We start from the raw sequence: 52,342 nt of genomic DNA, 5'->3' as shown, positions 1-52,342 counted from the left end.
GTCCGGCCCGCCGAGGGTCCGGCCCGCCGAGGGTCCGGCCCGCCGGGGTCCGGCCGCCGGGGCATCCGCGCGTCAGGCGCCGGCGATCCGGTCGGCGGCCTCGATGCCGCACACGAGCGCCTTGGTGAGGGCTGTGCCCGTCATGTAGGACGCACCGTGGAATCCGCCGACCACCTCTCCGGCGGCGAAGAGGCCCTCGATCCTGCTGCCGTCGATCCGTGTCACCGACGTGTCGGTCGCGACGCTCAGGCCGCCGTAGGTCGAGGTCATGGCCGTCACCGCGGGATACGCGTAGAACGGCCCCCTCTCGACCGGCTCGAGCCCGCCGACGCCGTTCACCAGGCCGGTCCGGCCGAAGGGGTCGGTCGCGCGACCGGCGACGCTGTCGTTGTAGCGCTCCACCGTGCGTTCGAGCGCGCCGGGGGGCATGCCGAGCCTGCGCCCGAGCTCCGACAGGGTCGGCGCACCCACCAGGTGGCCGAGCTCCTCGATGCGCTCCATGTCGGACAGCGGCACGCCGGGTCGCGAACGCGCCCGCACGACGGAGTCGAAGACCTGGCAGGCCATCCCGCCCGGCTGGCTCAGCACCGCCGTGCCGAGCACCTTGTACGACTCGGACTCGTCGGTGAACCGCTCGCCGCGATCGTTCACGAGGATCGCGCCGAGGTAGTTGGCGGTGAGCAGCTCATGCTCGTCGTCCGTCGCGTCGGGGTGCTGGCCGTAGGTGCCCGCGACGTGCCCGATGTCGGCGAGGCCGGCACCCAGCATCCATGCCATGCGGAGGCCGTCGCCCGTGTTGCCGGCGCCGCCGTACGGCATCGCCGCCGCCTGGTCGGGCACGAACAGGTCCAGCAGCTCGCGAGAGCGCGAGAAGCCGCCGGTCGTGAGCACGACACCCGCACCGGCGCCGAAGTCAGCACCTGCCGATCGGATGCCGGCGACCCGTCCCCCGTCCGTGATCAGTTCGTCGGCCGGGTGACCCGGGAGGATGACGGCGCCTGCGGCGAGCGCCTCGCGCTCGAGGTGCGCCAGCAGACGCCGGATGCGGATGAGGTGGGCGCGCGCGATCGTCATTCCGGCGCTGACCTTGAGCTCGTCCGTCCAGGCGTCCGCGCGGTCGATCGCCGTGATGGCGTGCGTTTGACGGGCGACGAGGACTTCCAGCAGCGCGGTGTCGGCGAAGCCGCCGCCCGTCTGGACCATGTCGGCGAGGAAGACGTCATCGGCATCCGCGACGCCCGCGGTGCGCTGGACGGCGGTGCCCGACAGCGCGAACCACCCGCCGCTCAACGCCGAGCTGCCGCCGAGCCGGTCGCGCTTCTCGACGAGGGCGACCCTCAGCCCGTTCGCGGCAAGCCGCTGCGTCGCGAGCCCCGCGAGTCCACCTCCCACGACGATCGCATCGAAGGTCCGGGCGTCAGGCACCGCCATCGCGTCCTCCCGGGGCCGGGTGGTCGGGCGCTGCGTCGTCGGCCTGCGTCGCGTCGTCGGCCTGCGCAGTGGTCTGGAAGCGCCGGACGTCCACCGTCCGCCCGGTGCGCGCGGCGAGCGCGGCCGCCTCGACGAGTGCCAGGGTTCCTGACGCGTCGTCCGCCGACACGAGCGGCGCGGTCGTCCCGCGCGCGACCTCGAGGAAGTGATCGAGCTGGGCGGGGAAAGACCCCCGCGGCGCGACCGGGAGGTAGGTGCGCGACAGCGGCGAGTGCCAGTCCGGCGGCACGGACGGGTCGTACCCGTATCTCGCCAGGTTGGGCACCGACAGCGCTGCGCGCGTGCCGACGATGCGGTAGGCGACCTCGTCGGGCAGGAACGGGAAGGCGGGCGTCTCCTCGGTCGCCTGATCCCAGCCCCAGGGCGAGACGCCCGCGTCGGAGGCGAGGAGACTCCCCAGGGCACCGCTCTCGAATCTGAGGGTCAGCGAGATGGTGTCCTCGACCTCGAGCCCACGCGCGCGCGAGCTCTGCATCGCCTGCACCTCGGCGACCTCCCCGCACAGGTGCCGGAGAAGGTCGAGGTCGTGCACCGCATTGATCAGGGTGACGCCCGCCCCGGGCTGACTGTGCCACGGGGTGTCGGTGAAGTAGCCGGGCTCCTTGCGGGCCGACCAGAGGGCCGTGACGGCGACGATCTGCCCGAGCTCCCCGCCTCCGATCGCGGCGCGCGCCCGCGCGACCGCCGGATGGTGACGCCGGTGGTGCCCCACCAGCAGCCGACCGTTCAGTCGTTCGACGGCATCGACGAGCCGGCGGGACTGCTCGTACGAGACGGCGACGGGCTTCTCCAGCAGCACCGCCACCCCGGCCTCGAGGCATTCGAGCGCGGTCTCCACGTGCAGGGCGTTCGGGTTGGCGATGATCACCGCATCGAGCTGCTCGGCCTCGAGCATCCTGGCGGTCGACGGATACGTCGGGCACGCGGCATCCATGACGGTCACGGCAGGGTCGGCGATCGCCGCCAGCGCGGCTCCGGCGGACGCGCGGACGAAGGCGATGTGCTGGCGCCCCATGAACCCGGCGCCGACCACCCCCATGCGCACCGGCGGGGGTCCGGATACGGTCACGGCGCCTCCCTGCATCGTGGTCGCGGGCGAGAGTCGGCCCGAGCGTATGGCACGATGGGGCCACGCGCGCGGATCGTTCCATTCAGCGGTGAAGCCCCCGCCGAGCGCCGCGGGCCCCATGTTCCACTCGACGGGACATCGCTTTGCCGGCCGATCGAAGTCCGTAAGAGTCAGCACTGCCACACGGCCGCACCGTGACAGCGTGGTCGACGTGGATCTCGCCCCGCGCGAGGAACGTCGACGGCACGTCACGCACCGGCGACCGATTGACACGTCAGAACCCGCACGACGACGTGCGCACATCAGAGGAGAGTCCCATGAGCACAGCCCGCTCGAAGCGACGCGGCCTATTGGCCGCGTCGGCGCTCGCAGCAACCGCTCTCGTCGCCGCCGGCTGCGCCGGCGGCGGCACTCCGGAGAGCTCGAACACCGAATCCGCGGCCGCGAACGAACCCGTCACGCTCACGGTCGCGACCAGCCAGAACGAGGAGACGCCGAACTACTACTGCGGCGTCGAGCTGCTCAAGGAGCGGCTCGAGGAGGCCGACATCGGCTTCACCGTGGAGCTGTACCCGGCGAGCCAGCTCGGCCCCGACGCCGACCGGTTCCCGCTCGTGCAGGCGGGCGACATCGACATCGATCTGCAGGGCGCCTCGGCGCTGAGCTCGACGTTCGAGCCGATCGGCGTCGTCGACGCGACATACGCGTTCGACGATGTCGACCACGCCTTCAAGTGGATCGACGAAGGATCCGAAGACCTTTTCACCTCCTTCCACGAGGCGACCGGCGTCAACATCGTCGACGGCTGGTTCTTCGGCTCCCGCACCTTCACCACGAAGGACGTCGAGGTGACCAGCCCCGACGACCTCGAGGGCGTGCCGATCCGGTTCCCGAACTCGCCCCAGTTCCTGGCGAACGCCGAGGCGCTCGGCGTGACGAGCCCGGTCTCGGTCGCGGTGGAGGAGGTCTACTCCGCCCTTCAGCAGGGGATCGCCGTCGGCCAGGAGAACCCCATCGTGGCGACGCACTCGTCCAGCTACGACGAGGTGCTCAACACCGTCATCCTCAACAACCACAACGTCGGCATCCACTGGATCCTGGTGAGCGACAAGACGTACGACAAGATGAGCGACGAGCAGGCCGCGCTCCTCGAGGACACCATCCACGAGATCCGCCCCGAGAACGCGCAGTGCGTTGACGAGGCGACCGAGGAGATCCTGGACGACTACCGCGCCGACGACGCGTTCACGGTGATCGAGACGGAGGACATCGACATGGATGCCTTCATCAGCAAGTCGGAGGACTTCTTCAAGGGGTACTTCACCGGCGAGAGCCTGGAGGCGTACGAGGCCATCCGCGAGATGGCCGGCTGACGACCGCTGTCCTAACGGACGGGGTGGGTGCGCATGCGCACCCACCCCGTCTTCTCGTGGGGCCTACCGCATGGGATCAGCGTGCGCGGTCCGCGGCCAGCCGACGACTGAGCGTCACCGCCGCGGCCCGCACCGCGGGGGCGACACGGTCGGGAAGCAGCGCGTCGACGGGACCGGTCACCGAGATGGCAGCGCTCGGCGCCTCGCCGGGGATGAGGAGGGCACCGGCGGCCGCCGCCACGCCCATCGCGCACTCCTCGCGCTCGGCCGCGACCCCGCGCCGGCGGATATCGGCGAGTTCGCGCAGGAGGACAGCCGGCTCGTCGATGGTGTGCGGCGTCTGCTTCGTCAGCCCGCCGGACGCGACGCGGGTCACCGTCTCGGGGGGCGAGAAGGCCAGGATGGCTTTGCCGAGTGCTGTCGCGTGGGCGCGATCCCGCCCGCCGACCCGCGTGGAGAGCTCCAGGGCGGATGGGACGCGCAGCACCGCGACGACCACCACGTCGTTGCCGTCCATCACGGCCAGCTGCACGGTCTGCCCGGTGACATCTCGCAGCTCCCGCATCACCGGGAGTGCGAGCCGTCGCAGCATCCGCGGCTGCGGGACGGTCTGGCCCAGCTCGAAAAGCCGCACGCCGAGATACAGCAGCTCGCCGTCGCGGTCGAGGAATCGCTGGGCGACGAGGTCTGCGGCGATCCGCGACACCGTGGACTTGGGGAGATTGGCGCGCCGGGCGAGCTCCGAGACGCCCAGCCCCTCGTCGTCTTCGCCGAAGGCGTCGAAGACGGCGGTCACGCGGTCGAGGACGCTGACCGAGTCGGTCCAGCTCGCGGTGCGCATCGGGGCCCTACGCCGCCGCGGCGAGGCGCCGGCCCACCGTGCTCCCTGCAGCGCGGACGAGCGGTGCGACACGTTCGGGGTCCATCGCGCCGCTCGGGCCCGCGATCGAGATCGCCCCGAGCACCACCCGGGCGCTGGACAGCACGGGGCTCGCAACCGCGAGGATGCCGGGGTACGACGCCTCGACGTCCATCGCCACCACCGCGTCACGGACGTGGGTGAGCTCTTCGCGGAAGTGGTCGGCGTCGTCCTCGACGAGCGCCGCGCTGATCCGGTCGACGATGGCCGGATCGGCGCAGAACGCGAGGTAGGCCTTGCCGCTCGCGGTCGTCAGAGCCGGAGACCGCATGCCGGCGCGGGTGGGCAGCATCGGCAGGCGGCCGGCCACGGCGGCGATCGACACCATGTCCATGCCCTGCTGCACCCACAGCCCCACGCGCTCGCCGGTGACGTCGTGCAGATTGCGCAGGACGGGTGCCGCGGCCGCGACCAGTCGCCGCGGCAGACTCGCTCGGACCCCGAGCTCGAACAGGCGCAGCCCGAGGGCAACGCCCTCCTCGGTGCGCGCGAGGTAGCGCTGGCCGGTCAGCTCGGTGACGAGACGCGAGACCGTCGATTTGGGCAGCGCCGTGCGGGCGGCGATGTCGGTGATCGTGATCGAGCCGTCCGACTCTTTCACGGCGTCCAGGATCGCGAAGATGCGATCCAGCACCGAGACCGGTGCGCGCGTGTCGGGGGGAGTCGTGTTCCATTCGGCGAGACTCATCATCGAGTGTCCTCTCCCAGCGGGTTGAATCGTCGTCGATCGCCCTTCGGTTGTCGAACGTACTAGTTAGTACAGATCCATGCAACGCTAAAGCCAAGAATCACGCGGGCACCAGCGCCGGTGTCCGCAGGGAGGTGCCATGCGCACGTCGATCGCGACGGTCTGCCTGAGCGGAACGCTTGACGAGAAGCTCGTCGCGGCGAGCACGGCGGGGTTCGACGGAGTCGAGATCTTCGAGCCCGACCTCATCGCCTCCCCCCGCTCGCCGGAAGAGATCCGCGACCGCGCGAGCGAGCTGGGACTCACCCTCGACCTGTACCAGCCCTTCCGCGACTTCGAGGGAGTCGGTCCCGAGCTCCTCGAGCAGAACCTGCGCCGGGCGGCGGCGAAGTTCGCTCTCATGAACCGCCTGGGCATCGACACCATGCTCCTGTGCAGCAACGTCGCGACGGCGCGCAGCGGCGACGAGCAGCTGGCCGCCGCCCAGCTGCGCCAGCTGGGCGACGTCGCCGACCGGTTCGGGGTGCGCGTCGCGTACGAGGCGCTGGCCTGGGGCCGGTTCGTGGACAGCTACGAAGCGGCCGCACGCGTCGTGCGGCTCGCCGACCATCCCCGAATCGGCCTCTGCCTGGACAGCTTCCACATCCTGTCGCGCGGCCACAATCCCGAGGCGATCGAGACCATCCCGGCCGAGAAGATCTTCTTCGTCCAGATGGCGGATGCCCCGCTGCTCTCTCTCGACGTGCTCTCGTGGAGCCGGCACCACCGCCTGTTCCCCGGGGAAGGCGGTTTCGACCTCGGAACGTTCATGGCGCACCTGGTCCGCACCGGGTACGACGGCCCCGTCTCGCTCGAGATCTTCAACGACACCTTCCGCCAGGCCCACCCGCTCGCCACCGCCATCGATGCACGGCGGTCGCTGCGCTGGCTGGAGCACGAGACAGCGGCAGCTCTGGGCGCCCCTGCCGGCGGTCGTGCGGCGCGCATGTCGACGGCGAGCCTGCCTGCGGTCGACCCCCCCGCCGATGTCAACTACGTGGAGCTCCGCACCGGCGAGGTGGGCGAGCTCCGGCGACTTCTGGCGCAACTCGGCTTCCGACCGCACGGGGAGCATCGCACCAAGCCCGTGGAACTCTGGACCCACGGCGCCGCGCGGGTCGTCCTCGGTGCTCCGGAATCCGGACGCGCGCAGCCGACCGTCGCGGGCATCGGCCTTTCGGTGGGCGATCCCTCGCTCGCCCTGCGCAGGGCGAGAGAGCTGTTCGCCCCCGAGGTGCCCCGCGCCGAAGGCGAAGGCGACGAGCCGCTCGTCGGCGTGAGCGCTCCCGACGGCTCCGAGGTGTTCTTCGGCGCCGGACGAGGAGCGGCGCCGAGGTGGGTGGGCGAGTTCGGCGCGCCCGACGGCGACGACGCGGGCATGATCGAGCGCGTCGACCATCTCAACCTCGCTCAGCCCTGGCAGCACTTCGATGCCGCAGTGCTCTTCTTCCACTCCGTCCTCGACCTGCGCACCGAGGCATCGGTCGAGGTGGCCGCGCCTGTCGGTCTGGTGCGCAGTCAGGTGCTGCACAGCCCGAACGACGTCCTGCGGATCGCGCTGAACCTGGTGCCCTCGGGAGCCGGCGACGACGCGATCCTCCCGCAGCACATCGCATTCGCGACCCCCGACGTGCTGGAGCTCGCCCGCGCCGCTCGCGCGCGCGGCTTCCGGCCGCTCGACATCCCGTCGAACTACTACGACGACATCGAGGCGCGCTACCAGATCGACCCCGCTCTCCTGGACGACCTGAGAGAGCTCAACGTGATGTACGACCGCGATGAGGCCGGCGAGTTCCTCCACTTCTACACGCACCCGATCGGCACCGTGTTCCTCGAGGTCGTCGAGCGACGCGGCGCGTACGCGGGGTACGGCGCGCTCAACGCGCCGGTCCGCCTGGCGGCGCAGTATCAGCACCGCCGCGCCGGCGAAGGGGTCCTCGCATGACGGGGCACGGTGCCGACGCATCCGCTCCCCCTTCGCCTGACCGCTACCTCGTCGGGCTTATCGGCGAGGGCATCACCGCATCGCTGACGCCCGCACTGCACGAGGGCGAGGCCCGTGCGCTCGGCCTCGACTACGAGTACCGCATCTTCGACCTCCTGGAGCTGGGCCGCCCGGCGGGGGATGTCGGCGCCCTCCTCGCCGACGCGCGGTCCGCCGGCTTCACCGCGATGAACATCACGCATCCCTGCAAGCAGCTGGTCCTCGACCTGGTGGACGAGCTCGAGACGGATGCCGCGCACCTGCGCGCCGTGAACCTCGTGGTGTTCGACGGCGGCCGCCTGCGCGGGTACAACACCGACTGGCTCGGCTACCGCGACGGTCTGGTCGCCGGCCTGCCGGGCGCGTCGTTCCGGCGGGGGGGGCAGATCGGATGCGGAGGCGCGGGCGCTGCCACCGCCTATGCGCTCCTGTCAGAAGGCGCCGAACGGCTCGACCTGTTCGACGCCGATCCGCGCCGTGCGGACGAGCTCGCGGCCCGCATGCGGAGCCGGTTCCCCACGCAGGTCGTCACGACGCTCTCGCCCCAGCAGCTGCCACCCGCCATCGCAGGTGCGAGCGGGATCGTGCATGCGACGCCGATGGGCATGCTCCACCATCCCGGGGTGGCGTTCGACCTCGATCTCCTCCCACCGGAGGCGTGGGTGTCGGACGTCGTCTACCGGCCCCTCGAGACCGAACTCATCCGGGAGGCCGCCCGTCGAGGACACCCGGTGCTCGACGGAGGGCGGATGGCGGTCGGACAGGCATGCGCTAGTCTCCAGATCATCACGGGCATCCAGCCTGATCGCGACAGAATGCAGCGGCACTTCCGTGGGCTCATCAGCGCCGAGGAGCGGTCAGACACGGGGAAGGGCGGTCGATGAGCGATCAGCTGAGCGATGTGCGAGAGACGGCGACCACCGAGCGTGCGGTCCGCACGCAGGACGACATCCTCCGGATCGCCACCGCCGAGTTCGCCGCCAACGGCTACGCCGGCGCACGCGTGGACGAGATCGCCGCGCGCACGCGCACCACCAAGCGGATGATCTACTACTACTTCGGCTCCAAGGAGGGGCTGTACCTCGCCGTGCTGGAGCGCGTGTACGCCCAGATCCGCCAGGTCGAGCGGGGCATCCACGTCGAAGAGCTGTCCCCGGATGCCGCCCTGCGGACGATCGCCGAGGCCACCTACGACCACCACACCACCCACGAGGCGTTCATCCAGCTGGTCAGCATCGAGAACATCCACCGCGCCGAGCATCTGCGCCAGTCCGAGACCATCCTGCGCGAGAACGCCACCGCCATCACGCTGCTCGAGGAGGTCATCGAGCGCGGCGTCCGCGCCGGCACCTTCCGCGAGGACGTGGACGCCGTCGACGTGCACATGATGATCAGCGCATACGCCTGCTTCCATGTCGCCAATCGCCACACCTTCGCCGCCATCTTCGCGCGGGACATGCTGGATCCCGACCTCCAGGACTCCCACCGGCGCCTGATCGGCGACATGGTGGTCGCCACGATGACGACCCGCACCGCGGGCTGACGGCCCCGGTCCGCGCCGGGGGGCGTCAGTCAGTCCGAGGGGGCTCGCAGCGTGGCGAGACGACGCGTGATCGTCATCGCCGCCGCGCGCAGCACCTGCGCGACCTGGTCGGCATCGACGTCGTCGCCGTCGCCCGAGACCGACACGGCCCCCGCCAGGGTCCCGCCGGGCGCGAAGATGGCGCTCGCGGTGCACGACACCCCGCTGACGAACTCCCCCGCCTCGGTGGCGAGCCCGCCCCGCCGGATGCCGGCGAGCTGACGCCGCAGCACCGACGGATCGGTGATCGTCTGCGGCGTCCACGGCGCCAGGGACGCCGGCAGCACGTCCTCGTCTCCCGGCGGAGCGGTGTGGGCGAGCACCGCCTTGCCGAGCGCGGTCGCGTGCAGGGGCAGCCTGCCTCCGGTGCGCACGATCGACGGTCCTGCCGCCCGGCCGCGCATGACCGCGATGCAGACCGCCTCCTGTCCATCCCGGATCGCCAGATGCACGTTCTCGCCGGTGCGGTTGCGCACGTCGGCCATGACCGGCAGGGCGGCGATCCGGAGCTCGCGCGGCTGCTCGGCGAGTTGTCCCAGCTCGAACAGCCGAAGCCCGAGGTGGATCAGCTTGCCGTCGCGCTCGAGATATCTCTGGCGCACCAACGTCGCGACCAGGCGCGAGACCGTCGACTTCGGAAGGCCCGCGCGCAGTGCCAGCTCAGAGATCCCCATCCCCCGGTCGTCGCCGTCGAACGCTTCCAGGATGCAGGTCATCCGGTCGAGGACGCCGACCGCGTCGCCGGCGATCGCGGACATGACTCAGGCCACCTGCAGCGCCAGACGATGGGTGAGCGCCAGAGCTGCGTGGCGTACCAGCGGCGCGATCCGCTTCGGGTCCATGTCGGCTACCGGACCGGCGACCGAGATCGCCGCCACCGGCAGGCGCTCCGGTGAGAGCACGGGGCTCGCGACGCCGACGACGCCAGGAAAGGTCTCGCAGCGGTCGATCGCGACGGACTCCGTCCGCACGGCGACGAGCTCCTTCTCGAAGGTGCGCCGCCGGCTCGAGTCCAGGCCCGTGATCACGCTGCAGAGGACGCCCTCGTCGATGGTGAAGGCCAGCACCGCCTTGCCGAGCGCGGTGGTCGCCGACGGAACCCGGACCCCCGCACGCGACGGTACCGGCCGCAGCCGCCCGCGGACCGAGATCACCGAGAGCATGTCGCGGCCCTCCTGCACGGCGACGTTGAGGTGCTCGCCCGTCGCGTTGTAGAGCTCCGCCAGCACCGGGAGAGCGGCGGCCGTGAGCCGGCGCGGCGTGCTCGCCCGGGCTCCGAGTTCGAAGAGGCGCAGGCCGATCGTCACACCGTCCTCGGCGCGCATGAGATAGCGCTGGCGGACCAGGTCGCCGACCAGCCGCGAGACTGTCGACTTCGGGATGCCGGTGGCCGAGGCCAGCTGCGTGATGGTGGTGGAGCCGTGCGACTCACGGACGGTGTCGAGGATGGCGAGGATCCGGTCGAGCACCGACACGGGCTCGTCTCTGAGAGCGGATCGCATGTGTGCAGTATCCGTCGGCGTGGAGGGCGCGGCAAGCACGCGGGCCGGGACGGCACGGAAGGTTCCACCCAGTGGGACAGGGGCAACCGGAGCGGTCGCCGGCGCGACGGAGCGGGGGCCAGGACCCGTCGGAAAGACGTGCCCTGGCCCCCGCCTCACGCACCATCAAGGCGCGCCCCGCCTCGATCAGGTGGTGCAGAACGGCTTGATGCCCATCGCGCTCTCGAGACCCTCCATCACGTGCTGCTTGAAGAAGTCGTCACCGGCGAGCGGGGCGTCGGTCCACGCCGCGACGTCGTGGCCGAGGGTCGTGAGCCACGACCTGCCGCCGTCGTAGTACTGGCACCAGCTCACCGGGTGCGATTCGCCGTGGCCCGCCGGCGTCGCCTCGCTCGTGGCCTTGTCGACCTCGAGCAGCACGTTGACGAAACTCGGGTACGGCGTCAGGTTGTACCACTCGTCCTTGAACGCCCAGGTCTCCGGCAGGAACGACGTCGACACGTCCCGGTTGTTGATCGTCTCGACCGTGCCGTCGCGGTTCGGGCCGTGGTTGTAGAAGTTCGCCCCGCCGAGGAGCCCCTCGTAGTACTCCCACGAGTACTCCGCGCCGAACGCGTTGTGGATGCCGACGAAGCCGCCGCCGCCGCGGATGTACTGCATCAGCGCCGTCTGTGCGGTGTCATCGAGCGTGTCGCGGTTGGAGCTGAGGAAGACGACGGCCTGATAGTTGTTCAGCCGGGTGAAGTTCGCGAGGTCCTCGGTGTAGTCCACCGCGATGCCACGTTCCTCCGCCCACGCCTTGAGCCCTGCCTGGGCGACATTGTTCGCATTCAGCGGCGGGTTGAGACCCGGGGCCAGCGGAGTGCCGAGGTGCGCGTGGCGAGGTCCGGCGGTGCGGCTCCAGATGAGGATGCGCTTCTGCTCGCCCTCCGTCCAGCCGTTGCCCCACTCGTGATAGCAGGACGGATCTGTGCCCCGGCACACGCCGTAGTCCTTGATCTCGTCCAGGTAGATCTGGCTGGCGGTGGCCGGCTGGCCGCCGAGGCCGTTGCCGTTGCCCTTGTCGGCGCCGGCTGCCGTGCCGGCGAGGACGATCCCCGCGCCGAGCGCCGCCGCCGCGACGAGCGCGACTCCGGAGCGTAGTAGCGATCTCATGTGATCTCCTTCGATCATTCGAGGTGGTCCTCGGGGCGTCGAAGCGCGATCGCCGCACTCGGCCGCTGACGGCCTCCGGTTTCCGCCAGGGAGCGGGAACCCGGATCGACCCTCGGGTTGCTGCGAATGTAGGCGGGCCGCCACGGCGTGGGCAACGCGCGTTCCACCCAGTAAGCCGGCACCGCTGCCGGGTGTCGCCGGGAGGGCGGTTGCACAGGACGACCATCGCCGCAACCCCCTCGGGGCGCGGCGGCGAGCGGGGCTAGATTCCCGGCGAAGGCTGACCGCCCGGTCGACCCCGTGCCCGCCGCGTCGACGCTCGCGCGGTCGGATGCCACGCGGAGCGACCCGACGACAGTCCGTAGGAGGTGCCTCTGATGCCGCAACCGTCGCAGGAGCAGAACGAGTCCGCCACACGGGGACTCGCGCCGGCGGACACCGACGACGACTCGCTCCGGATCTTCATCGTCGGCAGCGGGATCGAACCGCTGACGGATGCCGCGCTGGAGGACGTGCCCCCCATCGTCCGCCGCACCCGCCGGAAGGACGAGTTCATCTGGCTGCACCTGGTCGAGCCCGATGAGGACACCGTGCGACGCGCGCGCGACGTGCTCGGCATCCATCCCACCGCCGTCGCCGACGTCGTCTCACGCCGGCAGCAGCCGAAGGTGCAGAAGTTCGACGAGCACCTCTTCGTCATGCTCTGGAACGTGCTCCACACCGCCGACCAGGCGCTCGTGCTGGGCGAGACGTTCCTCTACATCGGCGAAGGGTGGCTGCTCACGGTGCAGCGCGGCAACGGCGGCGAGCCGCCTGACCTGCCGAAACTGCTCGGAGACGCGCCCGACCAGGCTCGCACCGACACGCTGCCGGCGGCCTACACGATCATGGGCGAGATCGTCGACGGGTATGCCAGGGCGGCGGCGTCGGTCGAGTCCGCTCTCGAAGAGCTCGAGGAGCAGGTCTTCAGCGAGAGCGAGCGCGAGGACCACCACCGCATCTATCGCATCCGCAAGGACATCGGCCGCGTGGACCGTGCGGTGTCGAGCATCGCCGCGGCGCTGCACGAGAGCACCCGCCATCTCGAGACGCTCACCGTCGGCAGCGAGCGCATCCTGCCGTACCTGCACGACCTGCTCGACGACGCCGCCGGGACCGCGGCGCTCATCAACAACCAGAGCAAGGGCCTGGACGCGATCCTCTCCAGCTACGAGAACAACGTGGCGGCGCGGCAGAACCAGGACATGCGCACGATCTCGGCCTTCGCGGCTCTCCTCGCCGTTCCGACCCTCATCGCGGGGCTCTACGGCATGAACTTCAAGAACATCCCGCTCGTGCAGTGGCAGTACGGGTGGATCGTGATCGGACTGACCATCATCGTGCTCGATCTCGTGATCTACGTGCTCTTCAAGCGCCGCCGGTGGCTCTGACCGGCAGCTCCGAGACGGATCACACCGCTCGGAGAAGCCCGCTGCTGCCCATCAGCCGCTCGGGCAGCAGCTGGATGGCGACCCGGGACGGATTCACGCGCGGTTGACGATACCGCCGCGCGTAGAGCTCGACCGCCAGCGCGACCTCTTCGGGATCGTCGTGCACCGTCGCGCGCGCGGGGAACGCCAGCCACCGCGCACCGTCGACCTGGCTGACTGTCGCGGTGCCGTCCCGCAGGATGTTGCGCACCTTCTGAGAGTCGCGTGACGTGATGATGCGCAGAACGCCGCCGTCGAGGGTGAAGCCGACGGGGACCGAATGGATGCCGCCCCACCGCGCGATGGTCGACAGCGTGCCGATGTGCCGCTCGCGGACGAACTCCACGCCCGCCTCCGACAGTTCCCGCATGCTCCCACGCTAGTCGCCGTGAGACGGGCCGACGGTCGGCGCGGTACGGGGATCTGCGCCACGTCCGAGGGGCGGACGCCGCCGCCTGCAGCCACTGGTCTGACGGAGACGGATGCCGCGGGTCTATCGTTCTCGCATGACGACGACTCCGCCCGGGTGGTACGACGACGGCCACAGCGCCCTGCGGTGGTGGGACGGCACGCGGTGGACCGAGCACGTCGCCGAACCCGACCCCGCTCTGGCGGAATCCGCCTCCGGCCCGGACGCGGTCGCGGCCGACGCTGCGGCAGCTCACGATCCGGGACCCCCTTCCGACCCGTCGGCCCCGCTCGACCCGGTCGCGGCGTACCAGGGTCCCGCCGGCGCGCCCGCCGTCGCGACCGCCCCGTACCCGGCACCCGCAGCTCCCCCGTCGCCACCGAAGTCGAGGCTGTGGATCGTGTGGGTGATCGTCGGCGTCGTCGTGCTCGCCATCCTCATCCTCGGCGGCGTGCTCCTGTCCCGGCTGCTGGCCGCCGGTGTCGGCCAGATCGGATCGTCGGGCGCGGGCGACCCCGCCGATGCGGATCAGCAGGCCGCCGTCGCGGCGGTCGAGCTCTACGACGACGCCTGGCAGGACGCGGATTGCGACGCGTACGTGGCATCGACGACGGAGGGTTTTCGCACGGAGTCGGGGCTCACGGATTGCTCGGCCTTCGAGAGCGAGGCCGAGGCCTTCGGGTCGGCGGTCGAGGACTACGAGGTCGAGGTCACCGACGTGCGGCAGGAGGAGGATGCGATCGTCGTGACCACCACCGAGAGTTTCACTGCGCTCGTGGACGACAACGGCGAGCCGCTCGACGAGCCCACCGATGACTCGATCGACTGGGTGTACACCGTCGTCACCGACGGGGACGAGTGGGTCATCGACAACCTGCAGTGATCCGGCGCCCGCAGGTCGGCGGGGCCGCCCGACGGAGGCGCAGGCATCGGTTCGGGATCGATTGATGCCAACGCCGCCGCCAAGGGCTATGCTCCGGCCATGGGGAGCTCTGGGGGCTCGTCCGGCAGCGGCCGTGGCCGCGCCCGACGCACCGCCGACATTGTCGGCGGATATGCCCACGACGACGAACGGCATCGGGCATCTCGACGGCCACGGTGGCGACATCGGCGGATCGGCGCGGCGGTTCTGACCATCTTCGTCGGCGCGGCCGCCATCACCTCACTCCCCGCCGCGGCGGCCGCCTCGACGTCGATTCTCGACGCACCCTCCACCGCCGAGCCGTCCCCGTCGCCCTCCCACCCCGGCGGGAACCAGGCCGACGCCATGACTGCTGTTGCCGCATACGAGCAGGCGTTCGCCGAAGAGGACTGCGACGGGTTCGTGGCGGCGACGACCACCGCGTACCGCGAGCGCATCGGCCTGGCGGACTGCGAGGTCTTCGCACAGTACGCCAGCGACCGCGCCGGGATCCTGAAATCGCTCGAGCTGACACCCATCTCCGCGATCGGAACCGGCCGCGGGACGATCGCCGTACGCATGCACACCGAGGCACAGAGCTACATCGACGAAGATGGACGTCCGGTCGCCACCCCGGTGACGCTCGAAGCAGACCATCGGTACCACCTCGTCCGCGCCGACGGGGCGTGGAAGGTCGACGCCCTCCACGACGTCACCGGCGGTCGCACCGAGGGCCAGCTGACCGCCGACGAGAAGCAGGCGGTCGCCCGGACGATGTCCGACTGGCGAGCGGCATACTCGTCCGGGGACTGCGCTGCCCTCGAGGCGTCCACGACAGCCGGCTATCGCGAACTCATGGCCTGGACGGACTGTCCCACCTTCGAGCAGTACATCAGCGATCAGAACGCCTACTGCCCGATGGACGTCCACCCAGAAGACATCCGCTTCCGCACCAACGTCGACCCGCACATGGGCGAGATCATCGTCGACGTCGTCGAGGTGTGCACGCTCGACGTCGACGAGTTCGGCGCTCCGCTCGATCCGCCGTACGAGGCGGGTGCGCCGTACCGATACCACCTCGTCGTCGACGAGGACGGCACGTGGAAGATCGCCGAAGGGGAGAACGGGGCCGCGGCAGAGGACGAGCCGTCGAACACCAACGAACGGGCGGCGATCGAGACAATGCGCGCGTACAACGACGCGTGGCTCGAGGTCGACTGCGACGCGTATCTGGCGACGACCACCTCATCCTTCCGGACCGCGCTGAACACGAGCGGCTGTGCGGCGTTCGGGCCTGCGTCGCGCTCGTACAGCGAGTCCATCGCGAACTTCGCCGTGACGCCGACGGACATCGAGCGGCCGTCCGCCACCAAGTTCGAGATCAAGTCGCACGAGACCTACGACTCGCTCACGGATGCCGACGGCCAGATGATGGATGCCCCCATCCCGGTCGACGAGTACTGGGTCTATACCGTCGTCCTCGTGGACGGCACCTGGGTGATCACCGACGTCGTGATGCTGCTCTGACATCGACCGCCCGCTGAACCGCCGAGATCGCCGGCCGGCCCCCTGTCAAGCCCCTCCGTCATCGATCCGTCGCCTGCCTACAGTCGCGGAATCAAGGGAAGGAGAAGGACATGACCGTTGCCAGGGACATCATGACCGCCGACGCCCGCTGCGTGGGCGAGAACGAGACACTCGTCGACACGGCGCGCTTGATGGCGTCGCTCGACGTGGGCGCGCTGCCGATCTGCGGTGAGGACAAGCGACTGAAGGGCATGCTCACGGATCGCGACATCGTCGTGAAGTGCCTCGCCGAGGGCCGCGACCCCGCGAGCACCACGGCCGGCTCGCTCGGCGAAGGGAAGCCGGTCACCGTCGGCGCCGATGACGACATTCAGGAGGCGCTCGAGACCATGAAGCGCCACCAGGTGCGCCGCCTGCCGGTGATCGACGGCCACGATCTCGTCGGGATCATCAGCCAGGCTGACATCGCGCTCGCGCTGGCGCCCGCCGAGACCGGCGAGACGGTCGCCGAGATCTCGGAGTGACGCCCGGGCGTCACACCAAGTCGTCGTACCCCTGCGTGTGACCGACCTCGTCGAGTGACATGGGCGTGTCACCGCGGGGGACGAGGCGATGCGCCTGAGCGACGATCGCCTGGACGGCACGGTGATCGACGAGTTCGTCGCCCGCGGTCGCCTGCGTCTCGGCGTTCACGCGCGTCTGCCAGCCGATCGTCAGCGTCGCCTGTTCGACTCCCCCGTGAGGCGCGCGATACGGAATCTCGACGATGTCGACGCGCTGCTCGTTCGACAGCGCGACTCCGAGGCGGATGACCGCCTCAGCGATCCTGTCGCCGGTCAGGTAGGTTCCTGTCCCGTTCGTCAACAGCTTCATGTGTGCACCCCGGTCTTCCTTGAGAACGCCGGGGTCCGGGGCGCGCGGCCAGTATACGCCCGGGTTTTCGGCATGTCAGCCGGGCAGTCCGTCGGCTGCGGCTTCGCCGATGCGGAGCTCGCGATTGACCAGCCGGGCCGCGACGGCGCTCAGCGGCACCTGGTTGCTGCGGGCGTAGGAGCGGATGATCTGGAAGGCGTCGTCGATCGGAACGCCGTTCGTGAATGACACGACGCCCTTGGCCTGCTCGATCACGATCCGCGACTGCAGAGCCTGCTGCAGCTGACGTGCGAGCAGCTCGGATTCGCGCAGAGTTCGCTCATGGAGGATGCCGATCGTCGCGACGTCGGCGAGGGCCCGCGCCGCGACGACATCGAAGTCGTCGGGTGGCCCCTCCTCCTCGCGCAGCAGGTTGAGCGCCCCGATGGTGGTGTCGCGGAGGCGGAGGGGGACGGCATCGGTGGCACCGAAGCCGTGCGCGGTCGCACTGTCGCGGAACGCGCCCCACTTCTCCGGGACCGACGCGATCGAGGCCACCGACACGGCCGCGCCGGTGCGATAGCACTCGATGCAGGGACCGGCCTGGGCACCCAGTTGCATGAGCTCCACCAGTCGGCTCGCCTCACTCGTCGAGGCGACGACCTGCAGGTCGCCCACGTCGTCGGCCAGCAGGATGCCCGCGGCGGAGATCCCGAGGACCTCGTGGCAGGCATCGACCAGAAGCTGGAGCAGGTCGACCACGTCGTAGTCGTCGACCATGGTGTCGGCCAGCATGGCGAAGGTCTGGAGCATCCGGCTGTCGCGCGAGGTCTTCGTCATGACTCGACCTCGATCCTGTCGTCGCGCCGCGTGAAGCGCAGGCGCCCGGCGACGACGTCTTCCGCGACATCCGCCATGGACCTGCCGGTGGCGAACGCCTGCCCTTGGATCACGAGACGCGCATCCTCCGGGGTCAGGTCGAGCTGGGCGAGGACGACGCCGGTCGCCTGATGCACGGCACGACGCGAGAGCGGCTGCTGGAGGTCCTCCTCGCGCGCGTGCTCGTCGAGTGCCAGCCGCAGGACGTGCCGGCTGATCACGTACGCGAGTGCGGATGCCCGCTGCTCGTGGTCGGGGTTGAGCGCCATCGGGTGACGGGAGTACAGGTCGACGGCGCCGATGCGCAGGGCGCCGACGAGCAGGGGGAAGGCGAACAGCGAGCTGACCTCCTCCCCGTCGAGGGCACCGACGAACGCCGGCCACCGCTTGCGGCCCTCCACCTGAAGGGATGCCGCGGCGACGGGACGCGCGCTGCGCAGCGCATCCCAGCACGGGCCTTCGCCGAGATCGAATTGCAGTTCGTCCAGATGCGCCGCCCGGTCGTCGCTCGCCGACAGGGTCTCGCTGCCGAAGACGTCCCCGAGTGTGGACACCGCCGCGCCGCTGATCGGCAGGAACTCGACGAACGGGGTGCTGAACTCCTCCGGCCGATCGCCGGACTGCTCGAGGTGCGCCAGCGCCGCGGCGAAGTTGCTGTTCATCATGTCTCCTTCCCCCACGCTACCCGCGCGGGCCGAGCCTGCCCAGCACCTGTACCGGGTGCCCGCCGTCGAAGGGGGCGCGGAGAGGCCCCGATCGGGTGCATCCTGTCTTCAGGTGCAGGTGACCGGGATGCACCCGGCGCTCCGGTCCGTCGCTGTGATCCCGGCATCCGGAGGTCTCATGGGCAAGTTCATCTACGAGGGCGCGATCAAAGTCGACTTCGACGACCGTGTCCTGGCTCACCTCATGGTGGTGATCAGCGCGAAGCTGCGCCGCGGCGAGTCGTTCTCGTTCAGCTGGAAGGACGACCCCAGCATCGGCAACGGCCGCACCACCGTCTGGATCCACTCGCACGCCTCGCTCGTCTACAAGTTCTACGGCAGCCGGCAGCCGCCGATCAACCGGGCGTGGATCGAGGCTCTCATCTACACCGCGAATTCGATCACGGGCCTTCACATCGTGCCCGAGCCTCCCGAGCGCATCGACGACGCCACCGCCTGGATCCACGAGCACTGAAGCCGCCACGCACCGGAGGACGGAGCGACGCGGAAGGCCGCAAAGACGCAGCGTCGATAGCACGCACCCCCACTCGGTGCAACGGCGTGGGCAGGACCGCGTTCCGCCGCCACGCTGGAGAGCATGGTGTTCCTCGGATATCACGCGTCCCACGAGCAGCTGCCGCCGTCGACGCTGCTCGCCGCCGTCCAGGAGGCGGAGCGGGCCGGCTTCGACGGCGCGATGTGCTCGGACCACCTCGCCCCATGGGGACTCGCGCAGGGCGAGTCGGGCTTCGCCTGGAGCTGGCTGGGGGCGGCCCTGGCCACGACGTCGTTCCCGATGGGCATGGTCTCCGCCCCCGGTCAGCGCTACCACCCGGTCATCGCTGCGCAGGCGCTGGCGACGCTGGCCGAGATGTTCGAGGGCCGATTCTGGTGCGCCCTCGGCTCGGGCGAAGCGCTCAACGAGCACGTCACCGGCGACGCCTGGCCCGCGAAGGCCGAGCGGCAGGACCGTCTGGTGCAGGCAGCCGACGTGATGCGCCGGCTCATCGCCGGCGAGAGGGTGACGCACGAGGGCGCGTTCCAGGTGCACGACGCCCGCGTCTGGTCGCGGCCGCAGAACCCGGCACCGCTGCGCGCCGCAGCAGCCTCGGCCGAGACAGCAGCGTGGGCCGCGTCCTGGGCCGACGGCGTCGTGACCGTCGGCCACGACGCCGAGACGGTGGGGACGATTCTCTCCGCATATCGGGATGCCGGGGGCACCGGTCCGTGCGCCGTGCAGGTGCACGTCAGCCTCGCCGACTCCCGCGCCGAAGCACGACGGACGGCGGGCGATCAGTGGCGCCAGGCGACCGTCGACCCGGCACTGATGTGGGACCTCATGCAGCCGGAGGACTTCGACCGGCTCGCCGACCCTGATGACACCGAGGCGCTGGAGCGCGGCATCCTCATCTCCGCCGATGAGGGGGATGTCGCCGAACGCCTCGGCGCACTGGTCGGCGCCGGCGCCGACGAACTGTTCCTGCACTTCGTCGCCAAAGACCAGAGTCCCTTCCTGCAGCGCGCGAGAGAAGGGCTCCTGGACGCGATCAGGGAGCGCGCGTGAAGCCCGGGGAGTGATGGAACCCGCTCCACTGCCTGGTCGCGAATGACACCGGTGTCAATCCCCTCCCGTGGCCGGCGATACCAGCGGCACGATGCGAAGTGAGGAAGGAGTCCGAAATGGCTGATTTCACCCCGGAGGAGGCCGGCCCCCGCCGCGGCGAAGCCGTGGTGTTCTGGTCGTGGATCGCGGTCCTCGCCATCGGCCTTGCGTACATGATCACGATCCCCCTGATCGGAGCATGAGCCATGCGACAGCTTCGCGACAACGCTCTCAGCCTGGTGTTCGGTGCGCTGTTCGGGCTCGCACTCGCCGGGCAGTCCGTGGCGGGCTGGTTCGAGAACAACGAGCGACTGGCGCAGCACGGGATGCCGCCCCAGGCGTTCGGTGCCTTCCTGACGTCCTCGGAGTTCGTGGTGGATGTCGCCGAGAACTGGCAGTCGGAGTTCCTGCAGTTCTTCCTCTTCATCGCGGCGACGATCTGGTTCGTCCAGCGCGGGTCGCCCGAGTCGAAGAAGCCGGGTGACGAGGGCCCTGGCACGGACAAGGATCAGATGGTCGGCGAGCACGCGAAGCCGGACTCCCCATCGTGGGCGCGGGCTCGCGGCATCCGTCAGACGATCTTCTCGAACTCGCTGCTGCTCGTCATGGGAACCGTGTTCCTGTTGTCGTGGTTGGCCCAGTCGCTCGCGGGCACGGTCGTGATGAACTCGGAGAACGCGGAACACGGCCAGGCGCCTATCTCGTGGGTCGAATACCTGGGCTCGCCCGATTTCTGGAACCGGACGCTGCAGAACTGGCAGTCCGAGTTCCTGGCCGTCGGTGCGATGATCGCGCTGTCGATCTTCCTGCGTCAGCGCGGATCGAGCGAGTCCAAGCCGGTCGGCCTGCCCCACTACGCCGCCGCGACGGAGAGCGAGTAGACGGTTCGCACAGGACCGCATGCGACCGCAAGCCCCTCCCTTCTGGCTCGTCCGGCTTCGTAGCCTGGGGTCATGGCGGTGGACGAACTATGGCTGGTGCGGCACGGCGAGAGCGTCGGCAATGTCGCCGCCACACAGGCCGAGATCGACGGCGCCGACCGGATCCCGCTCGATATCCGCGACGCCGATGTGCCCCTCTCCCGCACCGGTGAGGAGCAGGCAGAGGCGCTCGGCCGATGGCTGGACGGGCATCGCGACGACATCGACCTCTTCTGGGTCTCGCCGTATGCGCGGGCACGGCAGACGCTCGCGATCGCGCTCGGCGACGCCGAGCCCGCGGTTGCTGTGGAGGCCGACGAACGGCTCCGCGACCGGGAGCTCGGGGTGCTGGATCTGCTGACCTGCACCGGCGTCGCGCGCTTCCATCCCGAGGAGACGGAGCGCCGGCTCCACCTCGGCAAGTTCTACCATCGCCCGCCCGGCGGCGAGTCGTGGGCCGACGTGGCGCTGCGCCTGCGCTCGTTCCTGCGCGACGGCCTCGAGCAGCCGGGCCGGCGTGCGCTGCTCGTCGCGCACGACGCGGTCGTGATGCTGGTGCTCTACGTCTTGCTGCCCATGCGCGAGGAGGACCTGCTCGACTTCGCGGCCGGGCACACGGTGCTCAACGCGTCCGTCACACACCTCGTGCGTGCCTCGGACGGCTGGCGGTTGGAGACGTTCGCCGACGTGACGCACCTGCAGCGCGAGGGCGCCGAAGTCACCGTCCACCCGGGGAATCCCGATGTCGAACCCGAGTGAGCTCGTCACCGATGCCGTGCTGCGGGAGTGGAGGCTCCCCGAGCCCGGCGAGTCGAAGAAAAGCCGCGGCGAGGTCGTCGTCGTCGGAGGGGCGCGCAGTTCGCCCGGAGCCGTCATCCTGGCGGGCGAGGCGGCGCTCCGCGTCGGCGCGGGCCGCGTCGCGCTCGCGGTGCCGGCATCCATCGATGCCCACGTGGGCATCGCACTGCCCGAGGCAGGCATCTACGCGCTGCCCGACGACGCCGACGCGCCGCTGGAGGGGCGGCTCGGAGCGCACCTCGGGTCGGCGGACGCGGTGCTGATCGGTCCGGGCTTCGATGACCCCGACGAGACCCGCGCCACGGTGCTGGCCGTCGCCGACACGGGTCCCGCCTACCTCGTGCTGGACGCATTCGCGGTGGGAGTGCTCCCCGACCTGGACCGGAGCGCCCTGCCGAGCACGCTCATCCTCAGCGCGAACAAGGAGGAGGCGGCGATCCTGCTCGGCCGTCCCCTCGCCGACGGCGACGAGCTGACGGACCTCCTCGAGATCGCGCGGCGATACGACGCCGTCGTCAGCTGCTACGAGACCACGACGCATCCGGACGGCCGCTCCTGGCGGATCCCTGAGGGCGGTCCGGGGCTCGGCACATCCGGCAGCGGCGATGTGCGCGCTGGCGCGATAGCCGGCTTCGCCGCCCGCGGCGTCGAGCCGGAGAGGGCGGCGATCTGGGGCGCGTGGACCCACGCCGCCGCCGGGATGCGGCTCACCGAGCGCATCGGGCTCGGCTTCCTCGCGCGCGAGCTCGCGGCCGAGCTCACCCCGACCATGACGGACGTGCTGCGGGACTGACCGGACAACCGATTGCTGGACGGTCGTCAAGCGGGCAGCTGCGCCGCGATCGCGTCCATGCTGCGTGCGACGGCGAGCGTCGCGTCCCGGTCGTGCCACGGATGCTGGAGGCGCCCGGCCGCGATGGCCTCCTCGACTGCCGCCAGCATCGGCTGGTAGCCGTTGCCCTGCCGCGGGTGCTCCACATGCTCGGGGCTGACGAAGATGCGCTCGACGCTGCCCGCGTGGACACGTGCCGACTGGCCGGCCCAGAACATCGGATCGAGGGTGATCCAGCCCCGCTCGCCGCTGACAGCAGCCGACAGGTCGAGGAACTCGATGCCCGACCACGCGAGCTGGGCGAACCTGCCCTCGCCGTGTTCCAGGGTCGCGTGACCTGCGATGTCCACGCCGTCCATGAGCGATCCGGTCGCCGAGATAGCCGTCGGGTCACCCAGGAACCAGTGCGCCAGGGTGACCGCGTAGATGCCGCGGTCGCGCAGCGCGCTGCCGGCGTGGGCGGGAGTCAGCTTCGTCCCGGCGGCACGGAACGGCGTCCCGAAGCTCGCGCGCACCGCTCGCACGTCGCCCACAGTGCCGGAGCGCACCCGCTCGAGCACGTCGACGTGGAGCGGATTGAAGCGCATCCACATCGCCTCCATGGCGAAGTGCCCGGTCGCCTGCGCCTTGGCGAAGATGGCCTCGACGTCTGCGGCGGAGGTCGCCATGGGCTTCTCCACGAGGACGTGCTTGCCGGCGTCGAGCGCCTCGAAAGCGATTTCGAGGTGAGTATGGGCCGGCGTCGCGATGTACACGACATCGACGTCGGCGCGTGCGAACAGCTCTTCGCGCCGCTCTGTCGCGAAGGGGATCCCGTGCTCGCGGGCGAACGCGTCGGCCCGATCCTGACGTCGCCCCCAGACGGCGAGCACCCGCTCCGGTGCCACCGCTCCAAGGTCGGCAGCCATCCGCGCAGAGATGTCGCCGGTGCCGATGATTCCCCAGCCGTGCATTGTCGCCCCTTCCGCCGCCGTGTCCCCATCATGGACGGCGATGGAGGGATTTGGCAACCGATTGTCAAACGGAAGGAAACGTGTTCTACTTGAGGGGCGGCAGTCCCGATGCCGTTCAGCATGACAAAGGAGTTCTGCGATGGCAGCACCAACGGCGACCGCGACGGTCCCGACCGCACGACTGCCCTTCGGCAAGCTCGTCGCCTGGGCCGGAGCCGGCCTCTCCGCGGCGGCGAACTTCATCATCCTGGGCTACGTCGCGATCTACTGCACCGACACCCTGGGCCTCTCGCCCGCGATCGTCGGCGTGCTCCTTCTCGTCAGCAACCTGTGCAACGCCGCGCTGGCGCTCGTGGCGGCCTACATCGTGGACCGCAGCCCCGAGACGCGCTGGGGCAAGGCACGCCCCTACGAATTCGCGATCATCGGCATCTGGGCGACGACCTGGCTGATGTTCTCCACGCCGTCCGCGCTCGGTGAGACCGGCCGGATCATCTGGGTCTTCGTCACGTTCATCATGATCCAGGCCGTCTTCCGCACGCTCCTCGACGCGAACGACAACCTCTATCTCGCCCGCGCGTTCTACGGCCGCCGGGTCTACGCGAAGGTGACCACCCGGTCCGGCATCGTGACCTCCCTGGGGGCCATCGCGGTGACCGTCACCCTGCCGATGGTGCTGAACGCCGCCGGCAAGTCGCCCGAAGGCTGGTCGACCGCGATCGCGTGGTTCGCGATCCCGCTGGCCATCATCGGCATGTCCAGATTCGTCTTCGTGAAAGAAACGCACCTCACCGCCGACGCCGGCGCTCCCCCGGTGAAGGTCCGCGACATCCTGGTCGCCCTGAAGGGGAACACCTGGATCTTCGCCATCGCGGCACTGCAGCTCTTCGCATCGGCCATCAACGGTGCCGGCGCCGGCGCGTACTACTTCCGTTACGTGGTCGGCGATCTCGGCATGCAGTCGATCGTCCTGGGCGCAGGCATCCTGATCCTGCCCAGCATCATCTTCCTGCCCGTGATCATGAAACGGGTCGCCATCTCCCGCATCATCATGGCCGGCGCGGTGGCCGGCATGATCGGCTCGACCATCAACGCGTTCGCGGGCGCCAGCATCCCGATGCTGATCGTGGGCGGGCTGTTCACGGGACTCGCGCTGCTCCCGGTGAGCTATCTCGCCGCGGTGCTGATCCTCGACCTGTGCTCGTACAACGAGTGGAAGGGCAACCGCCGCCTCGAGAGCACCATCGGCGCGATCGTGGGCATCTTCACGAAGATCGGCGCGGGGCTCGCCGGAGCGTTCGTGGGGCTCGTGCTCACCATCGCCGGCTACGACGGCGGTGCCGAGACGCAGGCCCCTGCCGCGAACTCCGCCATCGTCGCACTGTACTCATGGTTCCCGCTCGCGCTCTTCGCCGGCGTCTTCGTCGTCATGATGGTGTACGGCCGCTTCGACCGGTTCATCCTTCCCCAGGCGCAGGCCGAGCTCGAGGCTCGCGGCGAGGAGGCGCACCACGCCACCGAGTTCAGCCCCACCCCGCCGGTCATCGTCGGCGGCTCGGTCGGGGTCGACGCACACGCCGAACTCGAGCTCCTCGCCGCCGAGCGCCTGGACGCTGAGGCGGACGCCCACGTCGCCGCGGCCGACGAGAAGAAGGCCTGACCGGATGCCGCGCCCGGCGATCTCGGTCCAGCTCTACTCCGTCCGGGAGCAGCTCGCCGACCTCGACGGCACCTTCGAGCGCCTCGCCGGGCTCGGCATCCGCTCGGTGGAGCCCTTCTCGCTCTACGACCGCGTACCCGAGACAGCCACGGCGCTCGTCCGGCACGGGCTCTCGGCGCCCACCGCGCACGCGCCGTTCCTCTCCGACGACATCGAGTACGAGGGGCGCCGCGTGCCGCTGCCGCCGCTCGGCATGACGCTGCAGGCGGCACGAGCGCTGGGGGTTCACACGCTGATCGATCCGATGGTTCCCGCAGATCGCTGGCAGAGCGCCGACGACGTCGATAACACCGCTGAGCGACTGAACACGGCCGCTGCCGAGGCGGCGGAAGCGGGCCTCCGCGTCGGCTATCACAACCACTCGTTCGAGTTCCATCACCGCATCGACGGCGCGTCCGCGTACGAGTACTTCGTGTCGAAGCTGGATCCCGCCGTGGTCCTCGAGGTCGATGTGTACTGGGCGGCGATGGCCGGACAGGATGTGCCGGGACTGCTCCAGCGGCTGGGTCATCGGGTCGTCGCACTGCACCTCAAGGACGGCGGCAGCGTCCGCGATCCCTTCGGCACCACGGGCTACGCAGCCGAGAATTTGGACCAGGTGCCCCTGGGGCACGGCATCCTCGACATCGCGGGCATCCTGCGGGCCACCCCCGGCGCCGACTACGACGTCATCGAGTTCGACCATGTCGAGGGCGACGTCTTCGCCGCCATCGGCGAGTCGCTCGCCTACCTGCGGGCAGCACGCGGCGCCGACGTGCCGGTGACGGACTGACGAGTCGCTCGGCGGCCGGGGGCTGAGTCCACGGTCGTTGAGCGAGGCATCGCCGGCGACCGAGACGAGACGCATCGAGCCGACGCACAGCGCCGGGTGCGGGGGTTTCGTCTTGCTCGTACCTCGCTCGCTCAGCGGACGGGTGGGCGAGGGCCGGTGCTCCCGCGGACCACGAGCGTGGTCGCGAGGAGGCCCTCGTCGATGGCGTCGCGCCCGTCCTCGAGCCGGGACAGCACCTTCTCGACCGCACGCTGCCCGGCGAGTTCCAGCTGAGCCTGCACCGTCGTCAGCGGCGGGACGATCAGCTCGCTGCCGAAGATGTCGTCGAAGCCGGCCACGCTGAGTGCACCGGGCACGTCGATGCCTGCGGCGGCCGCGGCCTGCATGAGCCCGATCGCCATGAGGTCGTTGAAGGCGATGACGGCGGTCGCGCGTGCGGCCTGCACGCGGCGGAGCACCTCGCGCCCGCCCTCGATGGTGGGGCTGTTGGGGCCGATCTCGACCACCCCCACATCGAGGCGCTCCGCGGCGTCCAGCAGCGACTCCCAGCGGCGGCGGCTGATCCATGAGGTCTCGGGTCCGGCGAGGTAGACGATCGACGTGTGCCCGAGGCCCGCGAGATGGTCCATCATCGCGTTCACGCCGCTCTCGACGTCCGGAAGCACTCCCGCGACGTCGCCCACGCGACGGTTGATGAGCACCATCGGCTTGCGCTCAGCGAGGGCCGAGATCTTCTCGTCGGCGAGCCGGGTGGTGGCGAGGACGAGGCCGTCGACGCTGGGCAGCAGACGTGAGATCGCCTGCGCCTCTGCTTCGCCGGACTCCTGCGACTCGGCGATCACCAGCGTGTAGCCTGCCGCCGCGGCCGCATGCTCGGCGCCGCGCACGATGCCGAACACGACGGGGTTGGTGATGTCGGCGACGAGCAGCCCGATCGTCTGGCTGCGGCCGGTGGGCAGCGCGCGGGCCATCGGGTTGAACTGGAAGTCCAGCCGTTCGGCCGCCGCGCGGATCTTCGCCTCGGTCTTCTCGCTGATGCGGCCCGGCTTGCTGAGCGCGCGCGAGACGGTGGACGGGTTCACTCCCGCCAGCTCCGCGATGTCGTAGATCGTCGCGGCACCGCCCCGGCGTTTGATCCGGGCAGCGAGTTCGGGGGGCAGTTCCTCCACCGCGACTCCTGTCGTCGATTGCTCAGCGCGCACGCGCATTCACCCATTCAAGTGCAGTCTGCGCGATCTCGGCGACCGGCGCGTCGATGAGGATCTCGATGCCGATCTCATCCGCCTCGAGCGGCTGGAGGGTGTCGAGCTGCGAGCGCAGCAGTGCCGGCGGCATGAAGTGCCCGTCGCGGCCGCCGGCGCGAGCCGCGAGCAGCTCCGCCGGGCCGGTGAGGTGGATGAAGACGGCCCCGGGCGCCGAGGCGCGGAGCCGGTCCCGGTAGGACCGCTTCAACGCCGAGCACGCGACCACCGGAGCGTCGGCGGCGGCGAGCGTCGCGGCGACGGCGTCGAGCCACGGCCACCTGTCGCCGTCGTCGAGCGGCGTGCCCGCAGCCATCTTGGCCACGTTGGATGCCGGATGCAGCGCGTCGGCGTCGATGAAGCGCGCTCCGGTCAGCGAGGCGAGGCGCGCCGCCACCGACGTCTTGCCCGACGCCGACACGCCCATGACGACCACGCGAGCACCGGGCGAGGCCAGCCCTCGCTCGTCGGTCACGGCGTCCCGCTCACCAGTCGTGGACCGTGCCGTCGAGCAGACGGTTGTACGGCAGATAGGCCTGCTCGTACGGGTACTTGCCCGCCTCGTCGACGTTCAGCTCGACGCCGAGCCCGGGCTTGTCACCGGGGTGCAGGTACCCGTCGGTCCACGTGAACGACTGCTCGAAGACCCGGTCGGTCTTGGCGCCGTGCTTCATGTACTCCTGGATGCCGAAGTTGTGGATCGCCAGCCCGAGGTGCATGGCGGCAGCCATGCCGACCGGCGAGATGTCGGTGGGCCCATGCATGCCCGACTTGATCTGGTACATCGCCGCGTAGTCCAGCGTCTTCTTGAGGGCGGTGATACCCCCCATGTGCGTGACCGCGCCCCGCACGTAGTCGATGAGCTGGTCGCGGATGATGTCCTTGAAGTCCCAGACGGTGTTGAAGATCTCGCCGATCGCGAGCGGCGTGGTGGTGTGCTGACGCACCAGCCGCAGTGCCTCCTGGTTCTCGGCCGGCGTGCAGTCCTCGAGCCAGAACAGGTCATACGGCTCGAGGTCCTTGCCCAGGCGAGCAGCCTGGATCGGCGTCATCCGGTGATGCCCGTCGTGCAACAGGGGCACATCGGGGCCGAACTCGTTCCGCACTGCTTCGAACACGCCGGGCAGGTGGTTGAGGTAGGCGCGGGTGTCCCAGTCCTCCTCGACCGGCTTGGCGCCGCGGCGGGCCGGCTCGTGGTCGTACCGGACCGTCGCGTCGCCGACGTCGGCGCCCTGCGCGGCGATCCCGTAGATCGCCTTGAGCGTCGGTACGCCGGTCTGCACGCGGATCGCCTTGTACCCCTGCTCCTGGTGCGCCCGGATGGAGTCGAACAGCTCGGGCAGCTCCTTGCCCGACGCGTGCCCATAGGCCATCAGCCCGTTGCGCGAGGCGCCGCCGAGCAGCTGGTACACCGGCATCCCGGCCGCCTTGCCCTTGATGTCCCACAGGGCCATGTCGACCGACGCGATCGCGGCCATCGTCACGGGACCCCGCCGCCAGTACGCCGACCGGTACAGGAACTGCCAGGTGTCTTCGATGCGCGAGGCATCCGCGCCGATCAGCAGCGGCACCACGTGCTCGGTCAGGTAGGCGACGACGGCGAGCTCGCGACCGTTCAGCGTGGCATCCCCGAGCCCGGTGAGCCCGTCGTCCGTCGTGAGCTTGAGCGTCACGAAGTTGCGGTCCGGGCTGGTGACGATGAGTTCCGCTTTGTCGATGATCATGGTGTTCCTCCGGGGGGTCGGTCAGGCGTCCGAGCCGGGCTTGCGGCCGTCGAGCCCGCGCCAGCGGCGGCGAAGGGCGAAGGCGGCGGACTTCGGTTTGCGGTCGCGCGTGAAGACGCCCTTCTTGTTCCCGTCGACGCGGTGGATGCCGTTCGAGGTGGCGAAATCGGCGAAGTTCCAGACCTGCTCCCCCACGAACTGCGGGAAGCGGTCGAACACGCGGTGGTACATCTCGAGCAGGTCGGCCTGGTACTCCTCGGTCCATGCCTGATCCCACACCGAGTGGAGGCCGGGCTGGGTGTCGGCACCGTACTCGGTCATCATGATCGGCTTGCCGGTGCGCTCGACCCAGCCCTGGATGTCGCCCTGCAGGTACATCTCGGCGGTCTTCAGGTCGCCCGTCGCGATGTACCAGCCGTAGTAGCGGTTCATGCTGACGACGTCGAAGAGGTCGACGATCTGGTCGTTCTTGAAGGTCGCGAACATCACCAGCGAGTAGGTGAGCGGCCGCGTCGGGTCGAGCTCGCGGGCGAGGTCCACGAGCGGCTCGAAGTACTCCCGCGCGCCGTCCTCGTTCGACGCCGGCTCGTTCGCGATGCACCACATCACGACGGAGGGGTGGTTCTTGTCGCGCGCGATGAGCTCGCGCAGGTGCTGGGCGTGCGCCGCGTGGGTCGCGGCGCCCGCGTACTGCTCGGAGAACGTGGGGAAGGGCGGCGTGCCCGACATCCCACCCACGACCCCCATGTTGAGACCCACTGCGGCCGTCTCGTCGATGACGACCACGCCGTGGCGATCGGCGAAGTCGAGCACCTCTTCGGCGTAGGGATAGTGCGACGTGCGGAACGAGTTCGCGCCCGACCACTCCATCAGCTGGAAGTCGTGCACCATGTAGGCGTCGTCGTGGCCCTTGCCGCGGACGGCGGCGTCCTCGTGCTTGCCGAAGCCGGTGAAGTAGAACGGCTCGCCGTTGATGAGGAACTCGTGGCCTCGCACCTCGACGGTGCGGACGCCGACCGCGACGGGATAGGAGTCCACGACCTCCTCGCCACGCACGGCCTCCACCGTGAGCTGGTACAGGTACGCCGCTCCCGGCTTCCACAGCACGACGTCGGCCACCGACAGCGTGCCCGCCGCACCGGAGCCCTCGGCGACGACCGCACCCGCGGCATCCGTCAGCCGCACGCGCACGTCGGCGTCGCCGATCACCTCGACGCGGTACTCCACCTGGCCGGTCGTGCCCTCGAAGCCGGTCACCACGGTGACGTCGTCGATGCGCGTGGCCGGCACCGAGTACAGCCAGACGGAGCGTGCGAGACCGGCGTAGTTGTAGAAGTCGTGGAAGTAGGTCTGCGTCCGCTTGCCGGTCATGCCGACCTCGATCTTGCCCGGCGGGATGGTCTCGTTCGTGAGCTCGCCGCTGACCGCGACCGTCAGGCGAAACGCGCCACCGGCCTGCACGCGCTCGGTGAGGTCGATGTCGAACGGCGTGTAGCCGCCGATGTGCTCGCCGACGAGCTCGTCGTCCACGTAGACGCGCGCCGCATGGGTGGCGGCATCGAAGCGGAGCAGGATGCGCTCGTCGCTCCAGCCGCGCGGCACGCGCACTTCGCGCTGGTAGTACACCCAGCCGACGTGATCGCGGATCTCGGCGTCCGTGAAGAGGTCGTTGTAGCTCGCCGGGACGGCGGCCTCGAGCGGGCTCTCGAGCGGACCCGCCCATGGCTGCTCGCCGAGCCGCGAGTCGATCCCGAACCGCCAGACTCCGTCGAGGTTGACGAGTTCGCGGGTGGGGGTGGGCGTGGGCTTCAGCATCGATGGGCCTTCCTGCGCTGCGCTGCGGTGTACGGGTCTAGTAGATCAGGTTTGTCGAGATTGGGCAATCGGTTGCCAATCAGATGGTCTCGCCGGCATCCGCCAGTAGAGTGCTGCCGGTCATCACCAGGGACAGGTCGCTCGCGCAGAAGAGGACCACACGGGCGATGTCGTCCGGGGTCCCGGTGCGGCCGATGCGACTCTGCGACATCGCCGCCGGCATGTTCGAGAGGTCCACGCCCGCCGCGGCCATCTGCTCCATCGCAGCGGCCGCCATCGCCATGTTGCCCTCCGTGGGCACGTAGCTCGGCGCGACGCCCAGAACCCGGATGCCCCGGGGCGCCAGTTCCAGCGCGAGCTGCTTCGTCAGCCCTCGGGCGGCGTGCTTGGACGCGACGTAGGCGGACAGTCCGGGCGCGATCCCTCGGAAGCCGGCGGTCGAGATGACGTTGACGATGACGCCGCCCTCGGGCATCCGGTTCACCGCCTCACGCGCCCCGTTCCGCACGCCTCGGGTGTTGACCGCGAAGACCTTCTCCCATGTCTCGTCGGGCATCTCGACGAGCGACTCGCTGGGGAAGATGCCGGCGTTGTTGACCCACACGTCGATGCCGCCGAGCGCGTCGATGGCCGACTGAGCGCCGGAAGCGACGGATGCCGCGTCCGCGACGTCCATCCGGACGCCGACCGCTGCGCGGCCGAAGCGATCGGCGACGTCGTCCGCGGCGACCGCCGCATGCTGCTCGTCGAGGTCGGCGATCGCCACGGCGGCCCCGGCCTCGGCGAGGCGGAGGGCGATCGCCTTGCCCAGACCCTGCGCACCACCCGTGACGAGGGCGCGGCGGCCGGCGAGCGAGACGAGATCGGAGAGCGGCGTGGACGAGACGTCGGCGAAGGGATAGGCCATGCGGTTTCCTGTCGGTGTGGAGGATCAGCGGATGCCGCGGACCCTGAGGGTGATGATGGACCCGCCGAGGACCGCGAGCGCGGCAGCGGTCAGGTACAGCGCGGTGAAGTTCTGGCCGCCGGCACCGATCGCCAGCACCGCAGGGGCGGCGAGCGGTGCGATGACTCCGGGGATCTTCTGGGCGAACATGGTGATCGCCATGTAGCGGCCGGCCTGCGTCTCGCGCTCCGGCAGCACGTCGAGGACCAGCGCCTGGCCGACGGCCGAGAACGAGGCGATTCCCAGCGACGACAGCAACGTGCCGGCGATGATCAGCGGCAGCCCGTAGGCGAAGGCCGACACTGCGCATCCGGCCCCGAACAGGATCGCCCCGATGAGTATCAGCGGCTTGCGACGTCCGAGCCGGTCGCTCAGCCATCCGCCGCCGATCGCGCCGAGCGTAGCCGACAGGATGCTGAGGCTGGAGGTCAGCGCCAGCACCCCGGCGACATCGGCCACCGGCAATGCGAGGCGCTGGGCGACGAAGAACACGGAGAAGCTCGTGGTGAGCGTGAGGCCGAGGAAGAACACGAAACGTCCCAGCCAGTTCCACGCGAAGTCAGGCACCTCGCGGGGGCGGAACCCGTAGCTGCGCACGACGCCGCCGATCGTGAGGCGGGTCTGCCGCGGCATCCGTCGACTGTCGGGTTCGTGGGCGAACGTGACGAACAGGCCGATGAAGACCGTCGCGATCGCAGCGGGAACGGCGAAGACCAGCAGGATGTCGCCGCGCAGCGGGCCGACGAGCACGATGCCGACGACCGGTGAGATCTGCATCATGAGGCCGGTCAGCCCCGACACGCTGCCGCGCTGGCTCGCCGGCAGCCGGTCGGCCTGCCAGTTGCCGACGGAACCCGCCGCCGTTCCCCAGCCCACGGTCGACAGCACCCAGCCGGCGCCGAGCCAGACGAGGTCCGGCGCGAAGGCCATGACCGGGATCGAGGCGACGCCGAGCACGAGTCCGAGGACGGTGAAGGGGCGTCGGCGACCCCAGCGCGTGCGCGTGCGGTCGCTCAGGATGCCGGTCAGCGGCGCGACGACCAGGGTCGCCGCGGACCCGATCCCGAGGATGTAGCCGAGGATGTCGGTGCGGCCGGGCGCCAGCTGGTCGAGCCGGACCGCGAGCGAGTACGCCATGGGCACGACCATCGCCATGCCGCCCCCGAACGTGGCCGCGACAAGCAGCACGAGCTGCCACCGGGGAACGCGAGGTAGGTCCGCCGCATCCGCCTCCGACCGCCCGCCCGGTCCCGCCGGAGGCTGCGGAAGGACGACGTTCCCGGTGGGAACGCGCTCCTCCGCCGCCTCCCGCGCGTCGTGCGCGACGGGATCGGTCGCCCGCGTCATGCCGTGGCCCGCAGGCGCAGCCGCCACGTCCACTCGTAGCGCTCGCCGAACAGCCGGTGGATAGGCCGGGTGTCGGGACCGAGCAGTGCCGAGCCGAGGCCGCGGTGCGCGATGTCGAGGTGGACGACCGTGCCGTCGGAGGCGGGGAGCTTCCACCAGTGGTCCGCCGCCTCGAGTTCCGCCACCGTGTGGCGCGCCACGTTGATGTGGAGCGGCTCCGTCATCTCGACCTCCACGACGCCTGACGGACCACGCAGCGCCAAGCGGGTCGTTCCACCGCGAGTGCCGTTCTCCTGCGCCACGATGTAGGGCACCGACATCTCGTCGATCGGCGACTCCCACGCGCCGAGCAGAGCGGATGCCGAACGGTCGGGGTAGTTCTCCCAGGGCCCGAGGCCCGTCCAGCGTGCGGTGTCGAAGCCGGCGACCAGGTGGAACTCGACGCCCACGCGAAGCCCGTCCCTGGTGCCCTCGGGCAGCACGACCTGCTCGTGCAGGAGGAAGTCGTCGTCGCCCAGGCGGCTCAGCGTGCGGACGTGACGCACCTCGTCGCCGAAGGCGGCGGTGTAGGTGGTCGTGACCACGGTCTCGCGCTCGCCGTCGACGACCTCCACGGACTGCGCATCGAGTGCGAAGACCCCCGAGCGGACGAATCGGTTGTCGAGGGCGAACGACACGTCGTGGTCGGTCATCGCCCGCCACAGGCTGAGCCGCGGTGCCATCGTGAGCAGCCGGTGCTCGATGGCGCCGTCGTCGCCGAGCTCGACGGGTGCGACGGGCGCGGGCATCGCGACCGGACCCCGCGGAAGCACGACCTGCTCCACCGCCAGCTCGGTGCCGCGCGGTGCCCAGAGCTCGTCGTGGCGGGTCCGCACCACGACCGAGACGCCGATCGCTTCGGCGAGCGACGTCTGAAGCGTCGCGGGGAGCTCGATCGTGAGCTCCGCCCCCGCCGCGACCGCGCCGGCATCGATCACGGCTTCGGCGAGCGTTCCCTCGGGCCCGTCGATCCGCGCGCTCAGCTCGAGGCGCGACAGGTCGGCGAAGGTCTGGCGGTTGCGGATCCGCAGCCGGCCACGGCCCGCGGACTCGCCGTCGGAGACGATACGCACGGGGCTGAACAGCCCCCGCGCCTCCCAGAACGCCGGTTTCGGCGTCAGATCGGGAAAGGCGATTCCGAACAGCAGCGTCGGGCCGTTGTTCGGCTCGTCGCCGAAGTCCCCGCCGTACCGGTAGCGCCCGTCGCCGTCAGGATCGAGCGCCTGGTCGACGAACCCCCAGATGAAGCCGCCCTGCAGACCCGGCAGCGTCTCGAAGAGTTCCCAGTAGTGTGCGAGTTCGCCGGTCGCGTTTCCCTGCGAGTAGGCGTACTCGCAGAGGATCAACGGCCGGTCGGCCCGGTCGTCGGCAGCGTAGGCCTTGAGCGCCGAGAACGACCCGTACATGGGGCACACGATGTCTGTCGCGCCACGACCTCCGTGCCAGTCCGTCGAGATCGCGCCCTCGTAGTGGACAGGACGTGTGGGATCGAACCGCCGGACCCACGCCGCCGCGGCGTCGTGGGCGGCACCGTAGCCGGTCTCGTTGCCGAGCGACCACGCGATGATGGACGGGTGGTTGCGGTCCCTCACGACCATGCGCGCGACGCGGTCGACGATCTCCGTCAGGTACCGCGGATCGTCGGGGATGATCGACGCGAACGCGTGCCCCTCGACGTCTGCCTCGTCCACGACGTACAGCCCGAGCTCATCGCACAGGTCGAGCACCCGGGGGTCGTTCGGATAGTGCGCGGTGCGGATCGCGTTGACGTTCATGCGCTTCAGCAGCGACAGCTCGGCGTGCATGCGCTCGTACGAGATCACGCGCCCGGTCCGCGGATCCACGTCATGCCGCGCGACGCCCTGCACCATGATGCGTCCCCCGTTGACGAGCAGGTCGCGCCCGACGATCTCCACGCGACGGAACCCGATGCGCAGACTGGTGGCGTCGACCACGTGCGCCTCGGCATCCAGGAGTTCGATGTCGAGGTCGTAGAGCGCCGGACTCTCGGCCGACCACGGATCGACGTCGAGATCATCGAGGAGGAACCGGGCCGTGCCCGCCGGCGATGCCGGCAGCGGCGGTGCGCCCAGCGTGTTGGGGATGGCGCGGAACTCCGGCGGCACCGGAGCGCTCGCCGCGCGGATGCTGAGGAGGTCCATGAAGTCCTCGGGCAGACGCGGCGCGGAACGCGTCGAGCGATCGCGGTCGGGCTTCGGCAGGGTGGGCGCCGCCACGCGGCCAGAGACAGGCAGCTCGGTGGTCGAGCCGCGCAGCGTCACGCGGACCGAGTGGGCGGGCTCCGCCAGGTGCGACAGCCCGTGGGTATCCACCGTCAGTGCGAGCGCTCCGCGGCGGGACTCCGGATCGAAGTCAGCGACCGCCGTCACATCGGCGAGCGCGATCTTTGGGCGCGTGACGATGCCGACGGAACGTGCCAGCCCCGACTGCCACCACTGGTCCTGATCCTCGAGGTAGCTGGCCGACGACCACTTCGCCACGTGCAGTTCGACGACGTTGTCGCCCTCTCGTACGGCGTCGGTGATGTCGAACTCCGCGGCGAGGTGCGAATCGCCGCTGGTGCCCACAGCCGTCCCGTTGACATAGGCGCGCAGGTGCCCCTCTGCTGCGCCGACGTGCAGGATCACCCGATCCGTCGACGACGGGAGCGTGAAGGAGCGGCGGTACACGCCCAGCGGGTTGTCCGTGGGGATGTGCGGCGGCACGTCCGCGAACGGCATCGCGACGTTCGTGTAGTGCGGGCGGTCGATGTCCGAGGACATGGTCCACAGCCCCGGCACCTCCGCCCTGACCCATGCCGCCGCCCCGAGGTCGGCCGGCGACCGGACGAGGGCGAAGTCCCACTCGCCGTCGAGATCGACGGCGAACGGACGACGGAGCGAGCTGATCGGGAGTCGACCAGGATGCGTCAATCCAGTGGGATCGAGGACGGCGGGCATGGCGTTACTCCGGCAGGCCGTTGCGGCCCGCGACCTCGCCGAGCCACCCGAGGCTGGGCTTGGGCGTGCGGACGAAGGTCTCGCGGTCGACGGCGATGAGTCCGAAGGTCGGACCCCAGTGGCCCCACTCGTAGTTGTCGAGAAGGCTCCAGTGCAGGTAGCCGCGCACATCGATGCCGTCGGCCATCGCGGCGTGCAGGCCGCGGAGCGCCTCGTCGGTGTAGCGGATGCGCTGGGCGTCGTCGGCGGTCGCGATCCCGTTCTCCGTCACGACGATGGGAACGCCGTGCGAGACATCCCATGCGTGGCGGACCGCCATGGCGAGCGCGTCGGGGCGGTAGGACGTGCCGACCAGCGTGTTGTCGGGGTTCTGCGGGTGCGGCACGAGGCCGTTCGCGTCGACCTCCTGGCTCGAGTACGCCTGCACGCCGACGAAGTCGTCGCCGCGAGCACCCTCCCAGTAGATGTCTTCTTTGCCGTAGCGGATCTCCTCCAGCTTCTTCTCGCCGCCCGGAGCCGCCGTGAGCGCGCCGGCCGCGATGGTCCAGCCCACCTTCGCCCCGGTCCGTGCCCGGACGATCTCGCGGGCGGCGTGATGGATCTCGACGAAGCTCCGCCCGATCTCCGGGTCGGCATAGGTCAGGAACTCGCTGTGGGTGTTCTTCTTGCGGTCGGCGTCGCCCGTGCCGTCGCTCTCGACCGTGGGACTCTGCCACTGGCCGTCACCGGCCTGCTGCATGCGACGCATCGCCGTCATGATCGCGGCCTGCATGTTCGGCTCGTTCATGGTCGCGACCCATTCGACGCCGTCGAGGATGGTCGTCGCCTCGGTCGTGAAGCTCTGGAAGCGCTCGGAGGCGTCGGGTGCGGTCCACCCGCCCGCGGCGGCGAACCACTGCGGCGTGGTGAAGTGCTGCAGCGTGACGACGGGTGTGACGCCACGGTCGAGGCACGCCTCGATCACGCGGCGGTAGTGCGCCAGCTCCGCGCGCGAGAACCGGCCCGGCAGCGGCTCGATGCGGGACCACTCGAGGCTGAAGCGGTACGACGTGAGCCCGGCGTCGGCCAGCAGCTCGATGTCTTCGCGATAGCGGTGGTAGCTGTCGCAGGCATCCCCCGAGGGCTCCATGCCGGGCATCTGCTGCTCGCGCGCCCACCAGTCGCTGTTGACGTTGTTGCCCTCGATCTGGTGTCCGGCGGTCGCCGCGCCCCAGAGGAAGCCGTCGGGGAAGTTCGTCATCGCACATCCTTGTCTCGCTCGAATGGACCGTCAACCGGTTGCCAAACATCACGCTAGCATAGAAATCGAAAGGTCTCACTAATTTGAGGAGGCGCCGATGGCGCAGTACGCGAAGACCGCCGAAGTCCGCCGCGGAATCATCGCCGCCTGCCTGACGGCGTTCGGCGACTCCGGATTCCATGGCGCCTCGATGGCCGAGATCGCCCGGCGGGCGGGCATCAGCCACACAGGTCTGCTGCATCACTTCCCCCGCAAGGAGGACCTGTTGACGGCCGTCCTCGACCTGCAGGACCAGCGCAGCGCGGAGTACCTGCGCACCCACTCCGCGCTGTCACCGGATGCTGATCCGCTCGACATGCTACGAGGGATGGCCGAGACTCTGGTCGATCGCGACCGCCACGTCGGCCTCGTCGAGCTCGGCGCCGTGCTGACCGGCGAGGCCTCGGCGCCCGGCCACCCTGCGCACGCGTATTTCGCCCAGCGCTATCGCAACGTCCGCGGGTTCATGACCCGGCTGTTCGACAGGCTGCACGAGGAAGGGCGGCTGTCCTCGCCCCTGCCGCCGGCCTCCCTTGCCGCCGTCACCATCGCCGTGCTGGACGGCCTCCACACCCAGTGGCTGTTCGATCGCGAGGCGATCGACGTCGAAGAGACCGTGCAGTCCTTTCTCGCGACGCTGGCGCCGGAACTCGCGAAGGACCTGCCGCCATCAGGCTCGTGACGAGAGCCCCCGGTAGGCGAATCTGGTCACGACGACGTCATCGCGGGTCGCCTCGACGCCCACGACGCGACCGGTGAAACCGCCCGCCACCTCGGTGGCGAGGTAGCGGCCGTCCACCTGCGCGAGTTCGACGAACTCGTCGGTCGCGTAGCCGAGCCTGACGAGATCCGGGCCCCGCCGCGCCCCGCGCTCGGCTTCGAACTCCTCTGCGCGGATCTCGAGCGAGTAGGCGGAGCGGGGCGCATCGGCGCGGGCGAGGACTCCGTCGAGCGGGCCGATCACCCCGCGCACGACCAGTTCGTCGCCGATGCGCTCGATGCTCACACGATGCGCATCATCGATCCGGACGGACAGCGCGAAGTCACCGAGGGCATCGGCTCGAGCCGACCACGTCTCATCGCGGACGCGCGTGACCAGCGGGCGGGCTTCTCCCGACGCACCGCGGCTCAGCGTCACCCCGCCCTCACCAGGCACGGCGAACGACGCCGGCATGACCCCGGGCGCGATCCACCGCGCGTCCAGTGCGGCGCTTTCGAAGCGGTCGTCGAAGGCCGTGTCGAGCTCGGCGACGTCGAAGCGGCTCTCGTCGACGACGGGCCAGTCGTCCACCCAGTCGACTCCCGCGAGGAAGGTCTCTCGGCCGTTCGTATGCCAACGGGGGAACGTGCCGCGGGGTCTGGTCCCCAAGAAGACCATCGCCCAGGTGCCGTCGGCGAGCTGCACCAGGTCCGCATGCCCGGTCGACTGGACGTCGGCGCTCGTGCTGCGATGAGTGAGGATCGGATTGGTGGGCGAGGGCTCGAACGGCCCCTCTGGCTGTCGCGAGCGCGCGATGGTCACCATGTGACCGGGGCCCGTGCCGCCTTCCGCCACGATCAGGTACCACCAGTCTCCGCGGCGCACCAGGTGCGGCCCTTCCGCGTGGGCCCCTCCCGTGCCGGCCCACACCGTCTGGGGCTCCGAGAGCACGGCGCCGGTGGCGGGATCGACGACCGCCTGCGAGATGCCGGGGCGGATGACGTCGCTCCAGGTGAGCCGGCATACTCCGTCGTCGTCCCACGAGAGGTCGGGATCGATCCCGAGGAGTCCCTCGGTGTAGACCGGCTCGCTCCACGGGCCCGCCGGGTCGTCGGAGTGGACGATGAGCTGCCCTCGCGCGATGTCATGGATGTTCGTCGTCGTCATCCAGAATCGGCCGCCCTGATGGCGCAACGTCGGCGCGTAGATCCCGCCGCTCGCCCCGGTGAGCCCGGCGCGCACGTTCAGCTGCGACGGACGATCGAGGACGTTCCCCAGCTGCGTCCACTCGACGAGGTCGCGCGAGCGGAAGATCGGCACACCGGGGAAGTACTCGAAAGAGGATGTGGCGAGGTAATACTCGTCGCCGACACGGCAGATCGAGGGGTCGGGGTGGAATCCGGGAAGGATGGGGCGCTGTGTCATGTCAGGCCGTCACTGCTCTCTCGGCCGCCACCAGCTTGCGACGTTCCTCACGCCGCTGCTGCTGAACCACCGGATCTGCGACGGGTGATGCCAGAAGCAGCCGTCGCGTGTAATCGTGGTCGGGGTCCGACGTCACGCGGGCCGCCGGCCCGGTCTCGACGAGGTCTCCCCGGTACAGCACCGCCACGCGATGACTGATGTGACGGACGACCGTCAGGTCGTGCGAGATGAAGAGGTAGGCGACACCGGTGGAGCGCTGGATGTCGATGAAGAGGTCGAGGACCCGCTCCTGCGTCGAGAGGTCCAGGGCGCTGACCGGCTCGTCGCAGACGATGAGCTTCGGCTTCGGGGCGAGGGCGCGCGCGATCGCGACACGTTGGCGCTGACCGCCGGAGAACTCGCGCGGGAGTCGCTCCGCGGCATCCGCAGGCAGTCCCACCTGGTCCAGCAGCGTCCGAATCCGCGCCCGCGCGTCCTTCGCGGTCGCGCCCTGCACAACGAGCGGCTCCGCGAGGATGTCGCCGACCGTGAGCGAGGGATTGAGGGAGGTGTACGGGTCCTGGAACACCACTTGGATGTCTCTCGCCAGGCGACGCCGCTCCCGCGTGCCGACGGCGGTGATGTCCTCGCCGTCGAACAGGATGCGACCGCCGGAGGGCTTGACGAGTCCGAGCACTGCGCGCCCGATGGTCGTCTTTCCGGAACCCGACTCCCCCACCAGGCCCAGGGTCTCCCCCTGGGCGACGTCGAGGGAGACGCCGTGCAGCACCTCGACGGGCTTCGCCCGCCAGCCGCGACCGGGGAAGGCGACGCGAAGGTCACCGATCTCGAGAAGGCTCATCGCAGGATCCCTTCCACCGGCGCAGCCGCCGGCTCGTCGGCACGGACCGACCCGTCATCGAGGATGGCGCCGAGCAGCATCTTCGTATAGTCCTCCTGCGGATGCTGGAAGATCTCGAGCGCCGATCCCGCCTCCACGACGGCCCCCTTCTGCATCACGACGATGCGGTCGCACAGGTCCGCCACGACACCGAAGTTGTGGGTCACGAGGAGGATCGCCATGTCGAGCTCGGACTGCAGATCGCGGAGCAGATCGAGGATCTCGGCCTGCACGGTGACGTCGAGCGCCGTGGTGGGCTCGTCCGCGATGAGGAGCTGCGGCCTGCTGGCGACGGCGCCCGCGATGAGCACGCGCTGCGCCATGCCGCCGGAGATCTGGTGCGGATAGGAGTCGAAGGTGCGCGCGGGGTCGGCGATGCCGCACCGCTCGAGCAGCGCGAGCACGCGGGCCTTGGCCTCGCGCTTCGACACCCCGAGCGCGGAGCGCACTCCTTCGACCAGCTGGGAGCCCACGCGATACGAGGGGTCGAGGTTCGACATCGGCTCCTGCGGGATGTACGCGATCGCCTTGCCGCGGAGCGGCCGCATCTGCGCATCGGTCAGGCCCACCAGCTCCTGACCGTCGAACAGGATCGAGCCGCGCGTGATGACCGCCTCCGCCGGGAGCACGCCGAGCGTCGCGAACGCCGTCTGCGTCTTGCCCGAGCCCGATTCCCCGACGACCCCGACGACCTGCCCGCGCGCGACCGACAGCGATACCCCGCGGACCACCTCGCGCGGCTGACCGCTCGGACCCCGGTACGCGATTCCGAGATCGGTGATCTCGAGCAGCGCGCCCGACCCGCGGGGCGAGACGTCGGCCGCCGTCGCCACCCGCTGGCCGGTGCCCACCTTGACGGGTGTCGGCTTCGACCCTTCGAGGGTGTCGCGCAGCGCGTTGCCGAGGAGCACCAGCGAGGCGGTGATGACGCCGAGGAGCAGGCTCGGCCACAGGAACTGCGTGGGAGCGATGTAGAGGTTGCGGAAGCCGGAGGAGATCATCGAGCCGAAGCTCGGGATCTGCAGCGAGCCGACGCCGAGGAAGGCGAGGCCGGACTGCACGGCGATGGCGGAACCCGCCATGAACGCCGCGGCGATGATGATCGGGCCGCGGACGACGAAGAGCACGTGGCGGCTCAGGATGCGCAGGTTGCCCAGGCCGGAGACGCGCGCGGCATCCACATACAGCTCGTTCTTGACCCCGACGACGAGGTTGCGGACGATGCGGTAGATGCCCGGCGAGAGCAGCACGCCGAAGATCAGCATCGTGAAGCGGTAGTCGCCGCCGGTGACCGGCATGAGGATGATCAGCAGCAGGATGCCGGGGAACGTCATGATCAGGCTGAACAGCCACTCCGTCGACGCCCGGGTGACCGCGCCGAAGTACCCGCCGACGAGGCCGGCGATCACGCCGACCGTGAGCGCCACGCCCGCGCCGATGAGCGCGGAGATGGCGGCCGTATTGATGGAATGGAGGAGACGAGTCCAGATGTCGCGGCCGGATTCGTCCGCGCCCAGCGGGTAGCCGGGGGTGCCGGCCGGCGCGTTGACCATCGAGAGGTCGGCGTCGTTCGGTCCCTGCTGCGTCAGCAGCGGGGTGAGGACGCCCATCAGGAAGATGAGGAGCAGGATGCCCGCCGTGATCACGAACTGCGGGTCTTTCAGCAGGCGCTTCCACATCGGCGTCCGGGAAGCGGTCGCCGCATCCTCGATGGCGACGATGAGCTCGGTGCTCGGCGTCGTCATCGCCTCCAACATGGGTCCACGGTCGTCGCTCAATGGACTCTCGCTTTCGGGTTGAGCCAGCCGTTGGCCAGGTCGGTGAGGAGGTTCACCACCGTGACGAGCAGCACGCCGAAGGCGGTGATGCCGAGGATCACGGGGATGTCGCCCTGCAGGGAGGCGTTGAACGCGAAGCTGCCGTAGCCCGGCAGCGCGAAGACGTTCTCGATGATCAGCGCGCCGCCGAACATCGCGATGAACTCGAGCGACATCACGGTCAGCGCGGGGCTGGCGGCGTTGCGCAGGGCATGCCGCAGCACGATCGAGGTCGTCGACGTGCCCCGCGTGCGGAGTGTGCGGACGTAGTCGCGACGGAGCTCGTCGATCATGCGGCCACGCACCTGGGCGGCCATGTTCGCGACGCCTCCGATGACGAGCACGATGACCGGGATGGTGATGCTGCGTGCCCAGGCGGCCGGGTCCTCGCCGGGAGGCGTGTAGCCGGTGGCCGGCAGCCACTTGAGCTGGACGGCGAAGATGACCACCAGGCCGATGGCCAGCAGGAGCCCGGGGACGATGTAGCCGATGAGCGAGATCCCCTGCGAGAGCCGATCGGCGACGCCGCCGCGGGCCGCAGCCCACACACCGAGGACCGTCGAGATGATGACGGTCAGGATGAGCGCCGGGATGATGACCGAGAGGGTCACCGCCAGTCGCTGCAGCACCGTGGGGCCGACGGGGAGCGATGTGTACACCGAGGTCCCGAAGTCACCGCGTACCGCTGCCCCCAGCCAGTCGAAGTACTGCACGAGTACGGGCCGGTCCCAGCCCTTCGCCTGCATCAGCGCCGCCGTCGTCTCCGGCGTGGCCGATTGGCCGAGGATCGTCTTCGCGACGTCTTCGAACGAGGTGCTGAGCAGCAGGAAGGTGATGAACGTCACCAGCAGGATCAGGATCAGCCCCGCGCCGAGCCGGCGCAGCGTGTAGGAGATCATCGTCGTTCCCTGGGGTTGATCCGGGGATGCGGGCGGTGCCCGCATCCCCGGATGGTCTTACTCGCTGACGCCGAACAGTCGCACGGTCGGCACCGAGCTGCGGCCGTCATCGACCATCACGATCCCGTCGCGGCCCGCCCACGTCGCGCCGACGAACACGATCGGCACTTCGAACGCCTGCTCCACGGCATACGCGTTGAGCTCCTGGTACGCCGGCAGGGCGGCCTCGGTGTCGACGGTCGAGTTGATGGTGCCGAAGAGCTCGTCGATGGTGTCGTCGGTGTAGCCCCGCGGATTGGCATAGCCGCTGGCGCCGTAGTGCGAGGCGGCGTCCGCCGGGTCGGAGTTGAAGCCCGTGAACTGGAAGCTGAGCGGGTAGTCGCCCGAGAGGTGCGCGGACTGCGCCTGCTGCGGCGGCACCGGCACCCATTCCAGCGTGAGCCCGACATCGGCGAACGCCTGCGTGAGGGTCGGCTCGAGGGAGGTCGAGAGGAACGTGCTCGGGATCTGGAAGGTCTCGCCGGCGTAGCCCGCCTCCTCGACGAGCTCCTTGCCCTTCTCGGGGTCGTAGTCGTACGTCTCGTTGAGCGACTCGTCGTAGACCTGGCCGTACGGGCTGAAGATCTGCTCCGTCACCATGCCGACGCCGCTGAAGATGCCCTTCAGGACGCCCTCGCGGTCGATCGCGTAGTTGAGCGCCTGGCGCACACGCTCGTCGCCGAGTGCCGGCCATTTCTCGCCACCGCGGTCGAGGATGTCGAGATATGCGACTGCCTGCGCGTCGATCTGCTGGATCGCATACTCGTCGCCCAGCTGGCCGAGCAGCTGGGTCTGCACGGTGGCGGCGTTGATCTCGCCGGCCTGCAGCGCGTTGAACGACGCCGTCGGGTCCTGGAGAACACGGACGGTGAACGTCTTGAACGGGATCGCGTCGGCGTTCCAGTAGTCGTCACGCTTGGTGAGCACGTAGGTGCTGCCGGGCACTGTCTTCGCGACGTCGAGCGTGAACGGGCCCGATCCGACCGGGTCGGTCGCTGTCCGCTCGTCATCGAGAGTCGCGGGGTCGCCGATGGCGCCGGCGCCTCCGGTCAGGTTCGAGAGGAACTGCGGGTCGAACGAGCTGAACGTCACCTTCACGGTGAGGTCGTCCTCGGCCGTGACATCGGTGACGGCGCCGTACTTCACCTGCACGACGCCGGGGGTGTTCTTGTTACGCAGCATCGTGGCGACGACCGCGTCGGCGTTCACCGGGTCGCCGGTGCTGAAGGTCATGCCCTCGCGGAGCGTGAGCGTCAGCTCGGTACCGTCCTCGTTGTACTCCCAGCTCTCGGCGGCGTTGGGGATGAGCTCGCCGGTGTTGTTCTCCTTGGCGAGAAGGGTGTCGAGGATCGACGACCAGACGAACTGCTGCTGTCCGTCCACGAGCTGCGCCGGGTCGAGCGAGTTGGGTCCCGACACCGCCGCGATGGCGAGATCCTTCTCGGCCACGGAACCGGCAGACGTGGAGGGTGCCGCTTCCGGCGAGCCGCTGCAGGCGGACAGCGCGAGTGCGGCGGCGAGCGCCGCAGCGCCCAACGCTGCGAACCTGAGCGGCCGTCGGCCGGTACGGGGTATCGACATGATCCAGACTCCTTTGAATGAATGCTTCATGCAACCGCTTGTCGCTCACATCTCCTGGAAGGTGCGAAGCGAGGGCTGACCGCCAGTAAACCAGCATTCATCCGGTTTGACAACCGATTGCCAGAATGTGATCGAGCCGTTACTTCTCAGCGCGCCCTTCAGCCGGATGTCACCGGGCGAGCGTCAGCGCTCGGGTGACCGACGCGACGAATTCGTCATCCTCGGCCAGGGACGTGCTCACGCGCTCGATGCGGTCACGCACACCGGCGACGCTCGCCGTTGCCTCGTCCTCCGCGACGAGCCAGGCAGCCAGCGCACCGGCGCACCCCACGGCCCCTCGACGGGAAGCGCGCTCGCGTTCAGCAACCGGAACGATGCGCAGCCGGACCTTCGTCGTCGTGTCCTGTGCGATCTGCGACAGCAGATGCGCGATGCGGGGGTTGGCGAAGCGTGCGAGGAGGGCGCGACGATAGCCCGCGATGCCCAGCCGACGCGGCAGATTCGATTCGGCATCGTCCCAGAAGCGTTCGACCGCGCTCCGGCACACCGGATCCGCGATCGCCTCCGACACCAGAGTGTGGCCGCGGACGACGCCGAGGCACGCCAGGATCGTGTGCGCACCGTTGAGCAGCCAGAGCTTGCGCGCCTCCCACGGTTCCAGTTCGTCGGTGAACCGGGCTCCCGCCGTCTCCCAGGCGGGACGACCAGCCGGGAAGTCGCCCGAGAGCACCCAGTCGCTGAACGGCTCCGCGACGACGGGCGCGGCATCCCGGTACCGCTCTGTCAGACACGCCATCTCGTCGGGCTCGATCCGAGGCGTGATCCGGTCGACGGAGCTCGAGACGAACGAGACGTTCTGCGCGCACCACTCCGCCGTCAGCGGAACGGATGCCGCGAGCCCGAGCAGTGCCCGCGCCACATGTCCGCCGTTGTCGGGGATGTTGTCGCACGAGACCACGGCCAGCGCACCCGCACCGCCGCGGCGCCGGGCATCGAGGCCCGCGACGAGCCGCCCCAGCACGGTCTGGAGGCGGAGGGCGGCGTCGGAGTCGCCGGCTTCGAGCTGCGCGAGCCGGGCGCGGTCGGCCACCACGAGCGGGTCGCCGTCGTCGGGAAGCCCGTCCGCGCCTGCGCGGTAGCCGGCCTCGGTGATCGAAAGCGTCACGATGGCGGTCGCCGGGGCGGCGATGTCGGCGAGCAGTCCGGCGACGTCGTCGCCGGGCCGAGCCCGCACGACGCTCTCGACGACCTCGGGCCGGTCACCCTCGGCCGAGCGTTCGATGAGCGTGTACACCCCGTCCTGCGCGGTGAGCGCCGCGGCGAGCGCGGCGCTGCGCCCCGTGTAGGCGGCGATGCCCCAGTCCTCCGCATCGACGGCGCGGTCGGTGTACCACGCGGTGTGCGATCGGCTGAAAGCGCCGAGTCCGAGGTGGACGATGCGGGCGGGCGGCGCGGGCCGTGACCTGTGGAGGCCGGTCGTCGGCGTCACGAGCCCGGTGGAGCGACCCGTCACAGCTTGAACACCCGCCGGGGCTGCGGCCCCGCGATGTCGTCGATGACCGCGCCGGCTCCGGCCTCGGTGAGGCGCCCCTCGCTCACGAGACGGGCGAGGAACGAGGCATCCACCCGGCGCGCCGTGTCGTGTCGCGCGGGGATCGACAGGAAGGCGCGGGTGTCGTCGATGAACCCCGAGCCCCGTGAGAACCCGGCGCTCTCGGTGACCGCGGAACGGAAGCGCGCCATCGCATCGGGTGCGTCGAGGAACCACCACGGCGCACCGATGTAGACGCTCGGGTAGAAACTCGCCATCGGCGCGATCTCGCGGGAGTACACCGTCTCGTCAACAGTGAACAGCACCAGGTGGAACGACTTCTCGAGTCCGAAGCGCTCGAGCAGCGGTCGCAGGCCTCGCACGAAGTCGGTGCGCCGGGGGAAGTCGTGCCCGGTGTCGGCGCCGAAGCGGCGGAACGTCGCGGTGCTGTGGTTGCGCACCACTCCCGCGTGCACCGTCATCACCAGGCCGTCGTCGACGCTCATGCGCGCCATCTGCAGCAGCATGTGGCCGCGGAAGACCTGGCGCTCGGCGGCGTCGGCACGCCCCGACACGGCGAGCTGGAAGAGCCTCGCGGCTTCGCCGCCGGTCAGGTCGACCGTCGCCGGATCCTCGATGCCGTGGTCGGCCGAGGTCGCGCCGTGCCGGATGAAGTGCGCGCGCCGCGCCTCGAGGGCGGTGAGGTAGCCGCGGAAGCTCGTCTCCTGTCCTTCGCTCGCCAGCAGCCGCGCGATGTCGGTCGCGAACTCGGGCGAGTCGGGATCGAGATAGCGATCGGGACGGAAGGTCGGCAGCACGCGTCCCGGGAGGCCGCTCGCAGCGATCTCGTCGTGGAAGCGCAGGTCGTCCAGCGGGTCATCGGTCGTCGCCAGCACCTCGATGCCGAACCGCTCGAACAGCGCGCGCGGCCGGAAGGCGGGAGTGTCGAGCTTCGCCTGGATGCGGTCGTACACGGCGTCGGCCGTCTCGGCGGAGAGCGCCACGTCGATGTCGAGGACGTTCCGCAGCTCCTCGTCGATCCAGTAGCCCGTCGCCGTGCCGGCGAACACCGCCTGGCGCTCGGCGAAGAGCCGCCATGCCGCGCGCGGGTCGACCGGATGCCCGCCGACGCCGAGCTCGTCCAGGTCGACGCCCGACGCGTGCAGCAGCCGCGTCACGTAGTGGTCGTGGCTGACCAGCAGCGCCGTGGGGTCGGTGAACGGGATGTCGCGCGCGATCCACTCCGCGGGCACATGGCCGTGCGGCGAGACGATGGGGGCCGTCGCGACCCTCTCGTACAGCCCCCGCGCGATGTCGCGCGTGCGCCGGTCGCCGGGGAAGAGGCGGTGCGGGTCACGAGGCTCGAGCCGGTCGGCGGCGACGGCCGTGCCCCGCGGCGAGGGGGTCGGTGGGGTGATGGTGCTCATGCGAGGACCTCCGTCGTGGTCGAGGCGGTGATGCGCCCGGGTGGGAGCGCGCGTTCCGAGCCGTCCGGCAGCACGAGCGTGCCGTGCGTGCCGGCGGGGAGGTCGACCTCGACCTCGAATCGGTCGCCATCGCTGTGCCATCGGACGCTGATGGAGCCCTGCGGCGAGTCGTGCGTCGTCTCAGCCCACGTGAGCGTCGGGTGCGGCGTCGGCTGCACGATCACGGATTCCCAGGCGATCGATCCGGGAGCCTGGCGAAGCCCTGCCACATGGGTGTGGAGGAACCGCACCACTGCGCCCTTGCTGTAGTGGTTGAGGGATTCGTGGGCGTCGCCCTGGTCGTCGATGCCGTCCCAGTCCTCCCAGATCGTCGTCGCGCCCTTGTCGATCATGTTGAGCCACGACGGCGCGGTGCGCTGCAGGAGGACGTCGTACGCGACATCCGTGTATCCGTTCTCTGCCAGCACCGGCAGCAGGTCCCCCGTCGACAGGAACCCTGTGCCGAGGTGGCCGCCGGCTTCGCGGATCAGCTCGACCAGGCGCGCTGCGGACGCTTCGCGGAGGTCGTCCGGAATGAGACCGAACGACAGCGCCCGCACGTACGCGGCCTGGGTGTCGGCGGCGGTGCGCCCGTCCGCGGCGAGGAACTCGGTGCGCCACGCGTCGCGGACTCGTGCGGCCAGCTCACCGAACTCGACGGCGTCGTCGTCGCGCCCGAGGATCGCCGCCGCACGCGCGACGGTGTCGAGGGAGCGGTGGAGGAAGGCTGTGCCCACTTCCCCCTTGTCGGCCATGAACCAGGCCTGAGGGTTGTCCTGCACGGGGTCGATGAGCGTGCCGTCGGCGCGCTTGCGCTTGGGCTCGATCCACTCGCCCCAGTGGAAGGACCCGTCCCAGATGTACTGCTCGTGGGGCTGCGGCTCACTCGATCGCTGGACGCGGGACGGATGCCGCGAGCCCGAGGCGGTGGCGAGAGCCCAGTGCACCCATCGCACCATGGCGTCCCAGTTGTCGGCGAGCACGCTGCGGTCGCCGTAGGCGGTGTACATCTCCCACGGGACGGCGGTGATCGCATCGCCCCAGCCGGCGGAGCCCGTCATCATGGCGAACTGCGCGTCGGTGTGGAGCTTCACCCGCCTGCCGTCGGGCGAGAAGTTGGCGATCCGGCCGTCGTCGAGCTGGTCGTCGCCGACGGAGCGCAGCCACTTCCGGGTGAAGCCGCTGACGTCGTAGAGCCGCGTCGCCGTCGGGGCGAAGATCTGGTAGTCGCCGGTCCAGCCCAGTCGCTCCCTCGTGGGGCAGTCGGTCGGGATGTCCACGGCGTTGCCGCGGAAGCTCCAGTCCGCCAGCTCGTGCAGGCGCGTGAGGTCCGGGTCGCTGCACACGAAGGAACCGGTGCGGGCCAGGTCGGTGTGGACGACCTGCATCTCGAGGGTCGTCGGGTCGAACGCCCCCTCCCGCGTGATCCGCACGTACTGGAAGCCGTGGATGGTGTGTCGCGGCTCGAACACCGCGCCATCGCCCGCCGAGACGACCTCGTCCCGCTGGACGAACACCATCGTGGCGTCGGGACGGTGGGAGTCGAGGTGCGACGTCGACAGGTCGCCGGTGGCGTCGCGGAACTCGCCGTACTCGAGCACGGTCGTCGTGCCTGCCACACCCAGGTCGCGCAGCGTGACCCAGCCCGAGGCGTTCTGCCCGAAGTCGGCGACCCACACACCGTCGCGCACCTCCCGCACCGAGACCACGGCACGCGACTCGACCACGCGCACCGGCGGGGCGGGCGACCAGGCGATCGGCGGAGCAGCGACCTGGTCGACGAGCACCGGCACTGCGGGCGCCGTCCCCGCGCGGAAGTCGGTCGTCTGGCCCGCCATGAGGTCGGCCTGGGTGATGACCGAGGGCGCACTCGTCCAGTCGCCGTCGGTGCGGACGACCCGTGTCGACCCGTCTTCGAGAGCGACGTGCAGCTCGGCGCGGGCGCCGAGCGCGTCTCCCCACTCGGCAGGAGTCCGGAAGGCGCCGACCTGTCCGCGGTACCAGCCGTCCGAGAGGACGATCTCGAGCCGGTTGGCTCCCGTCCTCAGACTGTCGCCCACATCGGATGCCTGGGCGTACAGCGTGCGGTCGTACGACGTCGTCCCGGGTGAGAGCTGAGCCGCGCCGGCTCGCTCGCCGTTCACGAACGCCTCGTACACGCCGAGCGCCGTGGAATAGAGGCGAGCCGATGCGACACCCACCGGCAGCTCGAACGCGACCGCGAGGGTGTGGGCGGCTCGGCGACCCGGCCCCGGGTCGTCGGTCTGGACGGGGCTGATCCACCGTGCCGTCCAGTCCTGGTCGAGCAGGCCGACCTCGAACTCGTGCCGCTCAGACCACTCCGCGCCGGCGCCGGCGGACACCGCGCGCACACGCCACGCGACACGCTGGCGGCTCGTGGGTGCCGGCCACGGCCAGCTCAGGTAACGGTGGCCGGTCACGACGGCCCGGAGCGCCGCGATGCCGTCGACGGTCGCTTCCAGCTCGTAGCTGTCGCCGCCGTCGGCGAGACGCGGCGGCTTCCAGGAGAGACGCGGCGCCGCACCGGTCACGGGGAACCGGTCCCCGCCACTGTCGATCGCGAGGTCGTAGGGAGCAGAAGTCATCATCGTCTTTCCTGGGATTCACCGGCCGGCCCGTGTCCGAACGCGAGCATGGCAACCGATTGCACACTAGCTTGGACCGCGGCCCGACGCAAGGCGACCGGCGTGTGCGGAGTCCTGCTCACCGGCATCCACGTTCTCGGCGCACGCATCGTCCCGAGTGCCTTCACCGGAGGACAGCTCATGTTGCGCGGATCAGGTTCACGGGGCGTCGATTGCCACGGCGAGCACGGGCTCGCCGCGGGTCACCCCGTTCTCGTTGAACGAATCCACCGCGAACCACGTCTGCTCATCGGCGTTGAGCGAGGGCACATCGAGGTGATCCCGCTCGTAGAGCAGCCAGCTCCGGTAGAGCTTGTCGGGGTGCGACCCGTACCGGACGTTGTATCCCATCGCGGCCGGAGCGGGCGTCCAGCTCAGGCGGGCCGTCCGTGCATCGATGCGCACCGCCTGAGGCGAGACCTGCGGCGGCGCCTCCCCTTCACCACGGCCGAACACCCGGAGACCGCTCACCGCGAACGCCCCGTCGAACGGCAGAGTCTGCGCCGTCACCCGAACGTGCCGCAGCATCCGAGGTCCGTCGAGCACCACGAGCGCGTGCGGCCGGTCCTCACCCGAGGCACTGCCATCGTGGAGCGCCTCCCACGTCTCACCGTCGCGCGAGCCCTCGAGCAGGACCGTCGCCGGGGTGTGCGTCTCGTAGATGCCGCGCCACGTGTGCCCGCTGTCCGCGCCGACATCGAGCGGCGGCGCCGAATCGGCCAGAGCCTGATCGGCCAGATTCACCTGCACCGCGTGCACCTGCCGGACCTCGCCGAGGTCCACCGCGAGCCATTCTCCGGCGCCCGGCGCCGTCGACGCCCACCAGTCGCGGGCGTCCTCGTCGGTGGCCAGCGCCGCGTCGTGGCCCGGAGCCGTCGACGACCCCTGCGCGGACGCGCGGTACGAGAGCAGCATCCATTCCGGCTCGAGCGGCATCCTTGGGTCGAACGGCCCGTCCGGCACGACGAGCGGGTAGTCGGCGAAGCTCTGGTTGCAGAAGAGCACACCGTCTTCGTCGAAACCAGCGGGGAAGATGCCCATCCGTCGCTCGAAGACGTCGTTCACGCTGATGCGCATCGTCGCCGCATGCCACCAGTTTCCCCACTCGTCCTGGAAGGTGCTGCCGTGGCCGGCACCGGTCATGAAACCCCCCGGCTTGGACGAGAAGGGGCTGCTGCTCGAGTACGTGAACGGTCCCAACGGCGAATCGGAGGTGAGGTACCCGTCCGCATACGTGTTCCACTGCGTGCCCGGCGCCGCGTACTGGAGGTAGTAGGTGTCGCCCACCTTCGTCATCCACGCGCCCTCGATGTACGGCGCACGTCCGGCGAGCTGGGCGACCATGCGTTCACGCTCGGTCTTCGGCTCGGGAACGACGTAATCCTCCCCCGTGCGCTCCCACCCGCGTCGCTCGACATCGCTCGCGGCGAGGGGCACCGGTTCGCCGATCGGCTGCAGTCCACTGTCCAGTTCCAGCCCGTACAGCGGCTGCACGTTGTCGCAGCCCCAGTACAGATAGATGCGCCCGTCGTCGTCCTGGAAGATGCTGGGATCCCAGAACGAGAACGTGCCGGGCGCGACCTCCGCGAAGTCGTCGGCGAGGGGGTCCATGCTCCGGAAGAAGGGCGAGTTGCCCGTCTTCCGGGACGCGCTGATGATCAGCGCACCGTCGATCTCTCGGACGTCCGGGGCGTAATCGAACGGCGGGAGCTTCTCGGTCGGTCGATAGTGCCACTCGGCAAGGTCATCGGAGTGCCAGTATCCGCGCGACATCGAGGCGAACAGGAAGTAGCGCCCCTGATATCTGACGATGGAAGGATCAGCCGCCTCTCGGTGAACACTCCGGCGGGGATCGCCCAGATGGACC

The 52,342-nt window shown here is 70.0% G+C and carries 46 protein-coding genes; 17 read left to right on the top strand and 29 right to left on the bottom strand.

All coding sequences use genetic code 11. The features are described from left to right. Positions 1 to 72 precede the first annotated feature (72 nt). Together ACI3KY_RS13370 and ACI3KY_RS13365 are read right to left on the bottom strand one after the other, a co-directional pair. Positions 73 to 1,431 carry an FAD-dependent oxidoreductase gene (locus ACI3KY_RS13370; RefSeq protein ID WP_404930655.1) on the bottom strand — a complete coding sequence of 453 codons (1,359 nt, stop codon included), beginning with the start codon at positions 1,429 to 1,431 and terminating at the stop codon, positions 73 to 75. Further along, positions 1,418 to 2,560 (bottom strand): Gfo/Idh/MocA family protein, encoded by a 1,143-nt coding sequence (locus tag ACI3KY_RS13365; protein ID WP_404930654.1) that lies wholly within the window; start codon positions 2,558 to 2,560, stop codon positions 1,418 to 1,420. Before ACI3KY_RS13365 ends, ACI3KY_RS13370 begins: the two co-directional genes overlap by 14 nt. Positions 2,561 to 2,877: 317 nt before the next feature. On the opposite strand from ACI3KY_RS13365, the gene dctP reads away from it, so the two are divergent. After that, positions 2,878 to 3,933: a TRAP transporter substrate-binding protein DctP gene (dctP, locus tag ACI3KY_RS13360; protein WP_404930653.1), complete on the top strand. Its 1,056-nt coding sequence runs from the start codon at positions 2,878 to 2,880 to the stop codon at positions 3,931 to 3,933. Between the two features lie 76 nt (positions 3,934 to 4,009). On the opposite strand, the gene ACI3KY_RS13355 is transcribed toward dctP, so the two are convergent. Both ACI3KY_RS13355 and ACI3KY_RS13350 read right to left on the bottom strand, forming a co-directional pair. Beyond that, on the bottom strand, positions 4,010 to 4,774 hold the full coding sequence (locus ACI3KY_RS13355; RefSeq protein WP_404930652.1) for an IclR family transcriptional regulator: 765 nt from the start codon (positions 4,772 to 4,774) through the stop codon (positions 4,010 to 4,012). Positions 4,775 to 4,781: 7 nt separating this feature from the next. After that, positions 4,782 to 5,543 carry an IclR family transcriptional regulator gene (locus ACI3KY_RS13350; RefSeq protein ID WP_404930651.1) on the bottom strand — a complete coding sequence of 254 codons (762 nt, stop codon included), beginning with the start codon at positions 5,541 to 5,543 and terminating at the stop codon, positions 4,782 to 4,784. A 136-nt stretch (positions 5,544 to 5,679) separates the two neighbouring features. Between ACI3KY_RS13350 and ACI3KY_RS13345 the strand changes: the two genes are divergently transcribed. Genes ACI3KY_RS13345 through ACI3KY_RS13335 form a run of 3 tightly spaced genes read left to right on the top strand, consistent with a single transcriptional unit; the run spans position 5,680 to position 9,106 of the window. Then, positions 5,680 to 7,524 (top strand): bifunctional sugar phosphate isomerase/epimerase/4-hydroxyphenylpyruvate dioxygenase family protein, encoded by a 1,845-nt coding sequence (locus ACI3KY_RS13345; protein ID WP_404930650.1) that lies wholly within the window; start codon positions 5,680 to 5,682, stop codon positions 7,522 to 7,524. Next, the gene (locus ACI3KY_RS13340) at positions 7,521 to 8,447 is read left to right on the top strand and encodes a shikimate dehydrogenase (protein WP_404930649.1); all 927 of its coding nucleotides are present in this window, start codon (positions 7,521 to 7,523) and stop codon (positions 8,445 to 8,447) included. The genes ACI3KY_RS13345 and ACI3KY_RS13340 overlap by 4 nt, the downstream gene beginning before the upstream one ends. Next, a complete protein-coding gene (locus tag ACI3KY_RS13335) occupies positions 8,444 to 9,106 on the top strand; it encodes a TetR family transcriptional regulator (protein ID WP_404930648.1) in 663 nt (220 codons plus the stop codon). Before ACI3KY_RS13340 ends, ACI3KY_RS13335 begins: the two co-directional genes overlap by 4 nt. A gap of 29 nt (positions 9,107 to 9,135) precedes the next feature. Here ACI3KY_RS13335 and ACI3KY_RS13330 read toward each other — a convergent pair whose 3' ends face one another. The 3 genes from ACI3KY_RS13330 to ACI3KY_RS13320 form a co-directional block, all read right to left on the bottom strand. Further along, positions 9,136 to 9,903 carry an IclR family transcriptional regulator gene (locus ACI3KY_RS13330; protein ID WP_404930647.1) on the bottom strand — a complete coding sequence of 256 codons (768 nt, stop codon included), beginning with the start codon at positions 9,901 to 9,903 and terminating at the stop codon, positions 9,136 to 9,138. Between the two features lie 3 nt (positions 9,904 to 9,906). Further along, entirely contained in the window at positions 9,907 to 10,647 is a 741-nt protein-coding gene (locus tag ACI3KY_RS13325; RefSeq protein WP_404930646.1) for an IclR family transcriptional regulator, read from the bottom strand. A gap of 186 nt (positions 10,648 to 10,833) precedes the next feature. Further along, positions 10,834 to 11,802, bottom strand: coding sequence for a ThuA domain-containing protein (locus tag ACI3KY_RS13320; protein WP_404930645.1), 969 nt, complete (start codon positions 11,800 to 11,802; stop codon positions 10,834 to 10,836). A 377-nt stretch (positions 11,803 to 12,179) separates the two neighbouring features. On the opposite strand from ACI3KY_RS13320, the gene ACI3KY_RS13315 reads away from it, so the two are divergent. After that, complete coding sequence (locus tag ACI3KY_RS13315) at positions 12,180 to 13,232, top strand: CorA family divalent cation transporter (protein WP_404930644.1); 1,053 nt, start codon at positions 12,180 to 12,182, stop codon at positions 13,230 to 13,232. A 19-nt stretch (positions 13,233 to 13,251) separates the two neighbouring features. On the opposite strand, the gene ACI3KY_RS13310 is transcribed toward ACI3KY_RS13315, so the two are convergent. Beyond that, positions 13,252 to 13,641: a TIGR03618 family F420-dependent PPOX class oxidoreductase gene (locus ACI3KY_RS13310; RefSeq protein WP_404930643.1), complete on the bottom strand. Its 390-nt coding sequence runs from the start codon at positions 13,639 to 13,641 to the stop codon at positions 13,252 to 13,254. Between the two features lie 136 nt (positions 13,642 to 13,777). On the opposite strand from ACI3KY_RS13310, the gene ACI3KY_RS13305 reads away from it, so the two are divergent. The 3 genes from ACI3KY_RS13305 (at position 13,778) to ACI3KY_RS13295 (ending at position 16,632) form a co-directional block, all read left to right on the top strand. Then, positions 13,778 to 14,563: a DUF2510 domain-containing protein gene (locus ACI3KY_RS13305; RefSeq protein ID WP_404930642.1), complete on the top strand. Its 786-nt coding sequence runs from the start codon at positions 13,778 to 13,780 to the stop codon at positions 14,561 to 14,563. 384 nt (positions 14,564 to 14,947) lie between these two features. Beyond that, positions 14,948 to 16,108: a hypothetical protein gene (locus ACI3KY_RS13300; RefSeq protein ID WP_404930641.1), complete on the top strand. Its 1,161-nt coding sequence runs from the start codon at positions 14,948 to 14,950 to the stop codon at positions 16,106 to 16,108. Between the two features lie 110 nt (positions 16,109 to 16,218). Next, on the top strand, positions 16,219 to 16,632 hold the full coding sequence (locus tag ACI3KY_RS13295; protein ID WP_404930640.1) for a CBS domain-containing protein: 414 nt from the start codon (positions 16,219 to 16,221) through the stop codon (positions 16,630 to 16,632). Positions 16,633 to 16,642: 10 nt separating this feature from the next. Here the strand turns inward: ACI3KY_RS13295 and ACI3KY_RS13290 are convergent, their stop codons facing one another. The 3 genes from ACI3KY_RS13290 to ACI3KY_RS13280 form a co-directional block, all read right to left on the bottom strand. Further along, complete coding sequence (locus ACI3KY_RS13290) at positions 16,643 to 16,981, bottom strand: hypothetical protein (protein WP_404930639.1); 339 nt, start codon at positions 16,979 to 16,981, stop codon at positions 16,643 to 16,645. A gap of 75 nt (positions 16,982 to 17,056) precedes the next feature. After that, positions 17,057 to 17,800, bottom strand: a complete 744-nt coding sequence (locus ACI3KY_RS13285; protein ID WP_404930638.1) for a GAF and ANTAR domain-containing protein — start codon at positions 17,798 to 17,800, stop codon at positions 17,057 to 17,059. Next, positions 17,797 to 18,504, bottom strand: a complete 708-nt coding sequence (locus tag ACI3KY_RS13280) for a GAF and ANTAR domain-containing protein (RefSeq protein ID WP_404930637.1) — start codon at positions 18,502 to 18,504, stop codon at positions 17,797 to 17,799. The genes ACI3KY_RS13285 and ACI3KY_RS13280 overlap by 4 nt, the downstream gene beginning before the upstream one ends. Before the next feature lie 178 nt (positions 18,505 to 18,682). Here ACI3KY_RS13280 and ACI3KY_RS13275 point away from each other — a divergent pair, with 178 nt between their 5' ends. From ACI3KY_RS13275 to ACI3KY_RS13250, 6 genes are all read left to right on the top strand, one after another. Further along, positions 18,683 to 19,018 carry an ATP-dependent DNA ligase gene (locus tag ACI3KY_RS13275; protein WP_404930656.1) on the top strand — a complete coding sequence of 112 codons (336 nt, stop codon included), beginning with the start codon at positions 18,683 to 18,685 and terminating at the stop codon, positions 19,016 to 19,018. Positions 19,019 to 19,141: 123 nt separating this feature from the next. Beyond that, positions 19,142 to 20,107 (top strand): TIGR03885 family FMN-dependent LLM class oxidoreductase, encoded by a 966-nt coding sequence (locus ACI3KY_RS13270; protein WP_404930636.1) that lies wholly within the window; start codon positions 19,142 to 19,144, stop codon positions 20,105 to 20,107. A gap of 116 nt (positions 20,108 to 20,223) precedes the next feature. Continuing rightward, positions 20,224 to 20,349: a hypothetical protein gene (locus ACI3KY_RS13265; protein ID WP_404930635.1), complete on the top strand. Its 126-nt coding sequence runs from the start codon at positions 20,224 to 20,226 to the stop codon at positions 20,347 to 20,349. A 3-nt stretch (positions 20,350 to 20,352) separates the two neighbouring features. Further along, positions 20,353 to 21,027 carry a DUF6766 family protein gene (locus tag ACI3KY_RS13260; RefSeq protein WP_404930634.1) on the top strand — a complete coding sequence of 225 codons (675 nt, stop codon included), beginning with the start codon at positions 20,353 to 20,355 and terminating at the stop codon, positions 21,025 to 21,027. A 72-nt stretch (positions 21,028 to 21,099) separates the two neighbouring features. Continuing rightward, on the top strand, positions 21,100 to 21,825 hold the full coding sequence (locus ACI3KY_RS13255; RefSeq protein ID WP_404930633.1) for a histidine phosphatase family protein: 726 nt from the start codon (positions 21,100 to 21,102) through the stop codon (positions 21,823 to 21,825). Next, a complete protein-coding gene (locus tag ACI3KY_RS13250; RefSeq protein WP_404930632.1) occupies positions 21,809 to 22,657 on the top strand; it encodes an NAD(P)H-hydrate dehydratase in 849 nt (282 codons plus the stop codon). Before ACI3KY_RS13255 ends, ACI3KY_RS13250 begins: the two co-directional genes overlap by 17 nt. Positions 22,658 to 22,683: 26 nt before the next feature. Here ACI3KY_RS13250 and ACI3KY_RS13245 read toward each other — a convergent pair whose 3' ends face one another. Continuing rightward, the gene (locus tag ACI3KY_RS13245; protein WP_404930631.1) at positions 22,684 to 23,649 is read right to left on the bottom strand and encodes a Gfo/Idh/MocA family protein; all 966 of its coding nucleotides are present in this window, start codon (positions 23,647 to 23,649) and stop codon (positions 22,684 to 22,686) included. A 139-nt stretch (positions 23,650 to 23,788) separates the two neighbouring features. Here ACI3KY_RS13245 and ACI3KY_RS13240 point away from each other — a divergent pair, with 139 nt between their 5' ends. Both ACI3KY_RS13240 and ACI3KY_RS13235 read left to right on the top strand, forming a co-directional pair. Then, positions 23,789 to 25,309: an MFS transporter gene (locus ACI3KY_RS13240; protein ID WP_404930630.1), complete on the top strand. Its 1,521-nt coding sequence runs from the start codon at positions 23,789 to 23,791 to the stop codon at positions 25,307 to 25,309. Positions 25,310 to 25,313: 4 nt separating this feature from the next. Next, positions 25,314 to 26,141, top strand: coding sequence for a sugar phosphate isomerase/epimerase family protein (locus ACI3KY_RS13235; RefSeq protein WP_404930629.1), 828 nt, complete (start codon positions 25,314 to 25,316; stop codon positions 26,139 to 26,141). 131 nt (positions 26,142 to 26,272) lie between these two features. Here the strand turns inward: ACI3KY_RS13235 and ACI3KY_RS13230 are convergent, their stop codons facing one another. From ACI3KY_RS13230 to ACI3KY_RS13195, 8 genes are all read right to left on the bottom strand, one after another. Continuing rightward, positions 26,273 to 27,310, bottom strand: coding sequence for a LacI family DNA-binding transcriptional regulator (locus tag ACI3KY_RS13230; protein WP_194414708.1), 1,038 nt, complete (start codon positions 27,308 to 27,310; stop codon positions 26,273 to 26,275). Between the two features lie 22 nt (positions 27,311 to 27,332). Continuing rightward, positions 27,333 to 27,857 carry a gluconokinase gene (locus tag ACI3KY_RS13225; RefSeq protein WP_404930628.1) on the bottom strand — a complete coding sequence of 175 codons (525 nt, stop codon included), beginning with the start codon at positions 27,855 to 27,857 and terminating at the stop codon, positions 27,333 to 27,335. Positions 27,858 to 27,867: 10 nt separating this feature from the next. Beyond that, positions 27,868 to 29,106 (bottom strand): D-mannonate dehydratase ManD, encoded by a 1,239-nt coding sequence (manD, locus tag ACI3KY_RS13220; protein WP_404930627.1) that lies wholly within the window; start codon positions 29,104 to 29,106, stop codon positions 27,868 to 27,870. A gap of 21 nt (positions 29,107 to 29,127) precedes the next feature. After that, positions 29,128 to 30,921, bottom strand: a complete 1,794-nt coding sequence (gene uidA, locus ACI3KY_RS13215; RefSeq protein ID WP_404930626.1) for a beta-glucuronidase — start codon at positions 30,919 to 30,921, stop codon at positions 29,128 to 29,130. A gap of 79 nt (positions 30,922 to 31,000) precedes the next feature. Continuing rightward, positions 31,001 to 31,828, bottom strand: coding sequence for an SDR family NAD(P)-dependent oxidoreductase (locus ACI3KY_RS13210; RefSeq protein WP_404930625.1), 828 nt, complete (start codon positions 31,826 to 31,828; stop codon positions 31,001 to 31,003). 24 nt (positions 31,829 to 31,852) lie between these two features. Next, positions 31,853 to 33,241: an MFS transporter gene (locus ACI3KY_RS13205; protein WP_252787475.1), complete on the bottom strand. Its 1,389-nt coding sequence runs from the start codon at positions 33,239 to 33,241 to the stop codon at positions 31,853 to 31,855. Then, the gene (locus ACI3KY_RS13200; protein WP_404930624.1) at positions 33,211 to 36,213 is read right to left on the bottom strand and encodes a glycoside hydrolase family 2 TIM barrel-domain containing protein; all 3,003 of its coding nucleotides are present in this window, start codon (positions 36,211 to 36,213) and stop codon (positions 33,211 to 33,213) included. The genes ACI3KY_RS13205 and ACI3KY_RS13200 overlap by 31 nt, the downstream gene beginning before the upstream one ends. A gap of 4 nt (positions 36,214 to 36,217) precedes the next feature. Then, complete coding sequence (locus tag ACI3KY_RS13195) at positions 36,218 to 37,453, bottom strand: glycoside hydrolase family 1 protein (protein WP_194414713.1); 1,236 nt, start codon at positions 37,451 to 37,453, stop codon at positions 36,218 to 36,220. A 97-nt stretch (positions 37,454 to 37,550) separates the two neighbouring features. On the opposite strand from ACI3KY_RS13195, the gene ACI3KY_RS13190 reads away from it, so the two are divergent. Then, entirely contained in the window at positions 37,551 to 38,174 is a 624-nt protein-coding gene (locus ACI3KY_RS13190; RefSeq protein ID WP_194414714.1) for a TetR/AcrR family transcriptional regulator, read from the top strand. Here the strand turns inward: ACI3KY_RS13190 and ACI3KY_RS13185 are convergent. From ACI3KY_RS13185 to ACI3KY_RS13145, 9 genes are all read right to left on the bottom strand, one after another. Further along, complete coding sequence (locus tag ACI3KY_RS13185) at positions 38,163 to 39,617, bottom strand: glycoside hydrolase family 43 protein (RefSeq protein WP_404930623.1); 1,455 nt, start codon at positions 39,615 to 39,617, stop codon at positions 38,163 to 38,165. The two genes, ACI3KY_RS13190 and ACI3KY_RS13185, sit on opposite strands and share 12 nt — an antisense overlap. Position 39,618: 1 nt before the next feature. Beyond that, the gene (locus ACI3KY_RS13180; protein ID WP_404930622.1) at positions 39,619 to 40,458 is read right to left on the bottom strand and encodes an ATP-binding cassette domain-containing protein; all 840 of its coding nucleotides are present in this window, start codon (positions 40,456 to 40,458) and stop codon (positions 39,619 to 39,621) included. Then, complete coding sequence (locus ACI3KY_RS13175) at positions 40,455 to 42,242, bottom strand: ATP-binding cassette domain-containing protein (RefSeq protein ID WP_404930621.1); 1,788 nt, start codon at positions 42,240 to 42,242, stop codon at positions 40,455 to 40,457. The genes ACI3KY_RS13180 and ACI3KY_RS13175 overlap by 4 nt, the downstream gene beginning before the upstream one ends. Positions 42,243 to 42,271: 29 nt before the next feature. After that, entirely contained in the window at positions 42,272 to 43,213 is a 942-nt protein-coding gene (locus tag ACI3KY_RS13170; RefSeq protein WP_404930620.1) for an ABC transporter permease, read from the bottom strand. Between the two features lie 57 nt (positions 43,214 to 43,270). Then, entirely contained in the window at positions 43,271 to 44,833 is a 1,563-nt protein-coding gene (locus ACI3KY_RS13165) for an ABC transporter substrate-binding protein (RefSeq protein WP_404930619.1), read from the bottom strand. Between the two features lie 169 nt (positions 44,834 to 45,002). Further along, positions 45,003 to 46,322, bottom strand: a complete 1,320-nt coding sequence (locus tag ACI3KY_RS13160; RefSeq protein ID WP_404930618.1) for a mannitol dehydrogenase family protein — start codon at positions 46,320 to 46,322, stop codon at positions 45,003 to 45,005. A gap of 20 nt (positions 46,323 to 46,342) precedes the next feature. Beyond that, positions 46,343 to 47,791, bottom strand: coding sequence for a glucuronate isomerase (gene uxaC / locus ACI3KY_RS13155; RefSeq protein WP_404930617.1), 1,449 nt, complete (start codon positions 47,789 to 47,791; stop codon positions 46,343 to 46,345). After that, positions 47,788 to 50,436, bottom strand: coding sequence for a family 78 glycoside hydrolase catalytic domain (locus ACI3KY_RS13150; RefSeq protein ID WP_404930616.1), 2,649 nt, complete (start codon positions 50,434 to 50,436; stop codon positions 47,788 to 47,790). The genes uxaC and ACI3KY_RS13150 overlap by 4 nt, the downstream gene beginning before the upstream one ends. Before the next feature lie 198 nt (positions 50,437 to 50,634). Then, the coding region (locus ACI3KY_RS13145; RefSeq protein ID WP_404930615.1) for a family 43 glycosylhydrolase at positions 50,635 to 52,342 on the bottom strand (1,708 nt) is incomplete at its 5' end.

The organism is Microbacterium sp. ZW T2_14, assembly GCF_044987405.1.
Taxonomy (GTDB): Bacteria; Actinomycetota; Actinomycetes; order Actinomycetales; family Microbacteriaceae; genus Microbacterium.
This window is presented reverse-complemented; position numbering and strand designations above follow the sequence as displayed.

Excerpts from the sequence above, each read along its gene's own strand:
- ACI3KY_RS13310 (WP_404930643.1), bottom strand. The coding sequence starts at position 13,641 with ATGCGGGAACTGTCGGAGGCGGGCGTGGAGTTCGTCCGCGAGCGGCAC.
- ACI3KY_RS13285 (WP_404930638.1), bottom strand. The coding sequence starts at position 17,800 with ATGACGAAGACCTCGCGCGACAGCCGGATGCTCCAGACCTTCGCCATG.
- ACI3KY_RS13340 (WP_404930649.1), top strand. The coding sequence starts at position 7,521 with ATGACGGGGCACGGTGCCGACGCATCCGCTCCCCCTTCGCCTGACCGC.
- ACI3KY_RS13300 (WP_404930641.1), top strand. The coding sequence starts at position 14,948 with ATGACTGCTGTTGCCGCATACGAGCAGGCGTTCGCCGAAGAGGACTGC.
- uidA (WP_404930626.1), bottom strand. The coding sequence starts at position 30,921 with ATGCTGAAGCCCACGCCCACCCCCACCCGCGAACTCGTCAACCTCGAC.
- ACI3KY_RS13175 (WP_404930621.1), bottom strand. The coding sequence starts at position 42,242 with ATGACGACGCCGAGCACCGAGCTCATCGTCGCCATCGAGGATGCGGCG.
- ACI3KY_RS13185 (WP_404930623.1), bottom strand. The coding sequence starts at position 39,617 with ATGACACAGCGCCCCATCCTTCCCGGATTCCACCCCGACCCCTCGATC.
- ACI3KY_RS13210 (WP_404930625.1), bottom strand. The coding sequence starts at position 31,828 with ATGGCCTATCCCTTCGCCGACGTCTCGTCCACGCCGCTCTCCGATCTC.
- ACI3KY_RS13305 (WP_404930642.1), top strand. The coding sequence starts at position 13,778 with ATGACGACGACTCCGCCCGGGTGGTACGACGACGGCCACAGCGCCCTG.
- ACI3KY_RS13265 (WP_404930635.1), top strand. The coding sequence starts at position 20,224 with ATGGCTGATTTCACCCCGGAGGAGGCCGGCCCCCGCCGCGGCGAAGCC.
- ACI3KY_RS13260 (WP_404930634.1), top strand. The coding sequence starts at position 20,353 with ATGCGACAGCTTCGCGACAACGCTCTCAGCCTGGTGTTCGGTGCGCTG.
- ACI3KY_RS13290 (WP_404930639.1), bottom strand. The coding sequence starts at position 16,981 with ATGAAGCTGTTGACGAACGGGACAGGAACCTACCTGACCGGCGACAGG.
- ACI3KY_RS13320 (WP_404930645.1), bottom strand. The coding sequence starts at position 11,802 with ATGAGATCGCTACTACGCTCCGGAGTCGCGCTCGTCGCGGCGGCGGCG.
- ACI3KY_RS13280 (WP_404930637.1), bottom strand. The coding sequence starts at position 18,504 with ATGATGAACAGCAACTTCGCCGCGGCGCTGGCGCACCTCGAGCAGTCC.
- ACI3KY_RS13245 (WP_404930631.1), bottom strand. The coding sequence starts at position 23,649 with ATGCACGGCTGGGGAATCATCGGCACCGGCGACATCTCTGCGCGGATG.
- ACI3KY_RS13350 (WP_404930651.1), bottom strand. The coding sequence starts at position 5,543 with ATGATGAGTCTCGCCGAATGGAACACGACTCCCCCCGACACGCGCGCA.
- ACI3KY_RS13275 (WP_404930656.1), top strand. The coding sequence starts at position 18,683 with ATGGGCAAGTTCATCTACGAGGGCGCGATCAAAGTCGACTTCGACGAC.
- manD (WP_404930627.1), bottom strand. The coding sequence starts at position 29,106 with ATGATCATCGACAAAGCGGAACTCATCGTCACCAGCCCGGACCGCAAC.
- ACI3KY_RS13150 (WP_404930616.1), bottom strand. The coding sequence starts at position 50,436 with ATGACTTCTGCTCCCTACGACCTCGCGATCGACAGTGGCGGGGACCGG.
- ACI3KY_RS13330 (WP_404930647.1), bottom strand. The coding sequence starts at position 9,903 with ATGTCCGCGATCGCCGGCGACGCGGTCGGCGTCCTCGACCGGATGACC.
- ACI3KY_RS13345 (WP_404930650.1), top strand. The coding sequence starts at position 5,680 with ATGCGCACGTCGATCGCGACGGTCTGCCTGAGCGGAACGCTTGACGAG.
- ACI3KY_RS13235 (WP_404930629.1), top strand. The coding sequence starts at position 25,314 with ATGCCGCGCCCGGCGATCTCGGTCCAGCTCTACTCCGTCCGGGAGCAG.
- ACI3KY_RS13240 (WP_404930630.1), top strand. The coding sequence starts at position 23,789 with ATGGCAGCACCAACGGCGACCGCGACGGTCCCGACCGCACGACTGCCC.
- ACI3KY_RS13200 (WP_404930624.1), bottom strand. The coding sequence starts at position 36,213 with ATGCCCGCCGTCCTCGATCCCACTGGATTGACGCATCCTGGTCGACTC.
- ACI3KY_RS13195 (WP_194414713.1), bottom strand. The coding sequence starts at position 37,453 with ATGACGAACTTCCCCGACGGCTTCCTCTGGGGCGCGGCGACCGCCGGA.
- ACI3KY_RS13335 (WP_404930648.1), top strand. The coding sequence starts at position 8,444 with ATGAGCGATCAGCTGAGCGATGTGCGAGAGACGGCGACCACCGAGCGT.
- ACI3KY_RS13325 (WP_404930646.1), bottom strand. The coding sequence starts at position 10,647 with ATGCGATCCGCTCTCAGAGACGAGCCCGTGTCGGTGCTCGACCGGATC.
- ACI3KY_RS13295 (WP_404930640.1), top strand. The coding sequence starts at position 16,219 with ATGACCGTTGCCAGGGACATCATGACCGCCGACGCCCGCTGCGTGGGC.
- ACI3KY_RS13315 (WP_404930644.1), top strand. The coding sequence starts at position 12,180 with ATGCCGCAACCGTCGCAGGAGCAGAACGAGTCCGCCACACGGGGACTC.
- uxaC (WP_404930617.1), bottom strand. The coding sequence starts at position 47,791 with ATGAGCACCATCACCCCACCGACCCCCTCGCCGCGGGGCACGGCCGTC.
- ACI3KY_RS13370 (WP_404930655.1), bottom strand. The coding sequence starts at position 1,431 with ATGGCGGTGCCTGACGCCCGGACCTTCGATGCGATCGTCGTGGGAGGT.
- ACI3KY_RS13165 (WP_404930619.1), bottom strand. The coding sequence starts at position 44,833 with ATGTCGATACCCCGTACCGGCCGACGGCCGCTCAGGTTCGCAGCGTTG.
- ACI3KY_RS13190 (WP_194414714.1), top strand. The coding sequence starts at position 37,551 with ATGGCGCAGTACGCGAAGACCGCCGAAGTCCGCCGCGGAATCATCGCC.
- ACI3KY_RS13180 (WP_404930622.1), bottom strand. The coding sequence starts at position 40,458 with ATGAGCCTTCTCGAGATCGGTGACCTTCGCGTCGCCTTCCCCGGTCGC.
- ACI3KY_RS13250 (WP_404930632.1), top strand. The coding sequence starts at position 21,809 with ATGTCGAACCCGAGTGAGCTCGTCACCGATGCCGTGCTGCGGGAGTGG.
- ACI3KY_RS13170 (WP_404930620.1), bottom strand. The coding sequence starts at position 43,213 with ATGATCTCCTACACGCTGCGCCGGCTCGGCGCGGGGCTGATCCTGATC.
- dctP (WP_404930653.1), top strand. The coding sequence starts at position 2,878 with ATGAGCACAGCCCGCTCGAAGCGACGCGGCCTATTGGCCGCGTCGGCG.
- ACI3KY_RS13255 (WP_404930633.1), top strand. The coding sequence starts at position 21,100 with ATGGCGGTGGACGAACTATGGCTGGTGCGGCACGGCGAGAGCGTCGGC.
- ACI3KY_RS13270 (WP_404930636.1), top strand. The coding sequence starts at position 19,142 with ATGGTGTTCCTCGGATATCACGCGTCCCACGAGCAGCTGCCGCCGTCG.
- ACI3KY_RS13355 (WP_404930652.1), bottom strand. The coding sequence starts at position 4,774 with ATGCGCACCGCGAGCTGGACCGACTCGGTCAGCGTCCTCGACCGCGTG.